This is a genomic window from Arthrobacter sp. P4_F10 (assembly GCF_056401435.1).
On the sequence record NZ_JBFUJJ010000007.1, the window covers coordinates 57672 to 115342 of the forward strand.

The 57671-nt window shown below is 66.9% G+C and carries 48 protein-coding genes (2 of these 48 cut by a window edge); 31 read left to right on the forward strand and 17 right to left on the reverse strand.

The features are described 5' to 3' along the window. The 3 genes from AC1DR1_RS10180 to AC1DR1_RS10190 all read left to right on the forward strand — a co-directional run. Window positions 1-241, forward strand: partial view of an inorganic phosphate transporter gene (locus AC1DR1_RS10180; RefSeq protein ID WP_290369305.1) — the end only. The gene continues 986 nt to the left of window position 1, outside the view; only the last 241 of its 1227 coding nucleotides appear in the window; its start codon lies off the left edge, out of view; the stop codon is at window positions 239-241. Continuing rightward, window positions 238-459 (forward strand): hypothetical protein, encoded by a 222-nt coding sequence (locus AC1DR1_RS10185; protein ID WP_229992115.1) that lies wholly within the window; start codon window positions 238-240, stop codon window positions 457-459. Before AC1DR1_RS10180 ends, AC1DR1_RS10185 begins: the two co-directional genes overlap by 4 nt. 94 nt (window positions 460-553) lie before the next feature. Beyond that, the gene (locus tag AC1DR1_RS10190; protein WP_229992114.1) at window positions 554-1102 is read left to right on the forward strand and encodes a dihydrofolate reductase family protein; all 549 of its coding nucleotides are present in this window, start codon (window positions 554-556) and stop codon (window positions 1100-1102) included. Between the two features lie 30 nt (window positions 1103-1132). Here the strand turns inward: AC1DR1_RS10190 and AC1DR1_RS10195 are convergent, their stop codons facing one another. After that, window positions 1133-1597 carry a hotdog fold thioesterase gene (locus tag AC1DR1_RS10195; protein WP_229992202.1) on the reverse strand — a complete coding sequence of 155 codons (465 nt, stop codon included), beginning with the start codon at window positions 1595-1597 and terminating at the stop codon, window positions 1133-1135. On the opposite strand from AC1DR1_RS10195, the gene polA reads away from it, so the two are divergent. The 3 genes from polA (at window position 1596) to rpsA (ending at window position 7634) form a co-directional block, all read left to right on the forward strand. Then, the gene (gene polA, locus AC1DR1_RS10200; protein WP_476992563.1) at window positions 1596-4490 is read left to right on the forward strand and encodes a DNA polymerase I; all 2895 of its coding nucleotides are present in this window, start codon (window positions 1596-1598) and stop codon (window positions 4488-4490) included. The genes AC1DR1_RS10195 and polA overlap by 2 nt on opposite strands. 69 nt (window positions 4491-4559) lie before the next feature. After that, window positions 4560-5846 (forward strand): GNAT family N-acetyltransferase, encoded by a 1287-nt coding sequence (locus AC1DR1_RS10205; RefSeq protein ID WP_229996036.1) that lies wholly within the window; start codon window positions 4560-4562, stop codon window positions 5844-5846. A 312-nt stretch (window positions 5847-6158) separates the two neighbouring features. Beyond that, a complete protein-coding gene (rpsA, locus tag AC1DR1_RS10210; protein ID WP_026537355.1) occupies window positions 6159-7634 on the forward strand; it encodes a 30S ribosomal protein S1 in 1476 nt (491 codons plus the stop codon). A 526-nt stretch (window positions 7635-8160) separates the two neighbouring features. Here rpsA and AC1DR1_RS10215 read toward each other — a convergent pair. Together AC1DR1_RS10215 and AC1DR1_RS10220 are read right to left on the reverse strand one after the other, a co-directional pair. Further along, window positions 8161-8757, reverse strand: coding sequence for a GNAT family N-acetyltransferase (locus tag AC1DR1_RS10215; protein WP_476992549.1), 597 nt, complete (start codon window positions 8755-8757; stop codon window positions 8161-8163). Next, window positions 8741-9442 carry an IMPACT family protein gene (locus AC1DR1_RS10220; protein ID WP_476992550.1) on the reverse strand — a complete coding sequence of 234 codons (702 nt, stop codon included), beginning with the start codon at window positions 9440-9442 and terminating at the stop codon, window positions 8741-8743. Before AC1DR1_RS10220 ends, AC1DR1_RS10215 begins: the two co-directional genes overlap by 17 nt. Before the next feature lie 22 nt (window positions 9443-9464). Between AC1DR1_RS10220 and coaE the strand changes: the two genes are divergently transcribed. From coaE to AC1DR1_RS10235, 3 genes are all read left to right on the forward strand, one after another. Then, window positions 9465-10793 carry a dephospho-CoA kinase gene (coaE, locus tag AC1DR1_RS10225; RefSeq protein ID WP_476992551.1) on the forward strand — a complete coding sequence of 443 codons (1329 nt, stop codon included), beginning with the start codon at window positions 9465-9467 and terminating at the stop codon, window positions 10791-10793. Window positions 10794-10833: 40 nt separating this feature from the next. Further along, on the forward strand, window positions 10834-12915 hold the full coding sequence (gene uvrB / locus AC1DR1_RS10230) for an excinuclease ABC subunit UvrB (RefSeq protein ID WP_364743318.1): 2082 nt from the start codon (window positions 10834-10836) through the stop codon (window positions 12913-12915). 162 nt (window positions 12916-13077) lie between these two features. Further along, on the forward strand, window positions 13078-14106 hold the full coding sequence (locus AC1DR1_RS10235) for a TerC family protein (RefSeq protein WP_229995867.1): 1029 nt from the start codon (window positions 13078-13080) through the stop codon (window positions 14104-14106). Between the two features lie 116 nt (window positions 14107-14222). Here the strand turns inward: AC1DR1_RS10235 and AC1DR1_RS10240 are convergent, their stop codons facing one another. The 3 genes from AC1DR1_RS10240 to AC1DR1_RS10250 form a co-directional block, all read right to left on the reverse strand. Further along, the gene (locus tag AC1DR1_RS10240) at window positions 14223-15569 is read right to left on the reverse strand and encodes an alpha/beta fold hydrolase (RefSeq protein WP_364743751.1); all 1347 of its coding nucleotides are present in this window, start codon (window positions 15567-15569) and stop codon (window positions 14223-14225) included. A gap of 19 nt (window positions 15570-15588) precedes the next feature. After that, on the reverse strand, window positions 15589-16161 hold the full coding sequence (locus AC1DR1_RS10245; protein ID WP_476992552.1) for an N-acetyltransferase family protein: 573 nt from the start codon (window positions 16159-16161) through the stop codon (window positions 15589-15591). 90 nt (window positions 16162-16251) lie between these two features. Then, a complete protein-coding gene (locus tag AC1DR1_RS10250; RefSeq protein WP_476992553.1) occupies window positions 16252-18798 on the reverse strand; it encodes a DEAD/DEAH box helicase in 2547 nt (848 codons plus the stop codon). A gap of 144 nt (window positions 18799-18942) precedes the next feature. Here AC1DR1_RS10250 and AC1DR1_RS10255 point away from each other — a divergent pair, with 144 nt between their 5' ends. From AC1DR1_RS10255 to AC1DR1_RS10335, 17 genes are all read left to right on the forward strand, one after another. After that, complete coding sequence (locus AC1DR1_RS10255; RefSeq protein ID WP_364743309.1) at window positions 18943-19722, forward strand: trans-aconitate 2-methyltransferase; 780 nt, start codon at window positions 18943-18945, stop codon at window positions 19720-19722. Between the two features lie 135 nt (window positions 19723-19857). Beyond that, on the forward strand, window positions 19858-21642 hold the full coding sequence (locus AC1DR1_RS10260) for an ABC transporter ATP-binding protein (protein WP_229996137.1): 1785 nt from the start codon (window positions 19858-19860) through the stop codon (window positions 21640-21642). Between the two features lie 113 nt (window positions 21643-21755). Beyond that, window positions 21756-23597: an ABC transporter ATP-binding protein gene (locus AC1DR1_RS10265; RefSeq protein WP_476992564.1), complete on the forward strand. Its 1842-nt coding sequence runs from the start codon at window positions 21756-21758 to the stop codon at window positions 23595-23597. After that, window positions 23594-23986, forward strand: coding sequence for a GntR family transcriptional regulator (locus AC1DR1_RS10270; RefSeq protein ID WP_229996135.1), 393 nt, complete (start codon window positions 23594-23596; stop codon window positions 23984-23986). The genes AC1DR1_RS10265 and AC1DR1_RS10270 overlap by 4 nt, the downstream gene beginning before the upstream one ends. A gap of 67 nt (window positions 23987-24053) precedes the next feature. Beyond that, window positions 24054-27002, forward strand: a complete 2949-nt coding sequence (uvrA, locus tag AC1DR1_RS10275) for an excinuclease ABC subunit UvrA (protein ID WP_476966832.1) — start codon at window positions 24054-24056, stop codon at window positions 27000-27002. 181 nt (window positions 27003-27183) lie between these two features. Then, on the forward strand, window positions 27184-27948 hold the full coding sequence (locus tag AC1DR1_RS10280) for an HAD hydrolase-like protein (protein WP_229992645.1): 765 nt from the start codon (window positions 27184-27186) through the stop codon (window positions 27946-27948). Next, window positions 27935-28603: a lysophospholipid acyltransferase family protein gene (locus tag AC1DR1_RS10285; RefSeq protein ID WP_229992644.1), complete on the forward strand. Its 669-nt coding sequence runs from the start codon at window positions 27935-27937 to the stop codon at window positions 28601-28603. The genes AC1DR1_RS10280 and AC1DR1_RS10285 overlap by 14 nt, the downstream gene beginning before the upstream one ends. 67 nt (window positions 28604-28670) lie before the next feature. After that, window positions 28671-30680 (forward strand): excinuclease ABC subunit UvrC, encoded by a 2010-nt coding sequence (gene uvrC / locus AC1DR1_RS10290; RefSeq protein WP_229992643.1) that lies wholly within the window; start codon window positions 28671-28673, stop codon window positions 30678-30680. 124 nt (window positions 30681-30804) lie between these two features. Beyond that, entirely contained in the window at window positions 30805-31728 is a 924-nt protein-coding gene (gene rapZ, locus AC1DR1_RS10295) for an RNase adapter RapZ (protein WP_229992642.1), read from the forward strand. Further along, the gene (locus AC1DR1_RS10300; protein WP_229992641.1) at window positions 31728-32747 is read left to right on the forward strand and encodes a gluconeogenesis factor YvcK family protein; all 1020 of its coding nucleotides are present in this window, start codon (window positions 31728-31730) and stop codon (window positions 32745-32747) included. Before rapZ ends, AC1DR1_RS10300 begins: the two co-directional genes overlap by 1 nt. A 10-nt stretch (window positions 32748-32757) precedes the next feature. Next, window positions 32758-33738 carry a DNA-binding protein WhiA gene (gene whiA, locus AC1DR1_RS10305; protein ID WP_229992640.1) on the forward strand — a complete coding sequence of 327 codons (981 nt, stop codon included), beginning with the start codon at window positions 32758-32760 and terminating at the stop codon, window positions 33736-33738. Between the two features lie 169 nt (window positions 33739-33907). Further along, window positions 33908-34531, forward strand: coding sequence for a superoxide dismutase (locus AC1DR1_RS10310; RefSeq protein ID WP_090956088.1), 624 nt, complete (start codon window positions 33908-33910; stop codon window positions 34529-34531). A gap of 267 nt (window positions 34532-34798) precedes the next feature. After that, a complete protein-coding gene (gene gap, locus AC1DR1_RS10315) occupies window positions 34799-35809 on the forward strand; it encodes a type I glyceraldehyde-3-phosphate dehydrogenase (protein ID WP_091561639.1) in 1011 nt (336 codons plus the stop codon). 10 nt (window positions 35810-35819) lie between these two features. Continuing rightward, complete coding sequence (locus tag AC1DR1_RS10320; RefSeq protein WP_476992554.1) at window positions 35820-37046, forward strand: phosphoglycerate kinase; 1227 nt, start codon at window positions 35820-35822, stop codon at window positions 37044-37046. A gap of 162 nt (window positions 37047-37208) precedes the next feature. Continuing rightward, the gene (tpiA, locus tag AC1DR1_RS10325) at window positions 37209-38024 is read left to right on the forward strand and encodes a triose-phosphate isomerase (protein WP_229992638.1); all 816 of its coding nucleotides are present in this window, start codon (window positions 37209-37211) and stop codon (window positions 38022-38024) included. Window positions 38025-38072: 48 nt separating this feature from the next. After that, window positions 38073-38330, forward strand: coding sequence for a preprotein translocase subunit SecG (secG, locus tag AC1DR1_RS10330; RefSeq protein ID WP_229992637.1), 258 nt, complete (start codon window positions 38073-38075; stop codon window positions 38328-38330). Between the two features lie 117 nt (window positions 38331-38447). Then, window positions 38448-38843: an RNA polymerase-binding protein RbpA gene (locus tag AC1DR1_RS10335; RefSeq protein WP_476992555.1), complete on the forward strand. Its 396-nt coding sequence runs from the start codon at window positions 38448-38450 to the stop codon at window positions 38841-38843. Here AC1DR1_RS10335 and pgl read toward each other — a convergent pair. The 6 genes from pgl to tkt form a co-directional block, all read right to left on the reverse strand. Next, window positions 38802-39614 (reverse strand): 6-phosphogluconolactonase, encoded by an 813-nt coding sequence (pgl, locus tag AC1DR1_RS10340; protein WP_290369322.1) that lies wholly within the window; start codon window positions 39612-39614, stop codon window positions 38802-38804. The two genes, AC1DR1_RS10335 and pgl, sit on opposite strands and share 42 nt — an antisense overlap. Then, window positions 39604-40545, reverse strand: coding sequence for a glucose-6-phosphate dehydrogenase assembly protein OpcA (locus tag AC1DR1_RS10345; RefSeq protein WP_229992636.1), 942 nt, complete (start codon window positions 40543-40545; stop codon window positions 39604-39606). The genes pgl and AC1DR1_RS10345 overlap by 11 nt, the downstream gene beginning before the upstream one ends. Continuing rightward, a complete protein-coding gene (gene zwf, locus AC1DR1_RS10350; RefSeq protein ID WP_229992635.1) occupies window positions 40542-42104 on the reverse strand; it encodes a glucose-6-phosphate dehydrogenase in 1563 nt (520 codons plus the stop codon). Before zwf ends, AC1DR1_RS10345 begins: the two co-directional genes overlap by 4 nt. Window positions 42105-42119: 15 nt before the next feature. Continuing rightward, complete coding sequence (locus AC1DR1_RS10355) at window positions 42120-43754, reverse strand: glucose-6-phosphate isomerase (protein WP_229992634.1); 1635 nt, start codon at window positions 43752-43754, stop codon at window positions 42120-42122. 6 nt (window positions 43755-43760) lie between these two features. Further along, the gene (gene tal, locus AC1DR1_RS10360; protein ID WP_229992633.1) at window positions 43761-44876 is read right to left on the reverse strand and encodes a transaldolase; all 1116 of its coding nucleotides are present in this window, start codon (window positions 44874-44876) and stop codon (window positions 43761-43763) included. Between the two features lie 62 nt (window positions 44877-44938). Continuing rightward, on the reverse strand, window positions 44939-47056 hold the full coding sequence (gene tkt / locus AC1DR1_RS10365; protein WP_229992632.1) for a transketolase: 2118 nt from the start codon (window positions 47054-47056) through the stop codon (window positions 44939-44941). A 498-nt stretch (window positions 47057-47554) separates the two neighbouring features. On the opposite strand from tkt, the gene AC1DR1_RS10370 reads away from it, so the two are divergent. Beyond that, complete coding sequence (locus tag AC1DR1_RS10370; protein ID WP_229992631.1) at window positions 47555-48517, forward strand: heme o synthase; 963 nt, start codon at window positions 47555-47557, stop codon at window positions 48515-48517. Between the two features lie 189 nt (window positions 48518-48706). Continuing rightward, window positions 48707-49678 carry a threonine/serine dehydratase gene (locus AC1DR1_RS10375; protein WP_229992630.1) on the forward strand — a complete coding sequence of 324 codons (972 nt, stop codon included), beginning with the start codon at window positions 48707-48709 and terminating at the stop codon, window positions 49676-49678. Window positions 49679-49759: 81 nt separating this feature from the next. Here AC1DR1_RS10375 and AC1DR1_RS10380 read toward each other — a convergent pair whose 3' ends face one another. The 5 genes from AC1DR1_RS10380 to AC1DR1_RS10400 form a co-directional block, all read right to left on the reverse strand. Next, window positions 49760-50962 carry an acyltransferase family protein gene (locus AC1DR1_RS10380; RefSeq protein WP_229992629.1) on the reverse strand — a complete coding sequence of 401 codons (1203 nt, stop codon included), beginning with the start codon at window positions 50960-50962 and terminating at the stop codon, window positions 49760-49762. Between the two features lie 329 nt (window positions 50963-51291). Then, window positions 51292-51816 (reverse strand): hypothetical protein, encoded by a 525-nt coding sequence (locus AC1DR1_RS10385; protein WP_229992628.1) that lies wholly within the window; start codon window positions 51814-51816, stop codon window positions 51292-51294. Between the two features lie 267 nt (window positions 51817-52083). Further along, a complete protein-coding gene (locus tag AC1DR1_RS10390; RefSeq protein ID WP_229992627.1) occupies window positions 52084-53028 on the reverse strand; it encodes a COX15/CtaA family protein in 945 nt (314 codons plus the stop codon). A gap of 7 nt (window positions 53029-53035) precedes the next feature. After that, window positions 53036-53848: an ABC transporter permease gene (locus AC1DR1_RS10395; RefSeq protein WP_229992626.1), complete on the reverse strand. Its 813-nt coding sequence runs from the start codon at window positions 53846-53848 to the stop codon at window positions 53036-53038. Continuing rightward, window positions 53845-54813, reverse strand: a complete 969-nt coding sequence (locus tag AC1DR1_RS10400) for an ABC transporter ATP-binding protein (protein ID WP_229992625.1) — start codon at window positions 54811-54813, stop codon at window positions 53845-53847. The genes AC1DR1_RS10395 and AC1DR1_RS10400 overlap by 4 nt, the downstream gene beginning before the upstream one ends. A gap of 115 nt (window positions 54814-54928) precedes the next feature. Here AC1DR1_RS10400 and AC1DR1_RS10405 point away from each other — a divergent pair, with 115 nt between their 5' ends. The 3 genes in view from AC1DR1_RS10405 to sufD are tightly spaced (each overlapping or abutting the next) and all read left to right on the forward strand, a layout consistent with a single transcriptional unit that may run on beyond the window. Next, the gene (locus AC1DR1_RS10405; protein WP_229992624.1) at window positions 54929-55786 is read left to right on the forward strand and encodes a helix-turn-helix transcriptional regulator; all 858 of its coding nucleotides are present in this window, start codon (window positions 54929-54931) and stop codon (window positions 55784-55786) included. Then, window positions 55786-57249 carry a Fe-S cluster assembly protein SufB gene (gene sufB, locus AC1DR1_RS10410; RefSeq protein WP_229992623.1) on the forward strand — a complete coding sequence of 488 codons (1464 nt, stop codon included), beginning with the start codon at window positions 55786-55788 and terminating at the stop codon, window positions 57247-57249. Before AC1DR1_RS10405 ends, sufB begins: the two co-directional genes overlap by 1 nt. Continuing rightward, window positions 57249-57671, forward strand: the 5' end (the start) of a protein-coding gene (gene sufD, locus AC1DR1_RS10415) for a Fe-S cluster assembly protein SufD (RefSeq protein ID WP_229992622.1). 864 nt of this gene lie beyond the right edge of the window; only the first 423 of its 1287 coding nucleotides appear in the window; its start codon is at window positions 57249-57251; its stop codon lies off the right edge, out of view. The genes sufB and sufD overlap by 1 nt, the downstream gene beginning before the upstream one ends.

Here is a 57671-nt window from a genome sequence, read left to right on the forward strand (position 1 = left end):
GGGCGCACTGACTGCCATGCTGGTGCAGACCGGGGTCATTGGAGTGATCATGGCGGCAGTCGCCGGCACCGCCGCCGTGGCTTATATGTTCGTGCATTCGCGGAAATCCCATGTTGGGCACCACAATGCAGTCCAGATCGAGGAAGTCGGCCAGGCCGTGCAATTCCGTAAGAAGAAGTCCGCCGCCAGGGCGATCAAGGACTCCGCCGCCGCGATCAAGAACGGGGGCGCCAAGCGATGAAATGGTTGGAACTGCTCAGCGTGGCCGGTGCCACGCTTATAGCTGCCATGACAGTCGTCGTCCTCTACGCCCTGGGTGTCCGGCTCACGGCCATCGCGGGCGACATCCGGAACTCGCCGGCGTCGTGGACCCGACCGCTCGCGTACGCCTGCTTCGCCGTGTGCGGCGCTGCCGTCCTCTTCGGGCTGTACCTGATCGTTCCTTACTTCCACAAGTAAGCCGCTGCCGCACGCGGTTCGGCTGCCGCGTGCAGGTCGGTTGGACGTGCGTCAGGGGATGGGAACCGGGCACCGCATTGGCTAGGCTGGGGCCATGGTGAGCTTCCAGTACTTCGTGGCCTCCTCACTCGACGGGTATATCGCCACTGACAAGGACAATCTGGCCTGGCTGCTTCAGTTCGACGGATTTGAAGGCGGACAGGACAGCTATGACGCGTTCATGGCCGACGTCGGCTGCATCGTCATGGGCGGCGAGACCTACGCCTGGCTTCGGGAACACGAACCGGACACCTGGCCCTATCCGGGCACGCCCTGCTGGGTCTTCACGCACCACGAACACACCGCCCCGAAGGGCGCCAATGTGACGTTCGTGCGCGGGGCCGTTGGCGAGTTCGTGGACGACCTGAAGGACGAGGCCGGCGGCCGGAACATCTGGGTTGTGGGCGGAGGCGTCCTGGCAGCGCAGTTCGCGGACGCCGGGCTGCTGGACGAACTGATTCTCTCGGTCATTCCCGTGGTTCTGGGCAGCGGCAAGCCGTTGCTGCCCATGGCAGGTCCGACGCCGCCGCTGGAGTTGACATCTTCCCGCACCTTGGGCCGGGGCATCGTGGAGCTGCGGTACCGCTTCCAGGCCCGGGCGTAGCCGGATCCGGCACCCGAGCGGTGCGGTCTCCTAGCGCGCGATATCGCGGATAAGGTTTGTGATCCGGGCGGTGGAGAGCCGCCGGCCGTGCTCGTCGGTCATCACGATCTCGTGGGTGGCGAGGGTCCTTCCGAGGTGGATGGCCGTGCAGGTGCCGGTGACGGTGCCCTCGGCGATCGCCCGGTGGTGCGTCGCCCCGACCTCGATTCCCAGCGCCTGCCGGTTGGGACCGGCGTGCATGCCCGCGGCGAACGAACCGAGGGTTTCGGCCAGGACCACGTGGGCCCCACCGTGCAGGATGCCGGCCACCTGCGTGTTTCCCTCCACCGGCATGGTGGCCACGGTGCGCTCCGGACTCATTTCAAGGAAGCGGATCCCCATCTTCACCACGAGGGCTCCGACGCCGTACTGGCCCAGCCAATCGTGCATCTCTTCGGGAACCCCGGCCGCCGCGAGCTCGGCCGCGTAGGGGCCGGGCGTGAAATTGTCCATCATGGGAACTAGGCTGGCACCTGTGAGCGAAACTACCAAACCGGCCCTTGCCCCCCATTCGGCAGCCCCCCATTCGGCAGCCCCCCTTTCTGCAGACACCGCAGCAGACCTCCTCCCGGCACCTGAGCCAGAATCAGCGCTTGCGGGCAAGCCCGCCGGAAAATCCACCCGGGCCGCGGGGTCGGTTTCCGCCACCGAGGCCCCCGTGATTCCCATCACGGACCAGCCGCGACTACTTGTGCTCGATGGTCACTCCATGGCGTTCCGGGCGTTCTTCGCCCTGCCCGCGGACAAGTTCTCCACCGCCACGGGCCAGCACACGAACGCCGTCCACGGCTTCACATCCATGCTGATCAACCTGATCAAGGAGCAAAAGCCCACCCACGTGGCCGTGGCCTTCGACGTCTCCGACGACACGACCCACCGCAAGGCCGAGTACAGCGAGTACAAGGGCGGCCGCAATGAGACCCCGCGGGAAATGAGCGGCCAGATCGACCTCATCGACAAGGTCATGGGTGCGTGGGGCATCAAGACCATCAAGATGCCCGGCTGGGAAGCTGACGACATCCTGGCCACTCTCGCCGCCATGGGGGAAAAGGCGGGTTACGAGGTGCTGCTGGTCTCAGGCGACCGCGATGCCTTTCAGCTCATCACAGACAACGTGTTCGTGCTGTACCCCAGGAAAGGCGTCAGCGACATTCCCCGGATGGACGCGGACGCGATCCAGGAGAAGTATTTCGTCAGCCCCGCCCAGTATTCGGACCTCGCCGCCCTGGTGGGGGAGACCGCGGACAACCTCCCGGGCGTTCCTGGCGTCGGCCCCAAAACGGCAGCCAAGTGGATCAACCTCTACGGCGGCCTTGAGGGCGTCCTGGAGAACCTCGACGCGATCGGCGGGAAGGTGGGCGATGCCCTCCGCGAATATGTCGAGGACGTCAAGCGCAACCGTCGGCTCAACAGGCTTCACACCGATCTCGACCTGCCCGTCACGCTGGACGAGCTCGCGGACCCGCGGCCGGACCAGGCCGCCCTCGAGGAACTCTTCGACGCCCTCGAATTCAAGACCATCCGCACCCGGCTCTTTGCCCTCTACGGGAGTGAAGTTACCGAAGCCGAGAGGGAAAGCCTCGACATCCCGGACTTCGTGATCCCGTCGGACGCGGCCGAGCTCGGCGCCTTCCTCGCGGCCGGTGCCGGCAAGCGCTCCGCAGTGGCCGTCGATGTTGTGCCCGGCCGGATCGGCGAGGACGCCGCCGCGGTGGCAATCGTCCGCGACGGCGCCGCCGTTTACATCGACCTGGCCAGCCAGGACGCTGCTGCCGAAAACGTCCTGGCCGCGTGGCTGCGTGATGCCGAATCGCCGAAGGTGGTGCATGGGTTCAAGGCTGCCCTGAAGGCACTGACCGCCCGCGGTTTGGAACTGGAGGGAGTGGTGGATGACACCTCCGTCTCCGGCTACCTCATCCAGCCCGACCGCCGCAGCTATGAGCTCGCGGAGCTGGCGCAGCATCACCTCAACATTGCGGTTTCCACCGAGGCCGCCAAGGAGGGCCAGCTTGAGCTGGCGTTCGACGGCGACGACGCAGCCGCCGCCGGTGCACTGGTCCACGTGGCCGCCGTCGTCCAGGCCCTGAGCCGCTTCTTCGAATCCGAACTGAAGGAACGCAAAGCCCAGGACCTGCTGACCACCCTTGAACTGCCCGTCAGCCGCGTGCTCGCCGACATGGAACTCGCGGGAATCGCCATCGATATGCCGCGCATGGACGAGCAGCTGTCGGACCTGGCCAAGGTGATCGACAACGCCCAGGAGCTGGCCTTCGCCGCGATCGGCCACGAGGTCAACCTTGGGTCGCCGAAGCAGCTCCAGACCGTGCTGTTCGACGAACTCCAGTTGCCGAAAACCAAGAAAATCAAGTCCGGCTACACCACCGACGCCGCGTCGCTCAAGAACCTGCTGGAAAAGACCGGGCACGAATTCCTGGTCCAGCTGATGGCGCACCGCGAGTCCTCGAAGCTGCGCCAGATGCTGGAGTCGCTGAAGAAGTCCGTCACGGAAGACGGCCGGATCCACACCACCTACGCGCAGAACGTCGCAGCCACGGGCCGGATCTCCTCCAATAACCCCAACCTGCAGAACATCCCCATCCGCAGCGAGGAAGGCCGGCGCGTCCGCGGCATCTTTGTGGTCAGCGACGGCTATGAGTGCCTGCTTTCCGCGGATTACTCGCAGATCGAAATGCGCATCATGGCCCACCTCTCGGGGGACGCGGGCCTGATCCAGGCGTACAAGGATGGCGAAGACCTGCACCGGTTCGTGGGCTCCAACATCTTCCATGTGCCCACAGACCAGGTGACCAGTGCCATGCGTTCCAAGGTCAAGGCGATGTCCTATGGCCTCGCGTACGGCCTGACCTCGTTCGGCCTGTCCAAGCAGCTGGAGATCTCCGTTGACGAGGCGCGGACCCTCATGAAGGACTACTTCGACCGGTTCGGTGCCGTCCGCGACTACCTCCGCGGCGTGGTGGACCAGGCCCGGATCGACGGTTACACGGCCACCATCGAGGGGCGCCGGCGTTACCTCCCGGACCTCACCAGCACCGACCGCCAGCTGCGCGAGAACGCGGAGCGCATCGCGCTGAACTCTCCAATTCAGGGATCGGCGGCTGACATCATCAAGCGCGCCATGCTGGGCGTGCATGCCGAACTGGCGGCGCAGGGCCTGAAATCGCGCATGCTGCTGCAGGTCCATGATGAACTGGTCCTCGAAGTCGCCGCGGGCGAGCGCGAAGCCGTCGAGAAGCTCGTGACCGAGCAAATGGGCTCGGCCGCGGACCTCAGCGTTCCGCTGGACGTCCAGATCGGCATCGGTTCCAGCTGGTACGAGGCCGGGCACTAACGGTTTACCGGTTCCGGCAGGTTTTGTTCCGGCGTTGCCGGGGCCCGAGATTCTCAGGGGGAGAAGCACATGGCAGATAAGTACGAGCTCAGGCGGTTCCGCGCGGTCGCGAAAGACTCGGCGGACTACGCGCAGGGCACCGCCTGGCTGCGGGGAGTCGGGATCGGCTTCTATGACGAGCCGCGCAAAGAGGACTTCATGGACAAAATCATGGCCATGTATCTCGTGGACAACCGTGAGATGACCGGCGTCTACCAGGCCGACGGCGTCGCGGCCCACTCGCTGGCGCCCGACGTCCCGGTGGCGACTTTCGCGACCCTGCGCAAGGACCTGAACATCGGCTACGGCCGGCAGCTGGAAGCCCACCTCGTCACGGCCGTCACGGTGCGCGGGACCCACCGCCGGCAGGGACTGCTCCGGCGGATGATGACCGAGGACCTCGCCGCGGCGAAGGCGGACGGCGTCGCACTGGCGGCACTGACTGCCTCGGAGGCCTCGATCTACGGCCGGTTCGGCTACGGTGTGGCCACCTTCGAACGCAGCGTGAAGGTCGACACCGGACCGCGCTTCCGCCTGCACCATGTGCCTGTCGGCTCCGTGGAGATCGCCGACCGCAAGGTCCTGCTGGAACTGGCCCCCGAAGTTTTCGGCCGGGTCCACGGTGCCATGCCCGGATCGATCTCGCGGCAGGAGGCGTACCGGCTGCGGTCCGCGGGCATGCTCGGCCGCGACGGCAGCGAGGACGAGGCCATCCGGTGCGCCCTGCACTACGACGCCGCGGGTACCGTGGACGGGTACGTCGCCTACAAGTTCGCCGGGTGGGACACCAAGCCGTACACCATGGAGATCGTGGACCTCGTCGCGGCGACTGACGCCGCGTACCTGGAACTGTGGCAGTTCCTGGGCAGCATCGACCTCGTGGACCGGATCAGCTGGCAGGATGCGCCGGTGGACGACCCCCTGACCTGGGCGCTGGAGGACCCGCGCTGCGTCGAGTCCTCTGACCACCGGGACATGCTGTGGCTGCGTATCCTGGACCCGGCCCGGGTGCTGGGGGCCCGGCGCTACTCGGCCGATGGGACCCTGGTCCTCGCCGTCCGCGACAGTCTCGGCTTCGCGGCCGGCACGTTCGCCCTCACAGTCAGCGGGGGAGAGGCCACAGTGACGTCGGCCCCGGAGGCTGAGCCGGACCTGACGCTGGATGTCGCGGATCTCGGCTCCATTTATCTGGGCGCCGTCTGTCCCGTGACCCTGAAAGCCGCCGGCCGGATCGCCGAGCACGCGGCCGGGGCGGCGCTGACAGCGCGGCTCATGTTCGCCGTCGAACGCTCACCGCACTGCCTCACGCACTTCTAGGCCGCCGGCCCGGTTCCGGCTGCGCCGGCGGCGGCACTGCAGGTGGGACTGACCGCGGCCTGAGAACTGCACTGAGGACTGCACGGACGGCTGCGGCGGTCGGGGCGCGAGCGGTCCCGCGCGCTTTGACCCGCGTTCGCGTAAACGACTAGACTAAACGGGCGTGCACTACGTGCGCGCATCTACAATCCACAAAATCAGGATGACCCGGCGGATCACATGTTGAGAAGCCGTGTTCTTGGCCTGCATTCCATAATGCCGGCGAAGCGGTTTGCCTGACCGACTAACTATCCACAACGGAGCCCCTACTACATGACCATCACCTCCACCGAGAAGCCCGGTACCCCCGTAGTCGCCATTAACGACATCGGTACCGCTGAGGACTTCCTCGCAGCTGTCGACGCCACCATCAAGTACTTCAACGACGGAGACCTCGTCGAAGGTACCGTCGTCAAGGTCGACCGCGACGAAGTCCTGCTCGACATCGGTTACAAGACCGAAGGTGTCATTCCCTCCCGCGAGCTTTCCATCAAGCACGACGTTGACCCCGGAGACGTCGTCTCCGTTGGCGATCAGGTCGAAGCCCTGGTGCTCACCAAGGAAGACAAAGAAGGCCGCCTGATCCTCTCCAAGAAGCGTGCTCAGTACGAGCGTGCCTGGGGCGACATCGAGAAGGTCAAGGAAGAAGACGGTGTTGTCACCGGTACCGTCATCGAGGTTGTCAAGGGTGGTCTTATCCTCGACATCGGTCTGCGCGGCTTCCTGCCCGCATCCCTCGTCGAGATGCGCCGTGTGCGCGACCTCGCTCCGTACATCGGTCAGCAGATCGAAGCCAAGATCATCGAGCTGGACAAGAACCGCAACAACGTTGTTCTTTCCCGCCGTGCATGGCTCGAGCAGACCCAGTCCGAGGTCCGCTCCACGTTCCTCAACAAGCTGGAAAAGGGCCAGGTTCGTCCCGGCGTCGTTTCCTCCATCGTCAACTTCGGTGCCTTCGTGGACCTGGGCGGCGTAGACGGCCTGGTTCACGTTTCCGAGCTGTCCTGGAAGCACATCGACCACCCGTCCGAGGTTGTCGAAGTTGGCCAGGAAGTCACCGTCGAGGTTCTCGAGGTCGACCTGGACCGCGAGCGCGTCTCCCTGTCGCTCAAGGCTACGCAGGAAGATCCGTGGCAGACCTTCGCCCGCACCCACGCCCTCGGCCAGGTTGTTCCGGGTAAGGTCACCAAGCTGGTTCCGTTCGGCGCGTTCGTTCGCGTTGAAGACGGCATCGAAGGCCTGGTCCACATCTCCGAGCTCGCCGTGCGCCACGTTGAGCTGGCCGAGCAGGTTGTCTCCGTTGGTGACGAGCTGTTCGTCAAGGTCATCGACATCGACCTCGAGCGCCGCCGCATCTCGCTCTCCCTCAAGCAGGCCAACGAGGGCGTCGACGCCGACAGCACCGAATTCGATCCGGCACTCTACGGCATGGCCGCCGAGTACGACGAAGAGGGCAACTACAAGTACCCGGAGGGCTTCGACCCGGAGTCCAACGAGTGGCTTGAAGGCTACGAGAACCAGCGCGCAGCCTGGGAGCAGCAGTACGCTGACGCCCAGACCCGCTGGGAAGCACACAAGAAGCAGGTTGCCCAGCACGCTGCCGACGACGCTGCAGCTGCAACGTCCGGCGAGAGCGACTCCGGCACCACCAGCTACTCCTCCGAGCCGGCTGCAACCGAGACCGGTGCAGGCACGCTTGCTTCGGACGAGGCTCTTGCCGCTCTGCGCGAGAAGCTGACCGGCAACTAATTGCCCGTGTTCCTCATGGAGTCCGCTCCCTGAGGCCAGGCAGTTTGTGGCTTGAAGCCGCACCGTCACGGTGCGGTAGCTAAGAAGTACAGGAAAGGTGGCCGTCCCCTCGGGGGCGGCCACCTTTCTTTGTGCCCCGGGTCTTTGTGCCCCGGGGGGACATGCCCATTTTTGGGGCCCGCCCGTGGGCATGTATGGATTATGCCCAGTCCTGGCCCCGAGCGCGGGACAYKTYCCGTGYTGGGAGGCCCGCGCCATGCCCTGTCACCGGACATGCCCATCCTTGGCCTTGGCCCCTGGACTTCCAGGTAAGAGGCGCATTCTTCGTTTGGGCCCAGACGGACCGTCTAAGGATCGCCCGACGGGAGGTCATGTCCATCGCTGGGTGCACTGGACGGGCCTACGGGGATTGGGCGCATTGCTCAAGCCCACCGGAGGGCATGTCCAGTCCTGATGCGAAGTGGGTTGGCTGCGGGAGGGCATGTCCAGCGGCGGGAGCGGAGTCCGGCCCCGGACGCGAGTGGCGTCAGTGCAGCGGGATCTTGCCTCTGTCGGGCACCGTCTCTGTCTCCGAGGCAGCGCCGGTCATGAGTTCGGCGCCCGCGGATTTCAGCAATGCGAGGGCACCCACGTTTCCTGCCGTCGTCTCGGCCACCAGGACGGCTGCGCCGGCCGACGCGGCGCGGGCCTTCACCTGGCGGAGCGCCTCGCGGCCCACCCCCCGGCCGCGGAAGCTCCGGGCGAGCCAGATTCCGGTTTCCAGCGCCCAACCGCCAGCCCCGCCATCGCCAGCCCCGGCATCGCCAGCCCCAGCCCCGCCATCAGCAGCCTCAGTAGGCCCCGTGTCGGTCCGCCTGAGCCGGATGGACCCTGCCAGTTGCCCGTCGCAGCTGATGGCCCAGCTCTTCTGCCCCGCGGGACCGTCCAGGCCGGCGGCGGAGGCGCGGTGGAATTCGCGGAACCAGCTGATCCGATCGGTGTTCCAGCCGGCGGCCGTCCCCAGCGGCGGGGTGACCTCGTCGGCGTCGGCGTCCCGGAGCGCAAGTTCCAGGAGCTGTGCGAGCACGGCCTCGCTGACGTCAAGAAGCGCGACCGCGGGCACGGGCTCAGCTGATGGGGACATCGATCCACTCCGTTTCTCCGGGCAACAGCGATGCGCTGCCGGCTGACATGGCGGCCACGCGGTCCGCTGCCCGGGCCAGCTCTTCCGGATCATCCGGGAGCGCCAGCCTCAGAACAGTAGTCTGCGCCTCGTAACGGGTGTCAGCCATGACATACCCCGCGGCGCGCAGATCGTTCTCGAGCCGCCCAGCCACGGCGTGCTGCACTGGCACCGAGCAGATTCGCAGCCGGCGGCGCCGCACGAGGGGCGCGAGCTCCAGCGCCCCGGACACAGATTCCGAATAGGCACGCACCAGGCCGCCGGCGCCCAGGAGAATTCCGCCGAAATAGCGCACCACGATCGCGGCGACGTCGCTGAGATCGGCGACGCCGGGCGCGGTCTCCCGCTTCAGCAGCGCCTCAAGCATGGGGAGGCCCGCCGTGCCGGACGGCTCGCCGTCGTCGTTGGACCTCTGCACGTCCCGGTCGGGGCCGAGCACGAAGGCGAAGCAGTGATGCCGGGCGTCATGGAATTCCCGGCGCAGGCGGCCCAGGGCGGCCCGGGCGGCGTCCTCGTCCGCAGTTCGGGCCAAGACGGTGATGAACCGGGACCGCTTGACCTCGATTTCGTGGCGGAATTCGGTCCCCGCGGCGAGGGTGGTGTAGACGGCCGTCCTGCTCTCGGGGGTTTCCGCCGCATCTGCCACCGGTTCAGTTTAGTCTGGTGAGGTGTTGAAGATCGGGTTGACCGGCGGGATCGCTTCGGGGAAGTCAATGGTTGCGTCGCGCCTGCGCGAACTGGGAGCAGTGCTTGTCGACGCCGACGCGCTGGCCAGGGAGGTCGTGGAACCAGGAACGCCAGGGCTGGCGAGGGTGGTCGAGGCCTTCGGTGCCGCCATCCTGACGTCGGACGGCCGGCTGGACCGGGCCCGGCTCGGTGCCATGGCCTTCGGCGACCCTGAGCGCCTGGCCGTGCTCAACGGGATCATCCACCCCTTGGTGCGGGAGGGCGCCGCAGCGATTGTTGCCGCCGCGCCGGCCGGCGCCGTCGTGGTCCAGGACATCCCGCTGCTGGTCGAAACCGGACAAGGGAAGAACTTCCACCTGGTGGTCGTGGTGGATGCCCCGGATGGCGTCCGGATCCAACGCATGACCGAACACCGCAACATGAGCGTCGAGCAGGCGCACGCCCGCATGAGCGCCCAGGCGAGCCGCGAGAACAGGCTGGCGGCGGCGGACGTCGTGCTCGAGAACGCGGGCACCCCGGAACAACTCCGGCGCGCCGTGGACGCGCTGTGGGAGGAGCGGCTGACGCCGTTCGCGCTGAACCTCAAGGAACAGCGGATTGCACCGCGGACGGAAGGGCCGGTCCTCTCCACCGCCGATCCGGCCTGGGCGGCCCAGGCCGGCCGGCTGATTGCCCGTTTGCACGCCGCGGTTCCGCAGGACGTCCTGGCCGTGGACCACATCGGGTCCACGGCCGTCCCGGACCTTGACGCCAAAGATGTGATCGACCTCCAGCTGAGCGTCCGCGACCTCGACGCCGCGGACCGGATCGCGCCGCTGCTGGCCGACGCGGGATTCCCGCGCTGGCCCGGCATCATTGCCGACAACCCCAAGCCCACTCACCCGGACCCCGCCGACTGGGGCAAACGGCTGCACGGCAACGCCGATCCAGGCCGGCCGGTGAATCTTCACCTCCGCGCGGCAGGTTCCCCTGGCTGGCGGTATGCCCTGTGCTTCCGCGACTGGCTCCGCGCCGATCCCGAGGCCCGGGCGGACTATGTCGCGGAAAAGAAGCGGGTCGCCGGGCTGCATGAGACAGACAAGTCCACCGCCGGCTATGCCGCCGATAAAGAGGGCTGGTTCACCGACTACGCTGCGCCCCGGATGGAAGCGTGGGTGCGGCGCACGGGATGGCTGGCGCCGTCGTACTTTGACGCTGAGCGCGCGGACGACGGCGGTGCGGACGACGGCGCCAGCGGCACCGTCAGCGGCGCCGCCGCCCCTGACCCCGGCTCCGCCAGCGCGGTCGGCCCAGGAACTGCCCAAAGCTGAATCAGGACATCCTGTCGCAGCCCGGCGGTAGATTAGGTACATGAGTCTTGCCCAGGAAATCAACCGCGTCGTGGCGCCCTTCGAGGTCATCAGCGAGTTCCAGCCGGCGGGTGACCAGCCGGCCGCCATCGCCGAACTGACCGAGCGCATCAAGAACGGCGAAAAAGACGTCGTGCTGCTCGGCGCCACCGGTACCGGCAAGAGCGCGACGACGGCCTGGCTGATCGAGCAGGTCCAGCGCCCCACCCTGGTGATGGTGCAGAACAAGACCCTCGCCGCGCAGCTGGCCAACGAATTCCGGGAACTGCTGCCGAACAACGCGGTGGAGTACTTCGTCTCCTACTACGACTACTACCAGCCCGAGGCCTACGTCGCCCAGACAGACACCTTCATCGAGAAGGACTCCTCCGTCAACGAGGAAGTCGAACGGCTCCGGCACTCCGCCACCAACGCGCTGCTGACCCGCCGCGACGTGATCGTGGTGGCCACCGTCTCCTGCATCTACGGCCTGGGCACCCCGGAAGAATACATCGCCGGCATGGTGACCCTCCGCAGGGGAGCGGAGATGAACCGCGACGACCTGCTCCGGAAGTTCGTGTCCATGCAGTACACCCGCAACGACATGGACTTCCACCGCGGCACGTTCCGGGTGCGCGGCGACACCGTGGAAATCATCCCGATGTACGAGGAACTGGCGATCCGGATCGAGTTCTTCGGGGACGAGATCGAGAACATCCAGACCCTTCACCCGTTGACCGGCGAAGTGCTCCGGGACGAGACCGAAATGTACGTCTTCCCCGCCTCGCACTACGTCGCCGGTCCGGAACGGATGGGCCGGGCGATCAAGAGAATCGAAGACGAACTGGCCGAGCGTCTCGCGGTACTGGAAAGCCAGAACAAGCTGGTCGAGGCCCAACGGCTCCGGATGCGCACCACCTATGACCTGGAAATGATGCAGCAGATGGGGTTCTGCAACGGCATCGAGAACTATTCCTCGCACATTGACGGCCGTGCCCGCGGGACCGCGCCGCACTGCCTCATCGACTACTTCCCGGACGACTTCCTCCTGGTGATCGATGAATCCCACGTCACCGTCCCGCAGATCGGCGCCATGTACGAGGGCGACATGTCCCGCAAACGGAACCTCGTGGACCACGGCTTCAGGCTGCCCTCGGCGATGGACAACCGCCCGCTCAAGTGGGACGAGTTCCAGGACCGCGTCGGCCAGACCGTCTACCTCTCCGCCACCCCGGGCAAATACGAGCTCGGCAAGTCCGACGGCTCCGTCCAGCAGATCATCCGCCCCACCGGCCTGATCGACCCGGAGGTCGTCGTCAAGCCCACGAAGGGGCAGATCGATGACCTGCTGGGCGAAATCCGGACCCGTACCGCGAAGAACGAGCGGGTCCTGGTCACCACCTTGACCAAGCGGATGGCCGAGGACCTCACGGACTACCTGCTGGGCCATGGTGTAAAGGTCGAATATCTGCACTCCGACGTCGACACCCTGCGCCGCGTCGAACTCCTGCGCGAACTGCGGATGGGGGTCTTCGACGTCCTCGTCGGCATCAACCTGCTCCGCGAAGGCCTCGACCTCCCGGAGGTGTCACTGGTCAGCATCCTGGACGCGGACAAGGAAGGCTTCCTGCGCTCCTCGACGTCCCTGATCCAGACCATCGGGCGAGCCGCCCGCAACGTGTCCGGCCAGGTGCACATGTACGCGGACCGGATCACCGACTCGATGGCCCACGCCATCGACGAGACGAACCGCCGACGCGCCATCCAGGTTGCCTACAACACGGAGAAGGGGATCGATCCCCAGCCGCTGCGGAAGAAGATCGCGGACATCACCGACCAGCTGGCCAAGGAAGATGCCGACACCCGCGAGCTGCTGGCCGCGGCCGGCAAGAACCGAGGCAAGGGCAAGGGCGCCGCGCACATCCGCGCGGACGGGCTCGCGGCCGCACCGGCGGAGGACCTCGTTGGCCTGATCGAGCAGCTGACCGAACAGATGCACGCCGCAGCCGGGGAGCTGCAGTTCGAACTCGCCGCCCGGCTCCGCGACGAGGTGGGGGAATTGAAGAAGGAGCTGCGTCAAATGCAATCCGCGGGGCACGCCTAGGGTAAACTCGGACAAACGTAGGGGAGTATCCCAAGCGCTACGATCGTCAACACGCACGGCTACGATGCCGCGCCGGGCGTAGCGGGCAGCCAGGCAGCGTCATGCGCCAGCGGTCGGAGAGACTTACACCGCTGAGCTGTACCCTACGAAAGGTATTTCCCCGTGCCCGAGCTTCCCCTGTGGTTTGAGATCGGCTCGTTTGTCGCCCTCGGCGTCATCCTTGCCATCGACCTGCTGATGGTCCTCAAACGCCCGCATGAGCCCTCCATGAAAGAAGCCGGGTTGTGGGTTGCGTTCTACGTGGCCCTGGCCCTGGTCTTCGCCGGCGCCATGTTCGCCTTCACCGGCCCGGAATTCGGCGGCCAGTTCATCGCCGGCTGGGTGACGGAATACAGCCTGAGCATCGACAACCTGTTCGTCTTCATCATCATCATGGCGCGCTTCTCGGTACCGCGAAAATACCAGCAGGAAGTGCTCATGGTGGGCATCATCATCGCCCTCATCCTCCGCGGCATATTCATCATGCTCGGCGCGATCGTGATCGAGCAGTTCAGCTGGGTCTTCTATATCTTCGGTGCCTTCCTGCTCTGGACCGCCTGGAAGCAGGCGCAGGACGAGGGCGAGGACGAGGAAGACAAGGAAAACCCGCTGATCGCCCGGATCCGCCGGGTCCTGCCGATGTCCGAGAAGTTCGACGGCGGCAAGCTCCGCACCGTTGTCGACGGCAAGAAGGTCTTCACCCCGATGCTGATCGTCTTTGTGACCATCGGCATGACGGACCTGCTCTTCGCCGTCGACTCCATTCCGGCCATCTTCGGCCTCACCCAGAGCGCCTTCATCGTCTTCACCGCGAACATTTTCGCCCTGATGGGGCTGCGCCAGCTGTACTTCCTGCTCGGCGGCCTGATGAACCGGCTCATTTACCTCAAGCACGCGCTCTCCGTGATCCTGGCGTTCATCGGCGTCAAGCTGGTCCTGCACGCCATGCACGTCAACGAGCTGCCCTTCATCAACGGCGGCCAGCACATTGAATGGGCGCCGGAGATCCCCACGTACGTCTCGCTCGGAGTGATCATCGGAACCATCGTCATCGCGGTGGTCGCCAGCCTGGTCAGCTCCAAGGCGTCCAAGTCGAAGCTGGACGCCCGGCTGGAAGAGGACTCCCGCAAGAGCCTGAGCGACGTCGACTAGCTCCGCACCGCCGGTTTACCGGCAGCGCGCAGCAGAACGGCGCTGGACCCTCACAGGTCCGGCGCCGTTCTTATTTGGGTTTGCGCCGGCGGGCCATCAGTGGAGCCGGTGCCAGGTCAGCGGCGGGCGGAACGGGCCATTCCCAGCAGGCGCCCGAAGATCGCCTCGCCGTCGTCCGCGATGCCGTCGTGGTGGAACTCGTCGGACTCCCACACCTGCAGGCCCCGGACGGCGGCTGCTGTTTCCAGGGAGAGCTCACGGTCCACGTAGATGTCGTCGGTGTAGACGGCCGCGGCGACGGGCACGGAATTCAGCGCCAGCCTCTCCGGATCATAGAGCGGCGCCCAGTCGTCCTTTTCGGCGAGGAGCCGGGCCACGTCCTGCAGCGGGCGCAGGGCCGGGTCCTGCTCGAAGTACCACGGGTACACCATTTCCCCGGTCAGGAGCGGCTCACCGGCGTCGGGGCGGAACTCCGGGAATTCCTCCAGCACGCGCCAGGCGGCCCAGCTGGTGGCCCCGGCCTGGCCGTATATGGACTCGTGCATCAGCGCGTACAAGGGGTTGGCGGCCCTTGAGACGATTCCCCGGACCTGTTCCAGGAAGGCGTCCGAGAGGCGGTCGCCGTCGGGTGTGGCCACGAAGGCGTCTTCGAGGAGGTGGTGCAGCGCGTCCACCCGGGTATTGCCGCCCAGGAACGAGCCCACCATCTGGAACCGTTCCACGGTGAGCCGGCCGCCGTCGGGCAGGAACTCCTCCGTGTCCCGGAGGTGCCAGGCGATCCGGGTGATCGTGGCCCGGTCCTCGGGGTACCAGTCAAAGTATTCGGCGTTCCGGGCCGCGACCCGCTGAAATGTAGCCCTGTACACCCGGTCCGCGGAACCGCCCAGCGGGGCCAGTCCGCCCGTCACGAGCACCTCGCGCAGACCTTCGGGCGCGAAGGAAAGGTAGCTGAGTGCGCAGAAACCGCCATAGCTCTGGCCGTAGATGGTCCAGGGGGCGGAGCCGAGGGCCGCCCGGATGGCCTCGGCGTCGGCGACGATCGAGTCGGCGCGGAAGTGCGTCAGGTAGCGGGCCTGGTCCGCGTCGGTGCCGCGCAGCGGAAGTGTGTTGCGGTCCACGGCCGAGGACAGGCCGGTGCCGCGCTGGTCCAGCATGAGGATCCGGAAGTCCCTCGCGGCGGCCTTGCTCCAGCCGCCCAGGGACGGGAACCGGTTGCCGCGCCCGCCGGGACCGCCCTGCAGGAAGAGCAGCCAGGGGAGCTCGGCGGCGTCTTCCTCGCTGTGTTCCGTGGACACGTACTCGCGGGCGAACACCGAGATGGTCTCGCCCCGCCGCCCCGCCTCGCTGAAGTGGTCCAGGGGGACCTGGAAGTAGTGTTCAGTGGTCCGCATTCCACGGAAGGTGTGGCGTGCCCGGACGCTGTGCCGGACGGTAGATGCAGACTCCAGGAGAGAGGCTCCCATGAGCCCCGTCAGCGGAAGATCAGCCACGGGTGGCCGCCCCGCGGGAGTCGGCGGGGGAACCGGCGAGGGCGCCTGCACCAGGATCTGCCCCGGTAAGTGTGCCGGAAACTAGGCGGGGGGCGCCGAAAGCCGCCAGCGCAGCTCCGGCGAGGCGGAAGGTGGACCATTCCTCCATCGGTGCGGCGCCATGCTTCTTGTAGAAGTTGATGGAGGGCTCGTTCCAGTCCAGCACGCTCCATTCGACGCGCGCGTAGCCGCGGTCGACGGCGGTCGCGGCCAGGTGCTGCAGGAGTGCTTTGCCGTGGCCCTCGCCGCGGGCCTCCGGCCTGACGTAGAGGTCCTCCAGGTAGATCCCGTGGACGCCTTCCCACGTGGAGTAGTTCAGGAACCAGAGGGCGAAGCCCCGCACCTCGCCGGACGCGTTCTCCGCCATGGTGGCGAAGACCCTCGGATTTTCGCCGAAGAGGACCTCGGTGAGCAGCTCGGGGGTATTCCGGACGGCGTCCGGTTCCTTCTCGTAGAGGGCGAGGTCGTGGATCATCTGCAGGATGGCAGGGACGTCATGCGGTGCGGCAGGGCGGATTACACTCATTATTCGAGTTTACCCGCGGCGCGCACCGTCCCCGGGCCGGCGCCCGCCGCCGCCGTGTGCCGGTCCGCGGTCCCGGGCCGGCGCCGCAGGCTAGAGCCGGTTGACGTCCGTGACGCGGACGACGGCGGTCCCGGACTCATCCGAAGCCGCCAGATCCACCTCGGCGGAGATGCCCCAGTCGTGGTGGCGGGCCGGGTCATCGAAGATCTGCCGGACCTTCCACGCGCCGGGTTCCTCGGTGATGATCAGCAGCCCGGGGCCGCGGGCGTCCGGGCCGGTGCCGATGTCGTTGTGTTCGTCGAAGTAGTCATCCAGGGCATCTTCCCAGCGCTCCGCGTCCCAGCCGGAACCGGCGTCGAGCTCGCCCAAGGCGGTGGCGGCCTCATCGGCGAACAGTTCCACGCGGCGGAACATCTCGTTGCGCACCATCACCCGGAAGGCCCGGATGTTGGAGGTCAACGACGGCGGCGGGGGCGGGGGAGCGTCGTGCGGTGTGGGCGCAGCGCCGGACGTCAGTTCTTCCCATTCGTCGAGCAGGCTGGAGTCCACCTGGCGGACCAGTTCGCCCAGCCAGGCGACGAGGTCCTCGAGGTCCTCCCGGAGCGCATCCTGCGGGACGGTCTGGCGGAGCGCCTTGAAGCCGTCGGCGAGGTAGCGCAGCACGATCCCCTCCGAGCGGGCCAGGCCGTAGAACTGGACGAATTCGCCGAAGTTCATGGCGCGCTCGTACATGTCCCGGACCACGGACTTGGGCGCGAGCTCAAAGTCGCCGACCCAGGGCGCGGCCTTGCGGTAGACATCGAAGGCCTCGCCGAGGATCTCCGCGAGCGGCTGCGGGTAGGTGACCTCCTCGAGCATCGCCATCCTCTGGTCGTACTCGATGCCGTCGGCCTTCATCGCCGCGATGGCTTCTCCACGCGCCTTCTTCTGCTGTGCCGTCAGGATCTGGCGCGGCTTCTCCAGGGTCGCCTCGATCACGGACACAACGTCCAGGGCGTACGACGGCGACTCCGGGTCCAGCAGCTCCAGCGCGGCGAGGGCGAACGGCGACAGAGGCTGGTTGAGGGCAAAGTTGGCCTGCAGGTGGACCGTGAGCCGGACCGTGCGGCCGTCTGCACCCTGCTCTTCCGGCGGGATCCGCTCCACGACGCCGGCAGCGAGCAGTTCGCGGTAGATTCCCAGTGCCTTCTTCATGAGCCGCAGCTGCGCCGGGCGGGTCTCGTGGTTTTCGGTGAGCAGGCGGCGGGCGGCCTGGAACGGGTCGCCGGGGCGTTCCATGAGGTTCATCAGCATCGCGTGCGTCACGGTGAAACTCGACGTGAGGGGATCCGGAACAGACTCGACCAGCCGCTTGTAGGTCGGTTCACCCCAGGACACGAAACCCTCCGGGGGCTTCTTCTTAACTACCTGGCGCAGCTTCTTCTGGTCGTCGCCGAACTTGGCGGTGGCCTTGGCCATCGCCTTCACGTTCTCGGTCACGTGCTCCGGGGCCTGGACCACCACGGTTCCGGCAGTGTCATAGCCGGCGCGTCCGGCGCGCCCCGCGATCTGGTGGAATTCGCGGGAGTTCAACAGCCGGGTGCGGACACCGTCGTACTTGCTCAGGGCCGTGAGCAGCACGGTGCGGATGGGCACGTTGATGCCCACCCCGAGGGTATCCGTGCCGCAGATGACCTTCAGCAGGCCGGCCTGGGCTAGCTGTTCGACCAGCCGGCGGTACTTCGGCAGCATGCCGGCGTGGTGGACGCCGATGCCGTGCCGGACCAGCCGGTTGAGGGTCTTGCCGAAGCCCGCGGCGAAGCGGAACCCGGCGATGAGCTCGGCAATCTTGTCTTTTTCCTCGCGGGTGCAGACGTTGATGCTCATCAGGTTCTGGGCCCGGTCAATCGCTTCGACCTGGCTGAAGTGGACCACGTAGACCGGGACCTGCTTGGTGGCGAGCAGCTCCTCAAGGGTCTCGTGGACCGGGGTCTGCTCGAAGTAGTAGTGCAGCGGAATGGGACGTTCCGCGGAACTGACGGTCGTTGTCGCGCGGCCTGTCAGTTCGCGGAGGCCGTCCTCGAAACGGCTGACGTCGCCGAGGGTCGCCGACATCAGCAGGAACTGCGCCTGGGGCAGTTCGAGCAGCGGCACCTGCCACGCCCAGCCGCGCTGCGGGTCCGAGTAGAAGTGGAACTCGTCCATGATGACGGCGCCAAGTTGGGCCGCCGCACCTTCACGCAGGGCGATGTTGGCCAGAATTTCGGCAGTGCAGCAGATGATCGGGGCGTCCTGGTTGACGCCGGAGTCGCCGGTGATCATACCCACGTTGTCGGCCCCGAAGATCTCGCAGAGGGCGAAGAACTTCTCCGAAACAAGGGCCTTGATCGGGGCGGTGTAGTAGCTGCGCTGCCCGCGGGCCATGGCCTGGAAATGCGCGGCGATGGCCACAAGGGATTTCCCGGATCCGGTCGGCGTGGCCAGGATGACGTTGGAGCCGGCGGCCAGCTCCATGACGGCCTCGTCCTGGGCGGTGTAGAGGGCAAGGCCGCGGGTCTCGGTCCACTCGACGAACCGGGTGTAGAGCTCGTCCGGGTCCAGGGCCGTCCTGCCGGGGACTCGGGCGGCCGGGGCGGGGAGCTGATCAACGAGTTTCATTGCTGTCCAGCTTAGTGCCCGCGCAGTGCCCGCGGCACCGGCGCGGGCCCTGCGCTGCACGCAGCGAATAGGTGCCTCCTTGGCTGGCCCAAGGGGCGGGGCTAGGCTTCGGTTAGGACGACTTTGCCGGGAACTGGAGGCGCCATGAAGTGGGATCCCGAGAAATATGTGCAGTTCGGGGATTACCGGGACAGGCCATTTTTTGACCTGACGGGGCGGATTCATGCCGAAGCCCCGCGGCACGTCGTGGACCTCGGCTGCGGTCCCGGCAACCTGACCGCGACGCTCGCGGACCGGTGGCCGGGCGCCCAGGTGGTGGGCCTGGATTCTTCGCCGGAAATGCTGGCCACCTCAAAGGACTACGCAGCCGCGGCAGCCAATCTTTCCTACGAGCTGTCCGACATCGCACACTGGCTGCCGTCCGGAGACACCGATGTGGTGGTCACCAACGCCGCCCTGCAGTGGGTGCCCGGCCACCGGAAAATGCTGCCCGAGTGGCTCGATGCCCTCAAACCTGGCGCCTGGTTCGCGCTTCAGGTGCCGGGGAACTTCAACGCCCCGTCCCACACCCTGATGCGGGAACTCGCCGAGTCCCCGGCCTGGGCGGGGCGGCTCGCCGGGGTTCTGCGCCACGAGGACGTGGTGGGGGAGGCCGCGGAATACCTGGAGATCATGCTCGACGCCGGTTGCGCCGCCGACGCCTGGGAGACCACCTATCTTCAGCTGCTCCCGGGCGCCCACCCTGTTTTGGAGTGGGTCCGCGGCACTGGACTCAGGCCGGTCCTCGCGGCCCTCCCCGAGGACGAGGCCAGGGAGTTCGAGGCCGAATATTCGGCGCGGCTGGACGACGCGTATCCCGCGGGCCGGCACGGGACCGTTTTCCCGTTCCGCCGCACCTTTGCGGTGGCGCAAAAAACCGGGTGAGCGGGCGTGTCTGCCGGATGACACGAAGCACTCCGGAATGGGGCTTACAATGACGTGGCGGTATGGGGGCGGCCGTTAGGCTGATTCCATACCGGGCCCTGGGCTAGTAATGGAGGTTCGGTGCTTATAGGCCTGATGTCGCGGCTGCTGTCCGCGCATAAGGGGAGCGTGCTGGCCATCGTTGTGCTGCAGCTCGTGCAAGCCACTGCCAACCTGCTCCTGCCCACCCTGAACGCCGCGATTATCGACGACGGCATCATCGGCGGGGACAAAGGGGAAATCCTCTATCTCGGCAGCTGGATGGCCGGAATCGCCGCCGTTCAGGTGGTCACGGCCATCGCGGCCGGGTATCTGGGCGCCGTCGTCGCCATGGAGATTGGCCGGCAGCTGCGTCAGGAACTCTTCGCGAAAGTGCAGTCCTTCTCCTCCCAGGAGGTCAGCGCGTTCGGTGCGCCCAGCCTCGTCACCCGGGCCACCAACGACGTCGCCCAGATCCAAAACCTCGCCATCTTGATTTTCATCATGCTGATTGCGGCCCCCGCGATCTTTATCGGCGGCATCGTGCTGGCCGTGCACCAGGACGTTGTGCTGTCCTGGATCGTGGTCGTGGTGATCCCGGTCCTCACGGTGATCATGACCGTGATCGTGCGCCGCCTGATTCCCCTGTACCGCCAGGGCCAGGGGCTCCTGGACCGGATCGGCCGGGTGCTGCGTGAGCAGATCATCGGCGCGAATGTCATCCGCGGCTTCGTCCGGCAGGACCACGAAATCCGCCGCTTCGATGAAGCCAACAAGGACCTCACCCGGAACAACCTGCAGTCCGCCCTCCTGGTCGCCGCGATGATGCCGATGATCATGTTCGTGGTCAACCTGTCTTCCGTGTTCGTGGTGTGGTTTGGCGGCCACCGGATCGACTCCGGCGAAATGCGGCTGGGGGCGCTAACGGCGTTCATCGCCTACATCCTGCAGATCCTGATTGCCATCATGATGGCAATGTACGTGTTCATGACCGCCCCCAGGGCGGCGGCGTGCGCGGAGCGGATCCGCGAAGTCCTGGACACGGAACCGGCCATCGCGGATCCGGCCACTTCCGCCGGCACCGCCCCTCCCGGCAAGACGTCCCCCACCGGGACCGCCATTGCCGGCACCGTCCTTGCCGGCAAGACGGCGCACACCGGCAGCACCGTCGAATTCCGGAACGTGTCCTTCGCCTATCCCGGCGCCGAAGCGCCTGTGCTGGACGGCGTCTCGTTCACCGCCCGGACCGGGACCACGACGGCGATCATCGGCGCGACCGGCAGCGGCAAGACGACGCTCCTGAACCTGCTTCCCCGCTTCCTCGACACGACCGCCGGCGGGATCAGCATTGGCGGGCATAACGTGCGGGCCATGCCGCTGGACGTCCTGCGGGACCTCATCGCAATGGTCCCGCAGCAGTCCTATCTCTTCACGGGCACGGTCGCGGAAAACCTCCGGTTCGGCTCAGCCGCCGCGGACGAGCCCGAATTGTGGCAGGCGCTCGAGGCCGCCCAGGCCGCCGACTTTGTCCGGGCCCTGCCGCTAGGACTCGAAGCGCCCGTGAGCCAGGGCGGCACCAACTTCTCCGGCGGCGAACGGCAGCGCCTGTGCATCGCGCGGGCACTGCTCAAGAATGCCCCCGTCTATTTGTTCGACGACAGCTTCTCGGCCCTGGACTACGGGACCGACGTCAGGCTCCGCGCGGCCATCGAGCCCCTGCTGCGCTCGGCAACCGTGCTGATCGTGGCCGAACGGGTGTCAACAATCGTGGACGCCGGACTGATCCTCGTGCTGGAGGACGGCCGCGTCGTCGCGCAGGGTACGCACAGCGAACTCATGGAGTCCTCGCCCAGCTACCAGGAAATTGCCGATTCCCAGCTGGTGCTGGAGGAAACCCCGTGAGCCGCGGGCGGGCACATCGCGCCGGGACCACTGCGGGGCCCGGCGTCCCGGAGCGCATCAAATGGCAGATCGCCGGCCGGCTGCTTGGCCTGCTCCTGCCGCTGAAATGGCGGATGGCCGGTGTCATCGCCGCCACCTGTGCGTTCGTGACACTCAATGTGGCGGCTCCGAAGGTCCTGGGCGACGCCACCGACGTCGTCGTCGCGGGCTTCATGGGCGGCTCCCTCGACGAGCAAGWGTTGGCCGAGCGGCTGCTGGCGGTTTCCGCCATGTATGTTGGGGCTTCGCTGTTCAGCTGGATCCAKGGCAGTCTGGCCGCCACAGCTGTGCAGCGCCTCAGCTACGGGCTCCGCGGTTCCGTGGAACAAAAACTCCACGTGCTGCCGTCCAGCCATTTCGAGGAGCAGCGCCGCGGCGACGTGCTCAGCCGCGCCACGAACGACGTCGACAATATCTCCCAGGCCCTCAACCAGCTCCTGAACCAGCTGATCATGTCCCTCCTCATGCTCTCCGCCGCACTCGCCATGATGCTGTGGCTCTCGCCGCTGCTGGCACTGATCGCTGTCCTGTCGGTGCCGGTGTCCACGGCCATCACGGTGCTCGTGGCCCGGCACTCCCAGGCGCATTTCAAGGAGCAGTGGAGCAGTACTGGGGCACTGCACGCCCAACTCGAAGAGTTCTTCACCGGCCACGAAGTGGTCAAGGCCTTCGGCCGGCAGGAGGCATCGGCGGTGAGCTTCCGGGAGTACAACGACAAGCTCACACGATCGAGCACCCGTGCCCAGTACTTGTCCGGCATCGTGCAGCCGCTGTTAATGTTTGTCGCCAACCTCAACTACATTGCGGTGGCTGTTGTGGGGGCGCTCCAGGTTACCGCGGGGGCGATGACCATCGGCGGCATCCAGGCTTTCTTCCAGTTCTCCCGCCTCTTCAGCCAGCCCGTGGGCCAGATCGGCGGAATGCTGACTCTCATGCAGTCCTGCCTGGCCTCGGCGGAGCGCGTGTTTGAGCTGCTGGACGCTCCGGAGATCCCGCCGGACAGCGCGGTGCCTGCCGTTTCGGCCAATGGCGCCGGCAAGCTTCATCGCGGCGGCTCCCCGCGAAAACTCCACGTCCCGCGCAAAGCCTCCAACGGACGCAAGTCCCGCGCCCCGGGCACGTCCCAGGCCCCACTGAATTGGGGCGCGGTGGCGGGCCGGGTGACGTTCGAGGACGTCAGCTTCAGTTACAGCCCCGGCACCCCAGTGGTGAAGGACCTCTCCTTCACGGTGGAGCCGGGACAGACCGTGGCAATCGTGGGACACACCGGGGCCGGCAAGACCACCGTGGTAAACCTCCTGATGCGCTTCTATGAACTCGACTCCGGGCGGATCCTGGTGGACTCGACCGACATCGCCACCATCCCGCGCGACGAGCTGCGAAGCGCCTTCGGCACCGTTCTGCAGGATGCGTGGCTGTTCACGGGCAGCATCCGGGAGAACATCGAATACGGCCGGCCCGGTGCCACCGACGCCGACATCGTGGCCGCTGCCCGCGCCAGCCACGTGGACCAGTTCGTCAGGTCCCTTCCGGGCGGCTACGCCACGATGCTCGGCAACGACGGCGACTCCCTGAGCCGCGGCCAGCGCCAGCTAGTCTCGATCGCGCGGGCGCAGGTCGCGGGGCGCAGCATCCTGGTGCTGGACGAGGCGACGAGTTCGGTTGACAGCCGTACCGAGGTGCAGATCCGGCATGCCATGGAGCGGCTGCGGCAAGGTCACACGAGCTTCGTGATCGCGCACCGTTTGTCCACGGTCCGGGACGCTGATCTAATTCTCGTCATGGACCACGGACGAATCGTTGAACACGGGACGCATCAGCAGCTGATGGCCAGGCGCGGGCTCTACAAGGATTTGTACGAGGCACAGTTCGCCGGCCGCGAACAGGTCCCGGCCGTCCGGGAGGCGGAACAGTGAGCTCCACGGACACCGCGGGGGAGCGTTTCCCCGGTTCGTGGCGGACCAACCCTGCCAGCTCCGTGCCGCTCTTCGAACAGCTCCGGCTGTACGTCATTGAACGCGCAGACAACGGCACGCTCGCACCGGGCACGAGGCTTCCGGCCGTGCGGAGCCTCGCCGGCGAACTGGGTGTGGCACCCCACACTGTGGCGCGGGCGTACAAGGAACTCGAGGCTGCCGGCGTCGTGGTGACGCGGGGCCGGAACGGCACCGTTGTCTGTGCCCGCGATGCCGCCTGGAGCTCGCTGTCCGCCGCCGCCGCCGAGTTCGCCGCGGCCGCCAAGGCCCAGGGCGCGAGTTTCGCCGAGGCCGTGCAGTTGCTCGCCGCCGCTTACGACCGCCAGTAGCACATCCGGCGCTGCCCCTGGTGCGCAGAATAGTTTTTCGAAGAAGTTTTCGATTAGCATTAGATTCGTGCCTAAAGCCGTAGCTGAAGATCCAGCCGTTGAAGTCCAGTCCGCCATCGAACCGCTGGCAGCCCGGGATGCCGCCCCGTCCCGCCCCGTGATGAAACGTCCGGACATGACGCGCCTGGTCGTTAAGGGCGCCCGCGAGCACAACCTGCGCAACGTGGACCTGGACCTGCCCCGCGATGCCATGATCGTGTTCACCGGCCTGTCCGGCTCCGGCAAGTCCTCCCTGGCGTTCGACACCATCTTCGCCGAGGGCCAGCGCCGCTACGTCGAATCACTCTCTGCCTATGCCCGGCAGTTCCTGGGCCAGGTGGACAAGCCCGACGTCGACTTCATCGAGGGCCTCTCGCCGGCGGTGTCCATCGACCAGAAGTCCACGAGCAAGAACCCGCGCTCCACCGTGGGCACCATCACCGAGATCTACGACTACATGCGCCTGCTCTGGGCCCGTGTGGGCCGGCCGCATTGCCCCGTCTGCGGGGAGCCTGTGACCAAGCAGACCCCGCAGCAGATCGTGGACCAGCTGCTCGAGCTCCCGGACGGCACGCGCTTCCAGGTGCTGGCACCCGTGGTCCGCGGCCGCAAGGGCGAGTTCGTCGACCTCTTCAAGGAACTCACCGCCAAGGGCTACTCGCGGGCCCGTGTGGACGGCGAGCTCGTCCACCTGAGCGATCCGCCGAAGCTGGGCAAGCAGTTCAAGCACACCATTGAAGTGGTGGTTGACCGCCTCGTGGTCAAGGAAGGCATCAGCCAGCGCCTGACCGACTCCGTCGAAACCGCCCTCGGGCTGGCGGAGGGCCGCATCCTGGCCGAATTCGTCGACCTCGAAGCGGACGACCCCGAGCGGATCAGGGCCTTCTCCGAACACCTTGCCTGCCCCAACGAGCACCCCCTGGCGATCGACGAGATCGAGCCCCGCTCCTTCTCGTTCAACAACCCGTTCGGCGCCTGCAGCGCGTGCAGCGGCATCGGCACCAAGCTCGAAGTCGACGAGGAACTCCTCATCCCCAACCCGGAGCTCTCGCTCTCCGAGGGGGCCATCGCGCCGTGGTCTCTGGGCACCGCCACCACGGAGTACTGGAACCGGCTGCTGGCCGGCCTCGCGGACGAGCTCGGCTTCTCCATGACGACGGCGTGGGAGAAGCTCGACACCGACGTCCGGCAGACGGTCCTGCACGGCAAGGACCACAAAGTGGTGGTGCAATACCGCAACCGCTTCGGCCGGGAACGCAAGTACAGCACCGGCTTTGAGGGCGTGGTGCAGTACGTCCACCGCAAGCATGGTGAGACCGATTCGGACTCTGCGCGCGACCGCTACGAGGAGTACATGCGCCAGGTCCCGTGCCCGGCCTGCAACGGCGCACGGCTGAATCCTGCGTCCCTCTCGGTGCTGATCAACGGCAAGTCAATCGCCGAGGTCGCCGCACTGCCCATGCGTGAATGTGCAGGCTTCCTTGACAACCTCGTCCTCACCGGCCGCGAAGCCCAGATCGCCCACCAGGTCCTCAAGGAAATCCAGGCCCGGCTGACCTTCCTCCTCGACGTCGGACTGGAGTACCTGAACCTGGAACGGCCCTCCGGCACTTTGTCCGGCGGCGAGGCCCAGCGCATCCGGCTGGCCACCCAGATCGGCTCCGGCCTCGTGGGCGTGCTCTACGTCCTTGACGAGCCCTCGATCGGCCTGCACCAGCGGGACAACCGCCGCCTGATCGAAACCCTCACCCGGCTCCGGGACCTCGGCAACACCCTGATCGTGGTGGAGCATGACGAGGACACCATCCAAGAGGCCGACTGGGTGGTGGACATCGGACCGGGCGCCGGCGAGCACGGCGGCATGGTGGTCCACTCCGGCTCCTACCAGGCGCTGCTGGAAAACACGGATTCGCTCACCGGCGACTACCTCTCGGGCCGGAAGAAAATCGAGATCCCCAAAAAGCGGCGCAAATACGACAAGAAGCGCGAGCTCAAGGTGGTCGGGGCCAAGGAGAACAACCTCCTCAACATCGATGCCAGCTTCCCGCTGGGCCTCTTCACCGCCGTCACCGGCGTCAGCGGCTCGGGCAAGTCCACCCTGGTCAACGAGATCCTCTACAAAGTACTTGCCAACAAGCTCAACGGCGCCAAGCAAGTGGCCGGCCGGCACAAGTCCGTCCAGGGCCTCGAACACCTGGACAAGGTGGTGCACGTCGACCAGAGCCCCATCGGACGCACCCCGCGCTCGAACCCGGCCACCTACACCGGCGTGTTCGACCACATCCGGAAGCTCTTCGCCGAGACCACCGAGGCCAAGGTACGCGGCTACCTGCCGGGCCGGTTCTCCTTCAACGTCAAGGGCGGCCGCTGCGAGGCCTGCTCCGGCGACGGCACCCTGAAGATCGAGATGAACTTCCTGCCGGACGTCTACGTCCCCTGCGAGGTCTGCCACGGCGCACGCTACAACCGCGAAACCCTGGAGGTCCACTACAAGGGCAAGACCATCGCGGACGTGCTGAACATGCCCATCGAGGAAGGGGCCGAATTCTTCGCGGCCTTCTCACCGATCGCCCGGCACCTCAACACGCTCGTCGACGTCGGCCTTGGCTACGTCCGGCTGGGCCAGCCTGCCACCACGCTCTCCGGCGGTGAGGCCCAGCGCGTGAAGCTCGCGGCCGAGCTCCAGAAACGCTCAAACGGCCGCAGCGTCTATGTCCTGGACGAACCCACCACAGGCCTGCACTTCGAGGACATCCGCAAGCTCCTCATGGTGCTGCAGGGCCTCGTGGAGAAGGGCAACACCGTGATCACGATCGAGCACAACCTCGATGTCATCAAGAGCGCGGACTGGATCGTGGACCTTGGCCCCGACGGCGGTTCGGGCGGCGGCCGAGTGATCGCCTCCGGCACGCCGGAGCAGGTGGCCAAATCGAGCGAAAGCCACACGGCCGCCTTCCTCGCCGAGCTTCTGGCCTGACCATCTGCCGCCGGGGACACGTGCGGGCGGGCGCAGGCGGCAAGGACATACTGTCGCCGCACGTGTCCCCGCCCGCACGGGAATGCATTCACCTGATGCAATCGGCTGATGTATCGCCTGACGTATTCCTGAAGGAGTATGCGAATTTCTGGCATCCGCACACTCGTGAGAAACTAAGCCGGTGACGCATACAACAGTGCCCGTAATCTTCGACCTTGACGGCACTCTTGTCGATCCAGCCGGAGGGATTACGGACGGAATCGCCGCGGCCCTCACCGAGCTTGGCCTGCCGGTTCCGGGCAAGTCCCGGATGGACGCCATGATCGGACCCAAGCTGAGCCATTCCCTCACCGAAATCGCCGGGGTTCCGGCCGCGCTGCTCGAAGACGCAATCCGCATCTATCGCGCGCACTACGTTTCCACCGGAATCGCGCAGAGCCGGCTGTACCCGGGGATCCGGGAACTGCTCGAGGACTTTGTGGCCGCGGGCCGCCCCATCGCCGTCGCCACCCAGAAGCCCGAAGGGCTTGCCCGCACCGTCCTGGCGCACCACGGCATCGCCGGGCTCTTCCACAGCATCCGGGGCTCCGCTGCCGACGAGGCCGCCGCCGGCCCGGGATCGGCCTCTGTCCCCGAAGACGCCGTCCCCGAAGGCAAGGCCGGGATTGTCGCTGCCGCGCTCTCGGACCTGGCGGTGGCCGGCCCTACGGCGGCCGGCCGTGCCGTGATGGTGGGGGACCGGGCGCAGGACGTGGCCGGGGCCGCTGCGAACGGACTGGACTGCATCGGCGTAGGCTGGGGTTTTGCGCCCGACGGCGAACTGCACACGGCTGGTGCCATCGAGATCGTGCACAACACCACGGCGCTTCACGCGACGATCAACAGACTCTCCGAACGCCCGGGGATCACAGCCCTGAACGAGGTGCACACCGATGGCAATGTTTGACGCAATCCGCTGGACCACCCGCGGGCTCATATCCTCCACGTGCCGTCCCACGGTTATTGGTCTGGAAAACGTGCCCAAGGACGGACCGTTCATCGTGGCCCCGAACCATCTCTCCTTCCTGGACAGCGTGATCGTCCAGGCCCTGATGCCTCGGCCCGTGGCGTTCTTCGCGAAGGCGGAATACTTCACCACCGGCGGCGTCAAGGGCAAGGTCATGAAGTCCTTCTTCGAGGCTGTGGGCTCCATTCCGGTGGAACGCGGCGAGCAGGCGGCGAGCGTGCAGGCACTGAAGACGCTGCTGGACATCCTCGACTCAGGCAAGGGCGTGGGCATCTATCCCGAAGGGACGCGCTCCCGCGACGGGATCCTGTACCGCGGCCGCACCGGCGTCGGCTGGCTGGCCCTCACCACGGGCGCGCCGGTGGTCCCGGTGGGCCTGATCGGCACTGAACACCTGCAGCCCGCGGACAGCAAGTCCGTCAAACCGCAGCACTTCACCATGAAGGTGGGCGAGCCGCTGTACTTCGACAAGACCGGCCCGGACCACTCCCTGCCGGCCCGCCGCCAGGTCACGGACCGCATCATGGACGCAATCGCGGACCTGAGCGGCCAGGAACGCTCCACGAGCTACAACCAGAGCAAGTCGGCCGAATAGCGCACGCCATCCTGCTCTCCGCAGGGCAGGTGCCTCGGCACCGCCGGCGGCTCAGTAGACTGGATGTGTGGCAGATCCAGCGAGTTACCGACCCCAGACGGGTGAAATTCCGACCAATCCGGGCGTGTACCGCTTCCGCGATCCGCACGGCCGGGTCATCTACGTCGGAAAGGCCAAGAACCTCCGTTCCCGGCTGAATACGTACTTCGCCAACCCCGCCGGGCTCATGCCTAAGACCTACGCGATGGTGCATACGGCCAGCAGCGTCGAATGGACCGTAGTGGGCAGCGAGCTCGAGTCGCTGCAGCTGGAATACACCTGGATCAAGGAATTCACGCCCCGCTTCAACGTGATGTTCCGGGACGACAAAACCTACCCGTACCTGGCCGTCACGATGGGGGAGAAGTACCCGCGCGTCCAGGTGCTGCGCGGCGACCGTCGCAAGGGGACCCGGTATTTCGGCCCGTACACCGCCGGGGCGATCCGGGACACCATGGACACCCTCCTGCGCGTGTTCCCGGTACGGAGCTGCAGTCCCGGGGTGCTGAAGCGCGCCGAAGCCAGCGGCCGGCCCTGCCTGCTCGGCTACATCGACAAATGTTCCGCGCCCTGCGTCGGCCGGATCTCCGCCGAGGACCACCGCGCTCTTGCCGAGGACTTCTGTACCTTCATGGGCGGCGAAGCCAAGCCGTTCGTCAACCGGCTGGAACGGGAGATGGCCGCGGCAGTTGCCGAGCTCGACTACGAACGCGCGGCCCGGCTCCGGGACGACATCGTGGCGCTGAAGAAGGTCTTCGAACGCAACGCCGTGGTCCTCGCCGAGGGCACGGACGCCGACGTCTTCGCCCTGCACGAAGACGAGCTCGAAGCCGCCGTCCAGGTCTTCCACGTCCGCGGCGGCCGGATCCGCGGCCAGCGCGGCTGGGTCGTGGAAAAAGTCGAGGACTCCACCACCCCGGAACTGGTCGAACACCTGCTCCAGCAGGTCTACGGCGAGGAAGCCGGGCTGCAGGGCAGGTTGCCCCGCGAGGTCCTGGTGCCCACCGAACCCAGCAACGCCACGGAGCTCACGCAATGGCTCAGCGGCCTGCGCGGGGCCCGGGTGGACGTCCGGGTGCCCCAACGCGGAGACAAGGCCGCGCTCATGTCCACGGTCCGTGAAAACGCCGAGCACGCGCTCAAGCTCCACAAGTCCCGGCGCGCCGGCGACCTTACCATGCGCTCCCAGGCCCTTCAGGAGATCCAGGAAGCCCTCGAGCTTCCCGTGGCGCTGCTGCGGATCGAGTGCTTCGACATCTCGCACGTCCAGGGCACCAACGTGGTCGGCTCCATGGTGGTGGTGGAGGACGGCCTGCCGAAGAAGTCCGAGTACCGGAAGTTCGCCGTAACCGGAGCCGCCGCCACCGACGACACGGCGGCCATGCATGACGTGCTCACCCGCCGGTTCCGGCACTATCTGCAGGAGAAATCCGAGCAGGCAGCGGCCGCGGCCAAACCGGCGCACCAGGCCGCGCTGGACGCGGCAACCGCCGCAGCGGTCGCTGACTCCACGACGCCGGCGCCGCGGAGCAAGTTCGCTTACCCGCCCAACCTCGTCGTCGTCGACGGCGGCAAACCGCAGGTCAACGCCGCCGCCCGGGCGCTGGCGGAGCTGGGGATCGAGGACGTGTATGTGGTCGGCCTGGCCAAGCGGCTCGAAGAAGTGTGGCTGCCGGAGAGTGACTTCCCGGTGATCCTGCCGCGCGCCTCCGCCGGCCTGTACCTGCTGCAGCGGATCCGCGACGAGGCCCACCGCTTCGCCATCACCTTCCACCGGCAAAAGCGCGGCAAGGCCATGACGGTTTCCGCGCTGGACAGCGTGCCCGGGCTGGGTGAGTCCAAACGCAAGGCCCTCTTGGCCGAATTCGGCTCCGTGAAGGGCATCAAGGCTGCGACGCAGGAAGAACTCACCGGCGCCAAGGGGATCGGTCCGTCCCTGGCCGCAGCAATCGTCCGGCACTTCAATGCCGACGGCGGCGAGGAGGCAGCCACGGTTCCTGCCGTCAACATGACCACCGGTGAAATCCTCGACGCTTAGCTAGCGCCGTCAAACTTAGCTAGGGTAAAGACTTGGGTAACGCCATGGCCGCGGCATCACCGCGGCCATGGGCGCGAACCTGATCGGAACAGCAAATCGCACAGGCAGAGATGGGGCTTCACTGATGGCAGAGTCGACGGCAGGATCCGAGACGGATGCGGACGGCATGACGCCCGTTAAACCCGTCGAGGCGGAACTGCTCGTAGTGACCGGAATGTCGGGAGCCGGCCGGAGCACCGCCTCGGACGCCCTTGAGGACCATGGCTGGTACGTCGTGGAAAACCTGCCGCCGCAGATGCTCGGCACACTCGCCGAGCTCGTGTCGCGGACACCGCATTCGATGTCCAAGCTCGCCGTCGTGATGGACGTCCGGAGCAAGGAACTCTTCGTCGACATGCGCGCGGCCCTCCGCGCCCTGGAAGCCACCGGCGTGAGCTTCCGCGTGCTTTTCCTCGACGCTAGCGACGACGTCCTGGTGCGCCGCTTCGAGCAGGGCCGCAGGCCCCACCCGCTTCAGGGCGGCGGCCGGATCCTCGACGGCATCGCGGCCGAACGCGAGCTTGTCCGTGACCTGAAGGACACCGCCGACATCGTCCTGGACACGTCCTCGCTCAACGTCCACGGTCTCGCCACCGCCATCACGGAACTTTTCAGCGAGACCGGGCCGGTGGCGCTGCGGCTGAACGTCATGAGCTTTGGCTTCAAGTACGGGCTGCCGGTGGATGCCAACTTCGTGGCCGATGCCCGCTTCATCCCCAACCCGCACTGGGTGCCGCAGTTGCGCCCGCACACCGGGCTGGACCAGGACGTCAGCGACTACGTGCTGGAGGCCCAGGGCGTCAGCGAATTCGTGGAACGCTACGTCTTGGCCCTCGAACCGGTCCTGGACGGGTACCGGCGGGAGAACAAGCACTACGCCACCATCGCCGTGGGCTGCACCGGCGGCAAGCACCGCTCCGTGGCGGTCGCCGTCGAGCTTTCACGGCGGCTGGCGCAATATCCGCGCGTCACCGTGACCACGACGCACCGGGACCTGGGCCGCGAGTAATGGCGCTGCTCACCGGCCCGCTGCCCCTTGTCCCGCCCGCCAGCGCGGCATTCGCCAGCCAGCAGGACAAAGGCCCGTCCGTCGTCGCGCTCGGCGGCGGCCACGGCCTCTCCGCCTCGCTGTCTGCCCTGCGCCTGCTGACCTCCGAGCTCACCGCGATCGTCACAGTCGCGGACGACGGCGGATCCTCCGGCCGGCTCCGTGAAGAGTACGGCGTCCTGCCGCCGGGCGACCTCCGCATGGCCCTGTCCGCGCTGTGCGACGACACCGACTGGGGCCGGACGTGGCGCGATGTCATGCAGCACCGTTTCGCCCCCGGCAAGGGCCGCGGCGGGTCCCTCGATGAGCACGCCATGGGCAACCTCCTGATCGTCACGCTCTGGGAGCTCCTGGGCGACACCGTTGCCGGCCTCAAGTGGGCCGGTGCCCTGCTCGGCGCCCGCGGCGAGGTCCTGCCGATGTCCAGCATCCCGCTTACCATCGAGGGCCAGGTGAGGGTCACCGCCCCGGACGGCACCACGGCACTGCAGACCCTCACCGGGCAGGCCAAGTGCGCGGTGGCAGGGAACCTGCAGCATGTCAGGCTGTTGCCCGAGAACGCTCCGGCATGCATGGAGGCACTGACGGCGATCGAGCTGGCCGACTGGGTGATCCTCGGGCCGGGCTCCTGGTACACGTCCGTACTGCCGCACCTGCTGCTGCCCGAAATGCGTGAGGCCCTCTGCAACACGGCCGCCCGCCGCTGCCTGACGATGAACCTCGCCACGGACACCAAAGAGACCGCCGGCATGACCGCCGCCGACCACCTCCGGGTGCTGCGCGAGTACGCGCCGGAGTTCACGATCGACGTCATCCTGGCCGACCCGGCATCGGTCCAGGACCTGCCCGACTTTGAGGCGGCGGCAGGAATGCTCGGTGCCGAGGTGGTCTTGGGTAAAGTGGGGGCGTCTGGTCGCCGTCCGGTCCACGATCCGTTGCGGCTGGCGACGGCGTACCACGATATTTTCGGGAACAGTTAGGAAAGGTGCCATGGCACTGACAGCATCAGTCAAGGAAGAACTTTCCCGTCTGGATATTAAGAAGTCCTCGGTCCGCAAGGCCGAGGTATCGGCCATGCTCCGCTTCGCCGGCGGGCTGCACATCATCTCGGGCCGGATTGTGATCGAGGCCGAAGTCGACCTCGCCTCGACCGCCCGGCGGCTGCGCGCGGCAATCGCCGAGGTATACGGCCACCAGAGCGAGATCATCGTCGTCTCGGGCGGCGGCCTGCGCCGCGGCAGCCGCTACGTGGTGCGCGTGGTGCGCGACGGTGAGGCCCTGGCCCGCCAGACCGGACTCCTGGACGCCCGCGGGCGCCCCGTGCGCGGCCTTCCGTCCGTAGTGGTGAACGGCTCCGCCGCGGACGCCGAGGCTGTCTGGCGCGGCGCCTTCCTGGCGCACGGCTCACTGACCGAGCCCGGCCGCTCCTCGGCCATGGAAGTCACGTGCCCCGGCCCCGAATCGGCACTGGCCCTCGTCGGCGCCGCCCGTCGCCTCGGCATCCAGGCCAAGGCCCGCGAGGTCAGGGGAGTGGACCGTGTGGTGATCCGCGACGGCGACACGATCGCCGCGCTGCTGACCCGCATGGGCGCCCACGACGCGCTCATGGTCTGGGAGGAACGCCGCATGCGCAAGGAAGTCCGCGCCACGGCCAACCGGCTCGCCAACTTCGACGACGCCAACCTGCGCCGTTCGGCGCAGGCCGCCGTCGCCGCCGGTGCCCGCGTGGACCGCGCCCTGGAAATCCTGGGTGACGACGTCCCGGACCACCTCAAGTACGCCGGCGAGCTGCGGGTCGCGCACAAGCAGGCCAGCCTGGATGAGCTTGGCCGCCTGGCCGACCCAATCATGACCAAGGACGCCATTGCCGGCCGGATCCGCCGGCTTTTGGCCATGGCGGACAAGCGGGCCCAGGATCTCGGCATCCCGGGCACGGAAGCCAATGTGACGCCGGAAATGCTCGACGACTAGCCCGCCCCTAGAATCAACAGCAGGAAAATACCGGGAATGGAAATACCCGGGAACCGCGGCGGGTTGTTGCCGTTGGATCCCACCGCAAATCTTCCGGATGCCCCGCATCCGGATGCACAATCCGAGAGTTACCAAACCGGACAACCCGTCCACGACATTGGAGGATTTTGTGACCGAGTACGTACTGCCAGAGCTCGACTATGACTACGCAGCGCTGGAACCGCACATCTCCGCGAAGATCATGGAGCTGCACCACAGCAAGCACCACGCCGCCTATGTGACCGGCGCCAACAACGCCCTCGCCCAGCTGGCCGAGGCGCGCGAAAAGGGCGACTTCGCCAACATCAACCGCCTCTCCAAGGACCTCGCGTTCCACACCGGCGGCCACATCAACCACTCCGTCTTCTGGAAGAACCTCTCCCCGGACGGTGGCGACAAGCCCGAGGGTGAGCTCGCTGCGGCCATCGACGACGCCTTCGGCTCGTTCGACGCGTTCCGTGCCCAGTTCAGCGCAGCGGCGCTGGGCCTGCAGGGCTCCGGCTGGGGCTTCCTGGCGTACGAGCCCATCGGCGGCAACCTCGTGATCGAGCAGCTCTACGATCAGCAGGGCAACGTCGCACTCGGCACAACCCCGCTGCTGATGCTGGACATGTGGGAGCACGCCTTCTACCTGGACTACGTCAACGTCAAGGCCGACTACGTCAAGGCCTTCTGGAACATCGTGAACTGGGCCGACGTCGCCAAGCGCTTCGACGCCGCCCGCAAGAACGCGACGGGTCTCATTACCCTCTAAGGGGTGACGGGATCGACTTCCGTTTGTAACAAACCTCACATTACGGGCCGTTCGGCCCGAAATGTGGACGGACTGCCCCTGCACTTGCGGGGGCAGTCCCGGTTAAACGTAAGATGGATCACGGAAGGCGGTTAGCCTTCAGCAATGTGGCTGGTCGCCCTCCGATCTGGTAATTATCTCTGCCCAATGGCGTGCGGGATCTGTTAGTTGGCTTGAACGCCTTCTCAACTAGTCGTGCTCGCAAAGAGCACCAAGGAGACTGAAAACGTGACGACCCGTATTGGCATCAACGGCTTTGGCCGTATCGGCCGCAACTACTTCCGCGCCGCCCTCGCACAGGGCGCAGATCTTGAGATTGTTGCGGTCAACGACCTCACCAGCCCGGAAGCCCTCGCTCACCTCTTCAAGTACGACTCCGTGGGCGGCCGGCTGGCCGAAACCATTGAGGTCAAGGACGGCAACATCGTCGTCGACGGCAACATCATCAAGGTCCTTGCCGAACGCGATCCCGCGAAGCTGCCCTGGGGCGAGCTCGGCGTCGACATCGTCATCGAGTCCACCGGTTTCTTCACGAAGGCCGCCGATGCGCAGAAGCACATCGACGCCGGCGCCAAGAAGGTCCTGATCTCCGCCCCCGCGTCGGATGAGGACATCACGATCGTGATGGGCGTCAACGACGGCCTGTACGACAGCGCCACGCACCACATCATCTCCAACGCCTCCTGCACCACCAACTGCCTCGGCCCGCTGGCCAAGGTCATCAACGACGCCTTCGGCATCGAGCGTGGCCTGATGACCACCATCCACGCCTACACGGCCGACCAGAACCTGCAGGACGGCCCGCACAAGGACCTCCGCCGCGCCCGCGCCGCTGCCATCAACATGGTGCCCACCTCCACCGGTGCCGCCAAGGCAATCGGCCTGGTCCTGCCGGAGCTCAAGGGCAAGCTCGACGGCTACGCCATCCGCGTGCCCGTCCCCACCGGCTCCGCCACGGACCTGACCGTCACGGTGTCCCGCGAGACCACCGTCGCTGAAGTCAACGCCGCCCTCAAGGCAGCATCCGAGACCGACGAGCTCAGGGGCCTGCTGACTTACACCGACGAGCCGATCGTCTCCTCGGACATCGTTGGCGACCCGGCGTCGTCCATCTTCGATTCGGGCCTGACCAAGGTGATCGGCGACCAGGTCAAGGTTGTGTCCTGGTATGACAATGAATGGGGCTACTCCAACCGCCTCGTGGACCTCACGGAGCTTGTCGCGTCCAAGCTGGGCTAGGGTAAGACTCATGACATTCCACACCCTCAACGAACTGATCGCTGATGGTGTCCGCGGGCGGTACGTTCTGGTCAGAAGTGACCTGAACGTGCCGCTCGACGGCTCTACAGTGACTGACGACGGCCGCATCAAGGCCTCCCTGCCAGTGCTGGCGAAGCTCACGGACGCCGGTGCCCGAGTGCTGGTCACAGCACACCTGGGCCGCCCCAAGGGCGCCCCGGAGGAGAAGTACTCACTCAAGCCCGCAGCCACGCGGCTGGCCGAGCTTGCCGGGTTCAAGGTCGCACTCGCCGGCGACACTGTCGGCGGGTCGGCCAAGGAGCTTTCCGCCGCGCTGCAGGACGGCGAGGCGCTGGTCCTGGAGAACGTGCGCTTCGACGCGCGCGAGACCTCCAAGGCTGACGCCGAACGCGGAGCCTTCGCCGACGAGCTGGTCGCCCTCACCGGTGACAACGGCGCCTTCGTCGATGATGCCTTCGGTGCCGTGCACCGCAAGCACGCCAGCGTGTACGACGTCGCCACGCGGCTGCCGTCCTACCAGGGCGACCTCGTCCGCACGGAGGTCGAGGTGCTGCGCAAGCTCACCGCCGACACCCAGCGGCCCTACGTCGTGGTCCTCGGCGGCTCCAAGGTCTCCGACAAGCTCGCTGTCATCGACAACCTCCTCGGCAAGGCTGACACGATCCTGGTGGGCGGCGGCATGCTGTTCACCTTCCTCGCCGCAGCGGGCCACAAGGTCGCGGCCAGCCTGCTCGAAGAGGACCAGATCCCGGTCGTGCAGGACTACCTGAAGCGGGCCGCGGACGCCGGTACCGAGTTCGTCGTGCCCACTGATGTTGTGGTGGCGGCCAAGTTCGCCGCCGACGCCGAGCACGAGACCGTCGCAGCCGACGCCRTCGAGTCGAGCAGCTTCGGAGCCCAGGGCATCGGGCTGGACATCGGGCCGGTATCGGCAGCGGCTTTCGCGGAACGGATCAAGGGCGCCAAGACGGTGTTCTGGAACGGTCCCATGGGCGTGTTCGAATTCGCGGCCTTCGCCGGCGGCACCCGGGCCATCGCCCAGGCGCTGACCGAGACGGACGCGTTCACGGTGGTTGGCGGCGGCGACTCCGCGGCGGCGGTCCGGACCCTCGGCTTCGCCGATGACCAGTTCGGCCACATTTCCACCGGCGGCGGCGCAAGCCTGGAGTACCTTGAAGGCAAGGAACTCCCCGGACTGAGCGTCCTGGACCGTTAGAAGCGCACTGACGGCTAGAAGCGCTGACCGCTAGAAGCAGCGGCGGCCGCCTGGCGACCTGACAGCGCCGGCCGCCAGCCCATCGAGCCGGCAGGGTGCCCTCCGCAAGGAGCCGGGCACCCTGCCGGCTGCTCTCATACAACAAGCACTCTTGGAGATCACGTGACCACGTCAACCAACGGTAAATTCGACCGCAAGCCCTTCATCGCCGGCAACTGGAAGATGAACATGGACCACGTCCAGGGCATCACCCTCCTGCAGAAGCTCGCGTGGACCCTGTCCGACGCCAAGCACGACTACAGCCGGGTGGAGGTCGCCGTCTTCCCGCCGTTCACGGATCTCCGCGGCGTCCAGACCCTTGTCCAGGGCGACGAGCTCGCCGTCGTCTATGGCGGCCAGGACCTCTCCCAGTTCGACTCCGGCGCCTACACGGGCGATATTTCCGGGCAGTTCCTGGCCAAGCTCGGCTGCAGTTACGCACTGGTCGGCCACAGCGAACGCCGCACCATCCACAACGAGTCCGACACCGTGCTCAACGCCAAGACCCAAGCCGCCTTCCGGCACGGCATCACCCCCGTCCTGTGTGTCGGCGAAGGCCTCGAGATCCGGCAGGCCGGCACCCATGTGGACCACACGCTCGCCCAGCTCCGCGCCGGCGTCGAAGGACTCACTCCGGAACAGGCTGCCGAGCTCGTTGTCGCCTACGAGCCCGTCTGGGCCATCGGCACCGGCGAAGTTGCCGGCCCGGAGGACGCTCAGGAAATGTGCGCAGCCATCCGTGCCGAACTGTCCACCCTCTTCGGAGCCGACGTTGCCGCCAAGACCCGGCTGCTCTACGGCGGCTCGGTCAAGGCCAACAACGCGGCCTCGATCCTGAAGGAACGCGACGTCGACGGCTTGCTGGTCGGCGGTGCCAGCCTGGACGCTGCCGAGTTTGCTAATATTGTCAGGTTCGAGAGTCACCTGTTGACGGATTAGTCCGGACACAGCCTGACCCCCGTAATCCAATTCTTCTGAAAGGCCGTCGTGGACGTTCTTCATGTCATTCTGCAGGTTCTCCTGGGCATCACCAGCCTCCTGCTGACGTTGCTCATCTTGCTCCATAAGGGACGCGGAGGCGGCCTGTCCGACATGTTCGGCGGCGGAATGAGTTCGGGCCTGAGCTCCTCCGGGGTCGCCGAACGCAACCTCAACCGGTTCACGGTCGTCCTGGGCATCACCTGGGGGGTCGTGATCATCGCCCTCGGCCTGCTCATGCGGTTCAGCACGGGCGCCGATTCCTAGGACGCCCGTCCGAAAACTTCATATGGGGTCCTTATGGCCCTCCCGGCATCGGGAACTCTCGATCTACACTGTGGCTGTCTTGCACACTTCCACCAGCTAAGTAGCAAGGAGTTCCCGATGCTGCATTCCGCTTCCGGATTCAAGGGAATCCGTGTAGGCGCCACGGAGGGGGCATCTCCCCGCCATGAGCCACTCAACGGGGCCGGCGTACGCCAGCCCCGTATTCGTGTCTCCTTCCGGTGCGCCAAGGGCCATGAAACCGCGCTTGTGTTCGCGCAACTGCCGGAGGAACAGATCCCCGGAGTCTGGGACTGCCGGMGCTGCGGCGGGACCGCAACCCGCGACGAAACAAAGTTTGCCCTGGAGGAAGYGCCCACCGAGGGCTTCAAGACGCACCTGGAATACGTTAAAGAGCGGCGCTCCAGCCAGGACGCCGAAGACGTGCTGGCCGGAGCGCTGGAACGGCTGCGCTCAGGACGGGCCCTTCCGGACGAGCTGCTCCGGGACCCGTGAGGCCGCGTTTTCGTCAATCAGCCACAGGGTTTCCCGGCGGCCGCGCGGCCCCGCCGCGGGAACCTGCACGGGATTGGCGCCGGCCAGCGCCAGTCCCACGGCGCCGGCCTTGTCGTCGCCGGCCACCACCATCCACACCTCTGATGCCGTATTGATCGCCGGCAACGTCAGCGACACCCGGGCCGGCGGCGGTTTGGGCGAGTTGTGGACGCCCACGACAGTCAGTTCCTTCTCCCGGATGCCGGCCTGCTCAGGGAAAAGCGACGCGACGTGCGCGTCCGGCCCGACGCCGAGGAGGACAATGTCCAGGCGTGGGAGCCGCGCCGGAAGTTCCGGCCTGTCGTCTGACATGTCCGCGGCGTGTTCAGCGGCTGCCGCCTCAGCGAGGCGGCGCGCGTAGTCCGCGGCCGCTTCATCCGGGCTGTCGAAGTCATCGGTGGAACCAGGCACATGGACGCGCGCCGGATCAACGCTGATATGGGACAGGAGGGCCTCCTGCGCCTGCCGGGCGTTGCGCTCGGCGTCGTCGGCCGCGACGAAGCGCTCGTCACCCCACCAGAAGTTCACCTTGGACCAGTCGACGGCCGGCGCCGCCGGTGATTCGGCCACGGCCTTCAGCGAGCCGATGCCCATTGTGCCCCCGGTAAGCACCACCGTGGCTTCGCCGTGCCGGTCCTGGATATCCACGAGCTTGGTGATCAGGCGGGCTGCGATCGCAGCCATCAGGACGGACGAGTCAGGATGGATGCTTACTCTCGGGTCAGCGCTCACTGGGACGGACACTCCTTAGATTGGTACGTGGCAGTCCCATAGTAATCACTTCGCCGAAGACTTCGTCCGGGTCCAGGCGGCGGAGCTCTTCGGCGAGGCAGTCTTTGAGGCTGCGCCGCGGCAGGGAGATCCGCTGCGCGGGCTGGCCGGGCTGGGTCAGTTCCGCGATGGTGAGTCCGGGCCGGAAGAGCTGGATGTCGCCGCCGGGCCGGGTCAGCCGGACGCGGCGGATGCCGGTTCCGGCCGGGTCGGCCACGATCGTGACGGGAACGTCCAGGGCCAGAGTCAGCCAGGCCGCGAGCAGCACGGTGCTGGGGGAGTCCGAGGCGCCCTCGACGGCGACGGCCGTGACCGGCGAGTCGTCCGCCTGGTCCAGAACCGCGGCCAGCTGGATGCGCCAGTTGGTCAGGCGGGTCCAGGCGAGGTCCGTGTCGCCGGCCTTGTAGGTGCGGCGGATGTTCTCCAGCGCCGCGACGGGATCCGCTTCGTTGGCCGAGTCGGTGATCCGGCGGTGCGCGATGCCCCCGACCGAGGTCTGGCAGGCATTCCTGGGCGCGCCGTGCGGCCACCAGGCCACGATCGGGGCGTCCGGGAGCAGCAGGGCCGCGACAAGGGATTCGCTTTCCTCGGCGAGTTCGCCGTAGCCGCGCAGCAGGATGACCTCGGAGGCCCCGGCGTCGCCGCCGACGCGGATCTGAGCGTCGAGCCGGGTCGGGGCCGAGGCACCGGCGTCGGCGAGGACGATGATCCGGCACGGGTGTTCCCGGCTGGCCTCGTTGGCGGCCTCGATGGCCTCTTCCTCGAGCCCGGAGCGGGTGACGACCACAAGGGTCAGCACCCGGCCCAGGGCGATCACGCCGCCCTGCTCGCGCAGGGCCATGATCTTCTTGGAGATCTTGGAGGTGGTGGTATCGGGAAGATCTACGATCATGGCCTTCTCCAGGTTCGTCCGTCGCGGGCAAGGAGCTCATCGGCMGAGGCGGGGCCCCAGCTGCCGGGAGCGTAGGGCTGGGGCTGTTCGTCCAGGCCGGCCCAGTAGTCCTCGAACGGGTCCAGGATCTTCCAGGACAGCTCGACTTCCTGGTGCCGGGGGAACAGCGGCGGTTCGCCCAGCAGCACGTCCAGGATGAGCCGTTCGTAGGCTTCGGGGCTGGACTCGGTGAAGGAGTGCCCGTAGCCGAAGTCCATGGTGACGTCGCGGACCTCCATCTGGGTGCCCGGGACCTTGGACCCGAACCGGATCGTGGCGCCCTCGTCGGGCTGGACCCGGATCACCACGGCGTTCTGGCCGAAGTCGTCCTCGCTGTGGTCGCGGAAGAGCAGGTTCGGTGCGCGCTTGAACACGACGGCGATTTCCGTCACCCGGCGGCCCAGCCGCTTGCCGGCACGCAGGTAGAACGGCACGCCGGACCAGCGCCGGGTATTGATGTCCACCCGGATCGCGGCAAACGTCTCGGTCTTGGAATCGGCCGGGATGCCGTCTTCCTCCAGGTACCCGAGGACTTCCTCGCCGCCCTGCCAGCCGCCGGTGAACTGGCCGCGGGCGGAGTGGGTGGAGAGGTCGTGGGGGAGCCTGACGGCGGCCAGGACCTTTTCCTTCTCGGCCCGCAGGTCATCGGCGTTGAAGGAGATCGGCTCTTCCATGGCCGTCAGGGCCAACAGCTGGAGCAGGTGGTTCTGGATGACGTCGCGGGCCGCGCCCACGCCGTCGTAGTAGCCTGCCCGGCCGCCGGTGCCGATGTCCTCGGCCATGGTGATCTGGACGTGGTCAACATAGTTGCCGTTCCAGAGCGGCTCGAAGAGCTGGTTTGCGAAGCGCAGCGCCAGGATGTTCTGCACCGTCTCCTTGCCCAGGTAGTGATCGATCCGGAAGACCGCGTCCGGCGGGAACACCGACTCGACGATGTCGTTGAGCTGGCGGGCCGATGCGAGGTCGTGTCCGAACGGTTTTTCGATCACGACGCGGCGCCAGTTGTCGCCCGCGGCCTGGGCCAGTCCGTGCTTGGAGAGCTGGCGGCAGACCTGCTCGAAGGCCTTCGGCGGGATCGAGAGGTAGAACGCGTGGTTGCCCCGGGTCCCGCGCTGCTCGTCGAGCTCATCGATCGTGTCGGAGAGCCGCTTGAACGCGTCGTCGTCGTCGAACTCGCCCTGCACGAAGCGGATGCCCTCGGAGAGCTGCTTCCAGACCGTCTCATCGAACGGGGTGCGGGCGTAGGCCTTGACGGACTCCTTGACCTCCGCGGCGAAGTCCTCGTTCTCCCACTCCCGGCGGGCAAAGCCCACCAGGGCGAAGCTCGGCGGCAGCAGCCCGCGGTTGGCGAGGTCATACACAGCCGGCATCAGCTTCTTGCGGGCGAGGTCCCCGGTCACCCCGAACAGGACCAGCGATGCCGGCCCGGCAATACGGTTCAGACGGCGGTCACGGGGGTCCCGGAGCGGATTGCGCCCCCGGCCGGCCGTGTTCCTGCCGCCGTTGTAGGTTTCTGGCATGGTTGCGTGAGTGCCTTAGCTTTCAGTGGGGGATGCTGCCCGGCCGGCAAGGGAGGTGACGAGCTCCTGGAGCTGCTTCACACCCGCAGAGCGGTCGGTCAGGTGCAGCCGGAGGACCGGGCGGCCGTGCTCGGAGAGGACCTGGGCATCGCCTGCGGCCTGCGCCGAGATCAGCTCGCCGAACGTAAAGGGCCGGTCCGGGATGGCGAGGTCCGTCGCGGAAGCGGCCGTGACCTGCAGGAAGACGCCGATCGCGGGTCCGCCCTTGTGGAACTGGCCGGTGGAGTGCAGGAACCGCGGGCCCCAGCCGAACGTGACAGGGCGCCCGCTGACAGCAGCCAGTTCGTCCCGGACACCTTCGAGGCTGGCGTAAGCGAGCCGGTCGAAATAAGCCTGGACGCTGAGGTAGCTGTCCGGGCCGAGTTCGGCCAGCAGGGCGCTGACGGCTTCTTCCGCGGTGTCGGCGTCGGCGACCCACTCACCGCCACGGACCTCGATGGCGCCGTCGGTGAAGTTCGCCGGCGTCGGCTCGGGCTGTGCGTCCAGCAGGCCGCGCGCGGCGATCTTGGCTGCCTCGACGTCGGGCTGGTCGAACGGGTTGATGCCCAGCAGGCGGCCGGCCACGGCGGTGGCGAACTCCCACACCATCATCTGTGTGGGCAGGCCACCGGCAATGGCGACCTCGTTCTCGCCAAGCTGCACGTCGGCTTCCGCCGCGACGAGCCGGACGACGAGGACATCGGCAGCGCCGAGGGTGGCTTCCGGGGAGGCAGGACCGGCGACGACCGGCAACACGCCGGTGCCAAGCTTGCCTGTGGATTCGGCGATGAGCTGTTCGGCCCAGTCGGCGAAGCCCACGATCCCGGACCCGTCCTCCGCGATGACGATCTTGTTGCGCAGCGGGTTGGTGCCGCCCAGGGCGGTGCCCAGGGCGAGGCCGATGTTGTCCTCCGAGTCCTCATTGAGGATCTCGGCGGCTTCTTCCGCTTCATCCAGGAAAGCCTGGATGTCCACTCCGGCCAGCCCGCAGGGGACCAGCCCGAAGGCCGTCAGGGCCGAGAAACGGCCACCGACGTTGGGATCGGCGTTGAAGACGGCGCGGTAGCCGGCCTCCCTGGAAGCCTTGTCCAGCGGCGAACCCGGGTCGGTGACGATGACAATGCGGCTCTTCGCGTCGACGCCGGCATCCGTGAACGCCTGCTCGAAGATCCGGCGCTGGGAATCAGTTTCCACGGTGGAGCCGGACTTGGATGAGACGACGATGGCCGTTTCGGCCAGACGGTCCGCCAATGCGGCACTGACCTGTTCGGGGTCGGTGCTGTCAAGAACAGTCAGCTCGACGCCAGCGGTGCCCGCGATGACTTCAGGCGCCAGCGAGGAGCCGCCCATGCCGCAGAGCACGATCCGAGTAACGCCCTCGGCCTTCAGCGCATCGCGGAGTTCCAGAATGTCGCTGACCAGTGGCTGGGAGACGGCAGCCGCCTCGACCCAGCCCAACCGGACAGCGGATTCCTGCTCTGCGTCCGGACCCCACAGGGTGTGGTCCTTCGCGAAGATCCGGGTGGCGATGCGGTCCTCCAGCAGTGCCGGAAGGTGCTGCTCATGTGCCTGGCGGGCTGCGCCGGTGGCGTCGTAGCTGAGTGTGCTCATGATGGGTTAGGAAGCCTTCCGTGCAGAGGCCAGGGCGCCTTCGACGTCACCCAGCAGTTCCTTCCAGCTGGCCACGAACTTGTCCAGGCCTTCTGATTCGAGCAGGGCGACGACGTCGTTGTACGAAATCCCGAGCGCGTCGAGGGAGTTCAGTGTGGCGTTGGCGTCGTCATAACCGCGGGTGACGGTGTCGCCCGTGACGGTGCCGTGGTCGAACGTGGCGTCGAGGGTCTTCTCCGGCATGGTGTTCACCACGCCGGGGGCGACGAGTTCCGTGACGTACAGGGTGTCCGGGTAGGCCGGGTCCTTCACGCCGGTGGAGGCCCAGAGCGGGCGCTGCGGCAGGGCGCCGGCCTCGGCCAGGAGGGCCCAGCGTTCGGTGGAGAAGAGCTCTTCATAGACCTGGTAGGCCAGGCGGGCGTTGGCCAGGCCGGCCTTGCCCTTGAGTGCCTTGGCTTCGTCGGTGCCGATGGAGTTGAGGCGCTTGTCGATTTCGGCATCGACGCGGGAGACGAAGAAGGACGCGACCGAGTGGATCTTGGACAGGTCGTGGCCGTTGTCCTTGGCCTGCTCGAGGCCGGACTGGAAGGCGTTGATCACGGCGCGGTAGCGTTCCAGCGAGAAGATCAGGGTCACGTTGACGCTGATGCCCTCGGCCAGGGTGGCCGTGATGGCCTCGAGGCCTTCGAGGGTTGCCGGGATCTTGATCAGGACGTTGTCCTTGTTGACCTTCTTGTAGAGGTGCTTCGCTTCGGCGATGGTGCCGGCGGTGTCCCAGGCCAGGCGGGGGTCCACCTCGATGGAGACGCGGCCGTCGACACCCTTGGAAGCCGCGGCGACGGGGGCGAACAGGTCGCAGGCGTCGGCCACGTCGGTGGTGGTGATTTCGAAGACGGTCTCTTCAACGGTGGCGCCGGCGGCGGCCTGTGCGGCGATGACGGCGTCGTAGTCGTGGCCTGTGGTGATGGCGGCGTGGAAGATGGACGGGTTGGTGGTGACGCCAACGACGTTCTTCTCTTCGATGAGCTTGCGCAGCGTGCCGGTCTTCAGGCGGCCGCGGGAGAGATCATCGAGCCAGATCGAGACGCCGGCGTCGGAGAGCTGCTGTGTGGGGGTAGTCATTTCATAACTCCTGGAAATCATGGGTTCCGGGGGCACAGGTCCCCCGGAACCGTGGGGTTGGATCAGTTTGTGAGGCCGGCCAGGGATTCCTTGGCGGCGGCAGCGACTGCTTCTGCCGTAATGCCGAATTCCTGGAAGAGGCGCTTGTAGTCAGCGGACGCGCCAAAGTGCTCGAGGGAGATGGAACGGCCGGCGTCGCCGACGAATTCCTTCCAGCCCAGTGCCAGTCCGGCCTCGACGGAGACGCGCGCCTTCACGGCAGGGGGCAGCACGGCGTCGCGGTAGGCGGCGTCCTGCTTGTTGAACCACTCCACGCAGGGCATCGACACCACACGGGTGGGGATGCCCTCGGCCTGCAGGGTTTCGCGGGCGTTGACGGCCAGCTGGACCTCGGAGCCGGTGCCGATCAGGATGACCTGGGCTTCGACGGTGTTGCCGTCCTTGGATGCCTCGGCCAGGACGTAGCCGCCCTTTTCGACGCCGGCGGTGGAGCCGAAGGTGTCGCCGTCGGCCTGGCCCGTGCCGCGGGCGTACGTGGGGATGTTCTGCCGGGTCAGGACGATCCCGGCGGGGTTTTCGTGGTTTTCCAGCATGGCCTTCCAGGCCGCGGCGACCTCGTTCGCATCCCCGGGGCGGACGACGTCCAGGCCCGGGATGGCGCGCAGGGAGGCGAGCTGCTCGACGGGCTGGTGGGTGGGGCCGTCCTCGCCCAGGCCGATCGAGTCGTGCGTCCAGACATACAGCGACGGCACGCCCATGAGGGCGCCGAGCCGGATCGCGGGGCGCTGGTAGTCGGAGAAGATCAGGAACGTGCCGGAGAACGCCCGGGTCCGCCCGTGCAGGGAGATGCCGTTCACGATCGACGCGGCGGCGTGCTCACGGATGCCGAAGTGCAGGACCCGGCCGTAGGGGTTGCCCTTCCACGCAGCGGTGGACCGGGACGCCGGGATGAACGAGGGCGAGCCTTCGATCGTGGTGTTGTTCGACTCGGCGAGGTCGGCGGAGCCGCCCCAGAGTTCGGGCATGACCGGGCCGATCGCGTTCAGGACCTTACCGGACGCGGCCCGGGTGGAAACGTCCTTGCCTGCTTCGAAGACCGGCAGTGCGGCCTCGAACTCGCCCGGGAGCTTCTTGGCTTCGACGCGTTCCAGCAGGGCCGCGGCCTCGGGATTGCCGGCCTGCCACGCCTCGAACGAGGCCTGCCAGTCGGTGCGGGCGGCGGCGCCACGGTCCTGAACGGCCCGGGCGTGGGCCAGGACGTCCTCGTCGACCTGGAAGGCGCGTTCCGGGTCGAAGCCCAGGACCTTCTTCAGGGCGGCGACTTCCTCCGCGCCCAGGGCCGAGCCGTGGATCTTGCCGGTGTTCTGCTTCTTCGGCGCCGGGTATCCGATGATGGTCCGCAGCGAGATGATGGAGGGCTTGCCGGTTTCGGCCTTCGCGGCGAGCAGCGCGGCGTGCAGCTCGGCCACGTCCTCGACGTATTCGCCGGTCCGGGTCCAGTCGACCCGCTGGGTGTGCCAGCCGTAGGCCTCGTAGCGGGCCAGGACGTCCTCGGTGAACGCCACATCGGTGTCGTCCTCGATCGAGATGTGGTTCTCGTCGTAAATCACCACGAGGTTGCCGAGTTCCTGGTGTCCGGCGAGTGAGGACGCCTCGGAGGTCACGCCTTCCTGCAGGTCGCCGTCGGAGGCGATCACCCAGATGGTGTGGTCGAACGGGCTCGTGCCGGCGGGAGCGTCGGCGTCGAACAACCCGCGCATGCGGCGCTGGGAATATGCGAAGCCGACCGCGGAGGCCAGGCCCTGGCCCAGCGGGCCGGTGGTGATCTCCACACCCTTGGTGTGCTTGTATTCCGGGTGGCCGGGGGTCAGCGAGCCCCAGGTCCGCAGCGCCTCCAGGTCCTTCAGTTCCAGCCCGTAGCCGGAGAGGAACAGCTGGATGTAGAGGGTCAGGGACGTGTGCCCGGGGGACAGGACGAACCGGTCACGGCCCAGCCAGTCGGGGTTTGCCGGGTCATGGCGCATCAGCTTCTGGAACAACAAGTACGCGGCCGGTGCCAGACTCATTGCCGTCCCCGGGTGGCCGTTTCCGACTTTCTCCACCGCATCTGCGGCCAGCACCCGGACCGTGTCCACCGCACGCTGGTCCAAGTTAGTCCATGACAGTTCTTGCTCTTCCAAATGTGGCACGAAAACCGGGCCCCTCTCTGTGCTGACGGCCGGCGGTACGCTCTATTTCCCGCCCCGGGCACAGTTCGGTGCCCGCTGCGGTTCGTACCAGCCGTTCACCATCGAAACGTTGATCTATCATTCAGACGCAGATGCAGAGCCGCCTGTACCGGCAATTGCCTGTATGCGTGCCCGTGTGCGCTGATCTAAGGACAGCCTAGTCCCATTCCACTTTGTGGTCAGCGTATATCTCACCAATTGGACGGGATTTCGCTTATATGAATCACCGTCCGCCGTTGCGCCTGTGAGCAAGCGTTAACGCGCCGGAATCATGGGCGCTGTTCGGCGGCCCGGATGCCCGGAGCTCCACGGTATGATGGGTGGTGGCCTTCGACTGGGGCAAAGATACGGGCGTGCGCCGAGCACGGAGCCCGATCTGCAGCCAAACGAGTTGCGAAATCCACCCGGGGCTGCCCAGCCAGACAGAACTGCACAGCCAGACAGAACAGAGTGACTGCCACCGTGAGCACAACTAATACGCCGCTGAACGCCTCGCCGGCCTCGGGACGAATGGGCTTCGGCCGCAAAGCCAAGGCCTACCTGGCGCTCACGAAACCCCGCGTCATCGAGCTCCTCCTCGTCAGCACGCTGCCCACCATGATCTATGCCGAACGTGGCTTCCCGTCGATCGGCCTGATCCTGGCGACGCTTGTGGGCGGGGCATTTGCGGCGGGCTCCGCAGGTGCCTTCAACTGTTACATCGACCGCGACATTGACAAGCTCATGCACCGCACGGAGAACCGGCCGCTGGTCACCGGTGAGGTCACCCCTCGCGAAGCACTCATCTTCTCCTGGCTGCTGGGCGCCGCGGCGATCGCGATCCTCTGGTTCGGGGCCAACCCGCTCTCCGCGTGGCTGGGACTCGGCGCCATCGTCTTCTACGTCGTGATCTACACCATGATCCTCAAACGTCGCACGGCCCAGAACATTGTCTGGGGCGGCGCCGCGGGGTGCTTCCCTGTCCTGATTGCCTGGGCCGCCGTCACCAACACCGTCGAGTGGCCCGCCGTCGTGCTGTTCATGGTGATCTTCCTCTGGACCCCGCCGCACTACTGGCCGCTGTCGATGCGCTACGGCGAGGACTACCGCAACGCCAACGTGCCCATGCTGGGCGCAATCGCCGGTGCAAAGGTGGTCTCGGTGCAGGTGGTCCTCTACGCGTGGGCCATGGTGGCGTGTTCGCTGCTGATGATCCCGGCCGGCGGCGCCGGCTGGGTCTACACGGTGACCGCCGTCGCGGCCGGTGGCTGGTTCCTGTACGAGTCGCACGCACTGTACAACCGCGCCCAGTCCGGCGACGTCTCCAACAAGGGAGCCATGAAGGTCTTCCACGGCTCCATCAGCTACCTGACGCTGCTCTTCATTGCCCTGGCCGTCGACCCGTTTGTCGGCTCGGCCGTCATGGGCGGCTGAGGCCTCCCCGTCCGTCTAGCCGACGCTCCCTCACCAGTGGTGGGGGAGCGTCAGCCGTATCCGGGCATGGTCCTTACGGCCAGGGGATACCCGTACGAACCGACCAGTCAACACCTGGCGAAGTAACACAGAACAGTCCCGACCCGACGAATCAACGCCGGACAGGGAGCGCAACCTCAGGGGGAGCCAGTGATCAACCGCAGCGATGTACTCCAGGCAGAGAGCCGCATCAGCGGCTACGTTCGGCGCACGCCTTTGCTTCGCGGGGGTACCGCCGCCGCTCCTCTCTGGTTCAAATGCGAGTTCCTGCAGCACACCGGCGTTTTCAAGGCCCGGGGCGCCTTCAACCGGCTCCTCGCTGCCCGGGAGCGCGGGGAACTCAACCCCGGCGTCGGGGTGGTGGCGGCGTCGGGCGGTAACGCGGGCCTCGCGAACGCCTACGCCGCGGCGGCACTCGGTGTTCCGGCGACAGTGTTCGTTCCGGAGAACGCCCCGCGCGTGAAGGTGGAGCGTCTTCTCGCGTACAACGCGACGGTCCGGAAGGTCGGCGCCGAGTACGCGGAAGCCTTCGCCGCCGCCACGGAATACGTGGAAGAAAGCGGTGCCCTGTTCTGCCATGCGTACGACCAGCTCGAAATCGCCGCCGGCGCAGGCACGGTCGCCGAAGAGATCCTCAAGGACGAGCCCGGCATCGACACGATCCTCGTCGCCGTCGGCGGCGGCGGACTGTATGCAGGAGTCGCGGCAGCGGCCGAGGGCCGGGCGCGCGTCGTCGCGGTTGAACCCTTCAACATCCCCACGCTGCACGCCGCCCTATCCGCCGGCCACCCGGTCGATGTGGCCGTTTCCGGAGTCGCCGCGGATTCCCTGGGTGCCCGGCGGGTGGGCGAGATCGCCTTCAGCATCGCGTCGCGTGTCCCTCCGACCTCCGTGCTGGTGGATGACGCCGCCATTGTCGCCGCCCGGTCCCAGCTGTGGAGCGACTACCGGATCCCCGCCGAATACGGCGCGGCGGCGGCGTTTGCTGCGCTCACGTCAGGGGCGTACACGCCCCGCGAAGGCGAACGCGTGGCAGTGATCGTCTGCGGCGCGAACACCGATCCTTGCACGCTGGAGAGCTCTCCCGGCGCCGGCGCCGCGGCTGCGCTGCGTACCGGCTGAACCGGCGAGCGAACTAGCGCGTGAGCGGCGCCGTGCCGTTGCAGACCGGTCAGGGCTGCGAACCTGCCTAGTCCGCGGATGTCACTCCGCCCTGTCCGGGTGCTGTCTGGGCGCAGCCTGCCCGGAAACGGCGGCGCTGCCGGCCTTCTGCTGGTCCTGCTGGTTCCGCTGGTCCCGAGCAACGTAATGCCGGTCGAAGCGATCCCGCGCGATCCGTCCCAGCCTTTCGACTGTGTGCCAGCTGATGACCGCGATGAGCAGGGTCAACGCGATGGCCGACACCGCGATGAGCGGCGGCAGATCGGCTGTCGAGCCGCCATTGAGCCACAGAATGACGACGTAGTTCCACAGGTACGCGGCGTAGGACACGGTGCCCAGCATCTGCACCGGGCGCGTCCACTTCGGCATCGCTGCCGTGCGGGAGGCGGCCAGGGCGACCAGGACGGCTGAGGCAGCCATGGCCAGCGGGCCGCCAAGGAAGATGAAAGCCGGTGTTTCGTTTGCCTTGGGGAAGAAGATCAGCCCGGCCAGGACGGCGGCGGAACCGCAGAGAGCCGCACGCCTGAAGCCGTGGCCGGTGAACCAGCTGAACACGTGGACCCTGTACAGCCGCAGGGCCGAACCGACGATCAGCCCCAGGCCCCACGTTGTGGGCAGCGCGTAGACCAGTGAGTGGAGTTGCGGCGCCAGGGTCGCCATGGCCATCACGCTCGCCGCCATGAAGAACAGGGCGACGGCGGCGGAGAAGCCAATCAGCCGGCCCTGGCGGTTGCGTCGCAGGGCGAGCACGAGCAGCGCTGGCCAGATCAGGTAGAACTGTTCTTCCACCGCCAGCGTCCAGAGTGGTCCGATCGCCATGCTCACGTCGAACGGCAGGGGCAGGTCTTTGAGATAGCCAAGCCCGGCGAGGACGGTGTACCCCACGATTCCCTTTGACCGGTCCCCAAGGACGTCGGTGGCCAGTTCGACGATCGCGTACACGCCCAGGAATGAGATCAGTGCCGGCACCAGCCGGAAGGCCCTGTGCGCATAGAAACGGCCGTAGCGAATTTTTCGGTGCCGTTCGATATCCCGGACCAGCACGTTAGTGATCAAGTAACCGCTCAGCACGAAGAAGGCAATGACGCCAACTATGCCGGCGCCTTGAAATATGCCCGGCCAGGAATGTCCCAGCAGGACGGCCCCGACGGCAGCCCCGCGGAGCACGTCCAGGCCGTCAAGCCGTGGGCGAGGTGCGGTTTGCTGGGCTGCCCTTGCGGGTCTTTCGCCGACTAGTAACGTCACATATCCTCCAGTGCCTCTATCTGGCCAGTTCCGATTCCAGCTGCATCAAGGCAAAACCGAGCCGTCCTACTTTCCATGAATGCGAGTGCGGCGCAGTCCTGCGCCGTATCCAAGTATCCCCGACTTCGCTGGACAAAACCTGACCCCGGCCGTCCCGGCCGCCAACCCGGCCAGGCTGCCACGCCGTCCGCGGACCGGCGATCGGCTGCATTTCCAGGCCAACGGGGCTGGGGGATACATGGCCCAGTATTCCCAAAGTTGCCCCCACCCGACAAGTGACCGGTCATTAACCAGCACTCGAATATTGGCAGAAAGTGGTCTTTCGGGGATCAGAGGTTGTGGGCCAGCAGTTCGAGCCCGATCACCAGAAGGCTCAGCACAACCTCGGCGAACATGATGGCGACCTTGTGGCGCAGCGGGATCTCGAGGCGCCGGATCGCGAGGAATCCGACGATGGCCAGCGAGACAACGAGAACGACCACCGCCCACCCGAGCGCAACAGCCGTCGTCCACAGCCCAAAGCCGGCCGCCGCCAGCAGAATCAGCGGAGTCACCAGGACGCCGAGGCCGTCCGCGCTGACGGCGATCATGTGGTGCAGTTCTTCGCCGGTGGGGAGCTTCGAATGTACGGTCAGGTGGCTGAGGAGATCGGCGACGAAAATCCCCAGCAGGGAACCGATCACCACGATGCTGAGGGTCGCCGCCGCGGCTGCGGGCGTGGTCTCGTCCGCGTGACCCCGAAGCGCCAACACCACAGCCAGGCTCGTGAAGATGATGTAGACGCGCTCTTTGAGGCTCGCCGCGCGCTGGCGGGCTGAGGGTGAAGGGGGCACGGTCGGTTCTGTCGCTTGCATCTGGGAAGGCCTTCCGGTCAGCGTCACGGGAGCGAACAAAAAAGAGCCCACTGCCGCGACGATCCATGTCCATGCCATCTCATAGTCCACCCGGAAATCCCGTCAGGGCCAGCCCCCGGAAGGTGAATGCTGTTGGGATCTTCGATGCCGCAGCGCCCTGACCGCCGCGCAGACAGCAAACGCGGAGTCACTTACGGCCCATCCATACGTTCCGGACGGGCGGTAAGTAGCCCCGCGTTGCTTAGTTGCGGCGTGTGCTGCGTCGTGTTAGTCCGCCGGGCTGTAGCGGGCGAGGTCCGCGGCGTTGGTGGCCGCGCTCATCAGCAGCGCCGCCGCCAGCATGTGCGCGCCGACGAGGAGCGCCGGGATGCCGTTGTAGTACTGCGTGAAGCCGATGACGGCCTGCAGCACCGTGACGCCCAGGAGCATGAACACCGCGGAGCGGAACGGCCCCTGGATCCGCCCGCGGACCACAAGGAACACCGCGAACAGCGCGCCGGCGGTCACCAGGTAGGCGGGCACTGCGTGGATGTGCGCGAACAGGTCCCAGTCGAGATCATTGCGCGGGGCGTTCGCGTCGCCGGCGTGCGGGCCCGCTCCGGTCACCACCACACCGAGGCAGACGGCGACGGCGGAGAGAAGCGCGACGGCGGTCATCACCGGGCGCGCCGCGCCCGGCAGGGCGGGAAGCTGCACGGTCCTGGCCTGGCCGGTTCGGCCGTAGGCCCGGTTCACCAGCAGGGTCGCGAGGACCACGAGCGCCATGGAAACGAGGAAATGCAGGCCCACGACCCACGGGTTGAGCCCGGTCAGCACCGTGATGCCGCCGATGACGGCCTGGGCCGGGATGCTGGCGAGCAGGCCGAGGGCCAGCAGGAAGAGGTCGCGGCGCTCCTTGCGGAGGTTCCACAGGTAGACGAGCATCATCACCGCGATGGCCGCCAGCGCGAACGTCAGGAGCCGGTTGCCGAATTCAATGATTCCGTGGAACCCCATTTCCGGGGTGGTCGCCAGGGAGGCCTCGGTGCAGCGCGGCCAGGTGGGGCAGCCGAGGCCCGAGGCGGTCAGCCGTACGGCTCCGCCGGTCACCACCAGCACGATCTGGCCGATGAGGGACAACACAGCCAGCCGCCTGACCGTCTTGTCCACGCTGACGGGCAGCCGGGAGGTGATTCCGGAGACGATCCGGGGAGTTCGTGACGCCGTGCTCACAGTTTTCTCAATTCCACTTGAACCAACGGGTTGCCGCGCCGCCGGCGATCGCCGTCCAGAGCAGCAGGACAAGCACGGAAGCACCATTGACGCTGCCGTACAGGAAAGCATCCCTCAGCGCCTGGCCCAGCGCGCCGGAGGGGAGGAAGTGCACCACGGCCTGCGCCAGCGCAGGGAGCCGTTCGGCCGGGATGACGATCCCGCCCAGGGCGCCGAGGAGGATCCAGAGGAGGTTGGTGATGGCCAGGGTTGCCTCCGGCCGGACCGTCCCGGCGACCAGGAGCCCGAGTGCCGTGAAGGCGGCGGCCCCGAGGACCAGGATGGCCATCCCGGGCAGCCAGCCCGCGGGGTTGGGCTGCCAGCCGAGCAGGAGGGCCACCGCCGTCACGACCAGCACCTGCAGGAACAGCACGGCCAGGACGGCCAGGACCTTCCCCGCAATCAGTCCCGTGCGGCCCAGGGGAGTGGTGGAAAGAAAGCGCAGGACGCCGTAGCGGCGGTCGAAGCCGGTGGAGATGCCCTGCCCCGTGAAGGCAGTGGACATGGCGCATAGGGCCAGGATGCCGGGCACGGCAACGTTGATGCGGCTCGAACCGAGTCCGTCCAACAGTGGCGTCACGGTTAGGCCGACCATGGCCAGCAGCGGCAGCACGATCGCGAGGATCAACTGCTCGCCGTTCCTGAGCATGGTGATGGTTTCGTATTTCCCCTGCAGCAGGATGCGGCGCAGCAAGGAAGCCGGGGCGCTGCCATGGACCGTCTGGGGCGCGCTGCCGCGTCGTGCGCTCTCCAGCGGGGCGCCACCTGTTACGCGGGTCATCGGATCTCCCTTCCGGAGATGTCCAGGAAGACGTCCTCGAGGCTGCGGGCTTCAAGGCTCAGGGAGCTGGGCATGATCCCGCGCACGGCCCACCATGCGGTGATCGCGGCGAGGTCGGCGGGGGTCAGGGCGCCGGTCGCGGCGTAGCTGCCTGCCCGCGCCTCGGTGATGTCGACGCCGTCGGGCAGCACGCCGGTGAAGTCCAGGCCGGGCTCGGTTTCGAACAGCAGGGTGCGGATGTGCTGGGATGCGTCGCCGGCGGGCAGCTGGTGCCGCAGGAGCTCGGCGACCGTTCCTTCGGCGACGTTGCGGCCGGCATCGATGATGTAAACATAGTCCGCGAGGCGCTGGGCGTCGTCCATCAGGTGCGTCGTGAGGATGATGCCCATGCCGCTGTTGCGCAGTTCGGAGATCAGGTCGAAGACCATTTGTCGGGACTGCGGGTCCAGGCCCGCGCTCGGCTCGTCGAGGAACAGAACCTCCGGATTGCCGACCAGAGCCGCGGCCAGGGCGAGGCGCTGCTTCTGCCCACCGGACAGGCGCCGCACATTGGTGCGGCTGAACGAGTCAATCCCCAGCCGTCCGATCAGCTCATCTACCGGCCACGGGTCCTGGTACATGCCGGCAATGTGCCGCAGCAGGGGGATGGGCCGGGCTGACGGTGGCAGGCCGCCGTCCTGCAGCATGACCCCCACGCGGGCGCGAAGCCCGGCGCCGGCCGAATCCGGGTCCTGGCCCAGTAGGCTGATGGCGCCGGCAGTACGCTTTTGCAGCCCCTGGGCGCATTCAATGGTGGTGGTTTTGCCGGCGCCGTTGGCGCCGAGCAGGGCCGTGACCTGGCCGCGTTCGGCAATGAGGGAAAGGCCGCTGACCACGCGCAGCATCTTGCCGTCGAGGGTGGGCAGTGGACCAACATCCTTGACAAGCCCGTTGATGGTCAGAACGGGGGATTCGGGAGATCGCACCACAGCATTCTACGCGATGTAGTACGTCGCCTCCCCGGAGGGGCCGGGCCCGCAGGCAAGCCATGCCTTACTGGAATGCCGGAGTAAATTACGACATGATTGTGTTGTGTATTCCATGAGCTCCTCTGCGTCCGCAGCCCCGACCGGGCGCGGCGCCGCGCGCGTCGGGTCCGCCCGGGCACACGTGGCGGCCGTTCCCGACGTCGTTCCCGCCGCCGGCAGCCACACCCACGACGCTGAAGAGCGCACGCGTGACCGTGTCCTGAACGCGGTGCTGGAGCATGGACCCATCAGCGCAGCCGAACTCGGCGACCTCCTGGGCTTCACCCCGGCTGCCGTGCGCCGCCACCTCGACCACCTCGCGCGCAGCGGAGTGATTGAGGTCAAGCGGGTTGCCCGCGCCGGTGCGGGCGCCGGACGGCCCGCCCGCCGCTACGTCCTGAGCTCCCAGGGCCAGTCGACCCTGGGCAACGACTATCTCGACATCGCCTCCGTCGCGCTGCGCCGCCTGGAAGAGGCGGCCGGCCCCGAGGCGGTGCGGCAGTTCGCCGTCGAGCGGTTCGCCGACATGGAGCGCCGCTACGCACCCGAGATCGAGCAGGCCGGACCGGACATCACGGCCCGCGCCCAGGCTCTCTCCGAGGCGCTGAGCCGCGACGGTTTCGTGGCCTCGGCGCAGTCGCTCGAAGCCAAGGCGCCGCTGCCGGCCGCGCTCTCCAGCGTCCAGCTCTGCCAGGGGCACTGCCCCATCCAGCACCTGGCGGCCCAGTTCCCCGTGTTCTGCGACGTGGAGACCGAAGTGTTCGCCCGGCTGGTCGGCGTCGATGTGCGCCGGCTCTCCACCCTGGCCCGCGGCGGGCACGTCTGCACCACCCACATACCTACGGGCCGTCCGGCCGCCGTCGGGACTTCCAGTCCCGCAGCCCCGGTCAACCCGGACGAAGTATCCAACCATCTCCAAGAAAGGCCGTGATGACGGACCAACTATCAGAGAAGAAGGTTGCTGGCTCTACTGTGATTTCGGAGATTCTGGAAAAGAATCCCGAGCTCCACGGAATCGGCACCTATGAATACGGCTGGGCCGACAAGAACGACGTCGGGGCCAACGCCCGCCGCGGCATCGATGAAGACGTTGTCCGCGACATTTCGGCCAAGAAGAACGAGCCAGAGTGGATGCTGGACCTCCGCCTCAAGGGCCTGAAGTACTTCGACCGCAAGCCCATGCCCACCTGGGGCGCGGACCTGTCCGGCATCGACTTCGACAACATCAAGTACTTCGTGCGCTCCACCGAGAAGCAGGCCGCAACCTGGGAAGACCTCCCCGAGGACATCCGGAACACGTACGAGAAGCTGGGCATCCCGGAAGCCGAGCGCAGCCGCCTCGTCTCCGGCGTCGCCGCCCAGTACGAGTCTGAGGTTGTCTACCACCAGATCCGCGAGGACCTGGAACAGCAGGGCGTCATCTTCCTGGACACAGACACCGCGCTGCGCGAACACCCGGAGATCTTCCAGGAGTACTTCGGCACCATCATCCCGGTGGGCGACAACAAGTTCGCCTCGCTGAACACGGCCGTCTGGTCCGGCGGATCCTTCGTGTACGTGCCCAAGGGCGTCCACGTGGACATCCCGCTGCAGGCCTACTTCCGCATCAACACGGAAAACATGGGCCAGTTCGAGCGCACGCTGATCATCGCGGACGAGGACTCCTACGTCCACTACATCGAAGGCTGCACCGCGCCGATCTACACCTCGGACTCGCTGCACTCCGCCGTCGTGGAAATCATCGTGAAGAAGGGCGCCCGCGTCCGCTACACGACCATCCAGAACTGGTCCACGAACGTGTACAACCTGGTGACCAAGCGCGCCATCTGCGAAGAGGGCGCCACGATGGAGTGGATCGATGGCAACATCGGCTCCAAGGTCACCATGAAGTACCCGGCCGTCTACCTCGTGGGCGAAGGCGCCAAGGGCGAAACCCTGTCCATCGCGTTCGCCGGCGAAGGCCAGCACCAGGACACCGGCTCCAAGATGGTCCACATCGCGCCCAACACCAAGAGCTCGATCATCTCCAAGTCCGTGGCCCGCGGCGGCGGCCGCGCTGCCTACCGCGGCCTGGTCCAGGTCCGCGAAGGCGCCAAGCACTCGGCCAACACGGTCCGCTGTGACGCCCTCCTGGTGGACACCATCAGCCGCTCGGACACCTACCCGTACATCGACATCCGCGAGGACGACGTCACCATGGGCCACGAGGCCACGGTCTCGCGCGTCAGCGAAGAGCAGCTGTTCTACCTGATGTCCCGCGGCATGCGCGAAGACGAGGCCATGGCGATGATCGTCCGCGGCTTCATCGAGCCGATTGCCCGCGAACTGCCGATGGAATACGCCCTCGAGCTAAACCGACTGATTGAACTGCAGATGGAAGGATCGGTCGGTTAATGACTGACATCACTACTGAAAAGGCCCGCATCGGCGCGCCCTCAGCCCAGCCGTTCATCAACGGTTTCACCGAGGAAGGCGAAAGCCTTTCACCCCTGAACGCAGCGGAGTCCAAAGCGCCGCTGGCCGGCGAAGCCGTCAAGCGCCACTCGCACGGCGGCGGCGTCGGCATTCCGGACAGCTCACGCGCCGGCCGCCTGACCTCCTACAAGCTGGCGGATTTCAAGCCGCTGACCGGCATGGAAGAAGACTGGCGGTTCACCCCGCTCAAGCGCCTCCGCGGCCTGCACACCGAGGTCCTGGGCGGTGCCGCGCCGGCCGTGAGCATCACCGCTCCGGACAGCGTCAGGGTTGAGACCGTCGGCCGCGACGACCGCCGGATCGGCTCCGCCGCCATCCCCGAGGACCGCGTCTCCGCGAAC

Bases quoted from the DNA above. Each gene is read 5' to 3' on its own strand.
- whiA (WP_229992640.1), top strand. From the start codon at position 32,758: ATGGCACTGACAGCATCAGTCAAGGAAGAACTTTCCCGTCTGGATATT.
- AC1DR1_RS10355 (WP_229992634.1), bottom strand. From the start codon at position 43,754: ATGAGCACACTCAGCTACGACGCCACCGGCGCAGCCCGCCAGGCACAT.
- AC1DR1_RS10285 (WP_229992644.1), top strand. From the start codon at position 27,935: ATGGCAATGTTTGACGCAATCCGCTGGACCACCCGCGGGCTCATATCC.
- sufB (WP_229992623.1), top strand. From the start codon at position 55,786: ATGACGGACCAACTATCAGAGAAGAAGGTTGCTGGCTCTACTGTGATT.
- rpsA (WP_026537355.1), top strand. From the start codon at position 6,159: ATGACCATCACCTCCACCGAGAAGCCCGGTACCCCCGTAGTCGCCATT.
- AC1DR1_RS10250 (WP_476992553.1), bottom strand. From the start codon at position 18,798: ATGAAACTCGTTGATCAGCTCCCCGCCCCGGCCGCCCGAGTCCCCGGC.
- AC1DR1_RS10405 (WP_229992624.1), top strand. From the start codon at position 54,929: ATGAGCTCCTCTGCGTCCGCAGCCCCGACCGGGCGCGGCGCCGCGCGC.
- AC1DR1_RS10215 (WP_476992549.1), bottom strand. From the start codon at position 8,757: ATGTCCCCATCAGCTGAGCCCGTGCCCGCGGTCGCGCTTCTTGACGTC.
- AC1DR1_RS10205 (WP_229996036.1), top strand. From the start codon at position 4,560: ATGGCAGATAAGTACGAGCTCAGGCGGTTCCGCGCGGTCGCGAAAGAC.
- AC1DR1_RS10195 (WP_229992202.1), bottom strand. From the start codon at position 1,597: ATGATGGACAATTTCACGCCCGGCCCCTACGCGGCCGAGCTCGCGGCG.
- rapZ (WP_229992642.1), top strand. From the start codon at position 30,805: ATGGCAGAGTCGACGGCAGGATCCGAGACGGATGCGGACGGCATGACG.
- polA (WP_476992563.1), top strand. From the start codon at position 1,596: ATGGGAACTAGGCTGGCACCTGTGAGCGAAACTACCAAACCGGCCCTT.
- AC1DR1_RS10245 (WP_476992552.1), bottom strand. From the start codon at position 16,161: ATGAGTGTAATCCGCCCTGCCGCACCGCATGACGTCCCTGCCATCCTG.
- AC1DR1_RS10395 (WP_229992626.1), bottom strand. From the start codon at position 53,848: ATGACCCGCGTAACAGGTGGCGCCCCGCTGGAGAGCGCACGACGCGGC.
- tal (WP_229992633.1), bottom strand. From the start codon at position 44,876: ATGACTACCCCCACACAGCAGCTCTCCGACGCCGGCGTCTCGATCTGG.
- AC1DR1_RS10260 (WP_229996137.1), top strand. From the start codon at position 19,858: ATGTCGCGGCTGCTGTCCGCGCATAAGGGGAGCGTGCTGGCCATCGTT.
- AC1DR1_RS10300 (WP_229992641.1), top strand. From the start codon at position 31,728: ATGGCGCTGCTCACCGGCCCGCTGCCCCTTGTCCCGCCCGCCAGCGCG.
- AC1DR1_RS10385 (WP_229992628.1), bottom strand. From the start codon at position 51,816: ATGCAAGCGACAGAACCGACCGTGCCCCCTTCACCCTCAGCCCGCCAG.
- AC1DR1_RS10255 (WP_364743309.1), top strand. From the start codon at position 18,943: ATGAAGTGGGATCCCGAGAAATATGTGCAGTTCGGGGATTACCGGGAC.
- AC1DR1_RS10240 (WP_364743751.1), bottom strand. From the start codon at position 15,569: ATGGGAGCCTCTCTCCTGGAGTCTGCATCTACCGTCCGGCACAGCGTC.
- uvrB (WP_364743318.1), top strand. From the start codon at position 10,834: ATGAGTCTTGCCCAGGAAATCAACCGCGTCGTGGCGCCCTTCGAGGTC.
- AC1DR1_RS10190 (WP_229992114.1), top strand. From the start codon at position 554: ATGGTGAGCTTCCAGTACTTCGTGGCCTCCTCACTCGACGGGTATATC.
- AC1DR1_RS10345 (WP_229992636.1), bottom strand. From the start codon at position 40,545: ATGATCGTAGATCTTCCCGATACCACCACCTCCAAGATCTCCAAGAAG.
- AC1DR1_RS10185 (WP_229992115.1), top strand. From the start codon at position 238: ATGAAATGGTTGGAACTGCTCAGCGTGGCCGGTGCCACGCTTATAGCT.